General features: G+C 39.3%; 49 protein-coding genes (1 of these 49 only partly in view). 35 read left to right on the top strand and 14 right to left on the bottom strand.

Annotated elements, in window-relative coordinates:
- Positions 1 to 214, top strand: a 214-nt coding sequence (locus B9T33_RS05085) for a citrate/2-methylcitrate synthase (RefSeq protein ID WP_322853477.1), incomplete at its 5' end; no start/stop codon positions are given.
- 126 nt (positions 215 to 340) lie between these two features.
- On the opposite strand, the gene B9T33_RS05080 is transcribed toward B9T33_RS05085, so the two are convergent.
- Positions 341 to 769, bottom strand: a complete 429-nt coding sequence (locus B9T33_RS05080; protein WP_086177863.1) for an OsmC family protein — start codon at positions 767 to 769, stop codon at positions 341 to 343.
- Positions 770 to 916: 147 nt separating this feature from the next.
- Here B9T33_RS05080 and crp point away from each other — a divergent pair, with 147 nt between their 5' ends.
- The 8 genes from crp (at position 917) to B9T33_RS05040 (ending at position 11,707) form a co-directional block, all read left to right on the top strand.
- Entirely contained in the window at positions 917 to 1,627 is a 711-nt protein-coding gene (crp, locus tag B9T33_RS05075; RefSeq protein WP_086177862.1) for a cAMP-activated global transcriptional regulator CRP, read from the top strand.
- A gap of 196 nt (positions 1,628 to 1,823) precedes the next feature.
- Positions 1,824 to 2,873 carry an NADP(H)-dependent aldo-keto reductase gene (locus B9T33_RS05070; RefSeq protein ID WP_086177861.1) on the top strand — a complete coding sequence of 350 codons (1,050 nt, stop codon included), beginning with the start codon at positions 1,824 to 1,826 and terminating at the stop codon, positions 2,871 to 2,873.
- Positions 2,874 to 3,219: 346 nt separating this feature from the next.
- Entirely contained in the window at positions 3,220 to 5,799 is a 2,580-nt protein-coding gene (gene clpB, locus B9T33_RS05065; protein WP_086177860.1) for an ATP-dependent chaperone ClpB, read from the top strand.
- 232 nt (positions 5,800 to 6,031) lie between these two features.
- Entirely contained in the window at positions 6,032 to 6,862 is an 831-nt protein-coding gene (locus B9T33_RS05060) for a hypothetical protein (RefSeq protein WP_086177877.1), read from the top strand.
- The gene (locus B9T33_RS05055; RefSeq protein WP_086177859.1) at positions 6,862 to 8,406 is read left to right on the top strand and encodes a GH3 family domain-containing protein; all 1,545 of its coding nucleotides are present in this window, start codon (positions 6,862 to 6,864) and stop codon (positions 8,404 to 8,406) included. Before B9T33_RS05060 ends, B9T33_RS05055 begins: the two co-directional genes overlap by 1 nt.
- A 9-nt stretch (positions 8,407 to 8,415) precedes the next feature.
- The gene (locus B9T33_RS05050) at positions 8,416 to 9,582 is read left to right on the top strand and encodes a GNAT family N-acetyltransferase (RefSeq protein ID WP_086177858.1); all 1,167 of its coding nucleotides are present in this window, start codon (positions 8,416 to 8,418) and stop codon (positions 9,580 to 9,582) included.
- A 128-nt stretch (positions 9,583 to 9,710) separates the two neighbouring features.
- Positions 9,711 to 11,003 carry a DUF945 family protein gene (locus B9T33_RS05045; protein ID WP_086177857.1) on the top strand — a complete coding sequence of 431 codons (1,293 nt, stop codon included), beginning with the start codon at positions 9,711 to 9,713 and terminating at the stop codon, positions 11,001 to 11,003.
- 197 nt (positions 11,004 to 11,200) lie between these two features.
- A complete protein-coding gene (locus B9T33_RS05040; protein ID WP_143223996.1) occupies positions 11,201 to 11,707 on the top strand; it encodes a hypothetical protein in 507 nt (168 codons plus the stop codon).
- A 47-nt stretch (positions 11,708 to 11,754) separates the two neighbouring features.
- Here B9T33_RS05040 and rlmKL read toward each other — a convergent pair whose 3' ends face one another.
- Positions 11,755 to 13,959 carry a bifunctional 23S rRNA (guanine(2069)-N(7))-methyltransferase RlmK/23S rRNA (guanine(2445)-N(2))-methyltransferase RlmL gene (gene rlmKL, locus B9T33_RS05035; RefSeq protein ID WP_086177855.1) on the bottom strand — a complete coding sequence of 735 codons (2,205 nt, stop codon included), beginning with the start codon at positions 13,957 to 13,959 and terminating at the stop codon, positions 11,755 to 11,757.
- 229 nt (positions 13,960 to 14,188) lie between these two features.
- Here rlmKL and B9T33_RS05030 point away from each other — a divergent pair, with 229 nt between their 5' ends.
- The 8 genes from B9T33_RS05030 to B9T33_RS04995 all read left to right on the top strand — a co-directional run bounded on the left by B9T33_RS05030 (position 14,189) and on the right by B9T33_RS04995 (position 23,513).
- Positions 14,189 to 14,542, top strand: coding sequence for a hypothetical protein (locus tag B9T33_RS05030; RefSeq protein WP_086177854.1), 354 nt, complete (start codon positions 14,189 to 14,191; stop codon positions 14,540 to 14,542).
- Between the two features lie 400 nt (positions 14,543 to 14,942).
- Positions 14,943 to 15,959, top strand: a complete 1,017-nt coding sequence (locus B9T33_RS05025; protein ID WP_086177853.1) for an aspartate carbamoyltransferase catalytic subunit — start codon at positions 14,943 to 14,945, stop codon at positions 15,957 to 15,959.
- 9 nt (positions 15,960 to 15,968) lie between these two features.
- Positions 15,969 to 17,204, top strand: a complete 1,236-nt coding sequence (locus B9T33_RS05020; protein ID WP_086177852.1) for a dihydroorotase — start codon at positions 15,969 to 15,971, stop codon at positions 17,202 to 17,204.
- Between the two features lie 189 nt (positions 17,205 to 17,393).
- On the top strand, positions 17,394 to 18,866 hold the full coding sequence (locus B9T33_RS05015) for an OmpA family protein (protein ID WP_086177851.1): 1,473 nt from the start codon (positions 17,394 to 17,396) through the stop codon (positions 18,864 to 18,866).
- A gap of 120 nt (positions 18,867 to 18,986) precedes the next feature.
- Positions 18,987 to 20,012 carry a hypothetical protein gene (locus tag B9T33_RS05010; protein WP_086177850.1) on the top strand — a complete coding sequence of 342 codons (1,026 nt, stop codon included), beginning with the start codon at positions 18,987 to 18,989 and terminating at the stop codon, positions 20,010 to 20,012.
- A gap of 213 nt (positions 20,013 to 20,225) precedes the next feature.
- Entirely contained in the window at positions 20,226 to 21,002 is a 777-nt protein-coding gene (locus tag B9T33_RS05005) for a Rossmann-like and DUF2520 domain-containing protein (protein ID WP_086177849.1), read from the top strand.
- Between the two features lie 39 nt (positions 21,003 to 21,041).
- On the top strand, positions 21,042 to 21,716 hold the full coding sequence (locus tag B9T33_RS05000) for an SAM-dependent methyltransferase (protein ID WP_086177848.1): 675 nt from the start codon (positions 21,042 to 21,044) through the stop codon (positions 21,714 to 21,716).
- 180 nt (positions 21,717 to 21,896) lie between these two features.
- A complete protein-coding gene (locus B9T33_RS04995; protein ID WP_086177847.1) occupies positions 21,897 to 23,513 on the top strand; it encodes a GMC family oxidoreductase in 1,617 nt (538 codons plus the stop codon).
- Positions 23,514 to 23,578: 65 nt separating this feature from the next.
- On the opposite strand, the gene trmB is transcribed toward B9T33_RS04995, so the two are convergent.
- The 3 genes from trmB to B9T33_RS04980 form a co-directional block, all read right to left on the bottom strand.
- Positions 23,579 to 24,295 carry a tRNA (guanosine(46)-N7)-methyltransferase TrmB gene (gene trmB / locus B9T33_RS04990; protein WP_086177846.1) on the bottom strand — a complete coding sequence of 239 codons (717 nt, stop codon included), beginning with the start codon at positions 24,293 to 24,295 and terminating at the stop codon, positions 23,579 to 23,581.
- A 159-nt stretch (positions 24,296 to 24,454) separates the two neighbouring features.
- Positions 24,455 to 26,383 carry an ATP-binding protein gene (locus B9T33_RS04985; RefSeq protein ID WP_228145787.1) on the bottom strand — a complete coding sequence of 643 codons (1,929 nt, stop codon included), beginning with the start codon at positions 26,381 to 26,383 and terminating at the stop codon, positions 24,455 to 24,457.
- Between the two features lie 257 nt (positions 26,384 to 26,640).
- Positions 26,641 to 28,083 carry a SulP family inorganic anion transporter gene (locus B9T33_RS04980; RefSeq protein ID WP_086177844.1) on the bottom strand — a complete coding sequence of 481 codons (1,443 nt, stop codon included), beginning with the start codon at positions 28,081 to 28,083 and terminating at the stop codon, positions 26,641 to 26,643.
- A 214-nt stretch (positions 28,084 to 28,297) separates the two neighbouring features.
- Between B9T33_RS04980 and B9T33_RS04975 the strand changes: the two genes are divergently transcribed.
- Positions 28,298 to 28,909 carry a glutathione binding-like protein gene (locus B9T33_RS04975; protein WP_086177843.1) on the top strand — a complete coding sequence of 204 codons (612 nt, stop codon included), beginning with the start codon at positions 28,298 to 28,300 and terminating at the stop codon, positions 28,907 to 28,909.
- A 65-nt stretch (positions 28,910 to 28,974) separates the two neighbouring features.
- Here the strand turns inward: B9T33_RS04975 and B9T33_RS04970 are convergent, their stop codons facing one another.
- The 6 genes from B9T33_RS04970 to B9T33_RS04945 form a co-directional block, all read right to left on the bottom strand.
- Positions 28,975 to 29,661 (bottom strand): hypothetical protein, encoded by a 687-nt coding sequence (locus tag B9T33_RS04970; protein WP_086177842.1) that lies wholly within the window; start codon positions 29,659 to 29,661, stop codon positions 28,975 to 28,977.
- A 93-nt stretch (positions 29,662 to 29,754) separates the two neighbouring features.
- Positions 29,755 to 30,540, bottom strand: coding sequence for a thiazole synthase (locus B9T33_RS04965; RefSeq protein WP_086177841.1), 786 nt, complete (start codon positions 30,538 to 30,540; stop codon positions 29,755 to 29,757).
- A 12-nt stretch (positions 30,541 to 30,552) separates the two neighbouring features.
- On the bottom strand, positions 30,553 to 30,750 hold the full coding sequence (gene thiS / locus B9T33_RS04960; protein WP_086177840.1) for a sulfur carrier protein ThiS: 198 nt from the start codon (positions 30,748 to 30,750) through the stop codon (positions 30,553 to 30,555).
- Between the two features lie 87 nt (positions 30,751 to 30,837).
- Positions 30,838 to 31,203 carry a DUF423 domain-containing protein gene (locus tag B9T33_RS04955; RefSeq protein WP_086177839.1) on the bottom strand — a complete coding sequence of 122 codons (366 nt, stop codon included), beginning with the start codon at positions 31,201 to 31,203 and terminating at the stop codon, positions 30,838 to 30,840.
- A 131-nt stretch (positions 31,204 to 31,334) separates the two neighbouring features.
- Positions 31,335 to 32,204, bottom strand: coding sequence for an RNA polymerase sigma factor RpoH (rpoH, locus tag B9T33_RS04950; protein WP_086177838.1), 870 nt, complete (start codon positions 32,202 to 32,204; stop codon positions 31,335 to 31,337).
- 143 nt (positions 32,205 to 32,347) lie between these two features.
- Complete coding sequence (locus B9T33_RS04945; protein WP_265733589.1) at positions 32,348 to 32,581, bottom strand: sulfurtransferase TusA family protein; 234 nt, start codon at positions 32,579 to 32,581, stop codon at positions 32,348 to 32,350.
- A gap of 375 nt (positions 32,582 to 32,956) precedes the next feature.
- Between B9T33_RS04945 and B9T33_RS04940 the strand changes: the two genes are divergently transcribed.
- Both B9T33_RS04940 and rhlB read left to right on the top strand, forming a co-directional pair.
- On the top strand, positions 32,957 to 33,169 hold the full coding sequence (locus tag B9T33_RS04940) for a cold-shock protein (RefSeq protein ID WP_086177837.1): 213 nt from the start codon (positions 32,957 to 32,959) through the stop codon (positions 33,167 to 33,169).
- 96 nt (positions 33,170 to 33,265) lie between these two features.
- Positions 33,266 to 34,417 (top strand): ATP-dependent RNA helicase RhlB, encoded by a 1,152-nt coding sequence (gene rhlB / locus B9T33_RS04935; RefSeq protein WP_086177836.1) that lies wholly within the window; start codon positions 33,266 to 33,268, stop codon positions 34,415 to 34,417.
- A 106-nt stretch (positions 34,418 to 34,523) separates the two neighbouring features.
- On the opposite strand, the gene B9T33_RS04930 is transcribed toward rhlB, so the two are convergent.
- Positions 34,524 to 34,904 carry a hypothetical protein gene (locus B9T33_RS04930; RefSeq protein ID WP_086177835.1) on the bottom strand — a complete coding sequence of 127 codons (381 nt, stop codon included), beginning with the start codon at positions 34,902 to 34,904 and terminating at the stop codon, positions 34,524 to 34,526.
- Between the two features lie 221 nt (positions 34,905 to 35,125).
- On the opposite strand from B9T33_RS04930, the gene B9T33_RS04925 reads away from it, so the two are divergent.
- The 14 genes from B9T33_RS04925 to B9T33_RS04860 all read left to right on the top strand — a co-directional run bounded on the left by B9T33_RS04925 (position 35,126) and on the right by B9T33_RS04860 (position 48,683).
- On the top strand, positions 35,126 to 35,716 hold the full coding sequence (locus B9T33_RS04925; RefSeq protein ID WP_416202583.1) for a nitroreductase family protein: 591 nt from the start codon (positions 35,126 to 35,128) through the stop codon (positions 35,714 to 35,716).
- Positions 35,717 to 35,756: 40 nt separating this feature from the next.
- Positions 35,757 to 36,830 (top strand): NAD(P)H-dependent glycerol-3-phosphate dehydrogenase, encoded by a 1,074-nt coding sequence (locus B9T33_RS04920; RefSeq protein ID WP_086177834.1) that lies wholly within the window; start codon positions 35,757 to 35,759, stop codon positions 36,828 to 36,830.
- Between the two features lie 78 nt (positions 36,831 to 36,908).
- Positions 36,909 to 37,364, top strand: coding sequence for a phosphoglycerate mutase family protein (locus B9T33_RS04915; protein WP_086177833.1), 456 nt, complete (start codon positions 36,909 to 36,911; stop codon positions 37,362 to 37,364).
- A gap of 29 nt (positions 37,365 to 37,393) precedes the next feature.
- Entirely contained in the window at positions 37,394 to 38,533 is a 1,140-nt protein-coding gene (gene gspL / locus B9T33_RS04910) for a type II secretion system protein GspL (RefSeq protein ID WP_086177832.1), read from the top strand.
- Entirely contained in the window at positions 38,533 to 39,012 is a 480-nt protein-coding gene (gspM, locus tag B9T33_RS04905; RefSeq protein WP_086177831.1) for a type II secretion system protein GspM, read from the top strand. Before gspL ends, gspM begins: the two co-directional genes overlap by 1 nt.
- A gap of 90 nt (positions 39,013 to 39,102) precedes the next feature.
- Positions 39,103 to 40,104, top strand: a complete 1,002-nt coding sequence (locus B9T33_RS04900; protein ID WP_086177830.1) for a quinone-dependent dihydroorotate dehydrogenase — start codon at positions 39,103 to 39,105, stop codon at positions 40,102 to 40,104.
- A gap of 5 nt (positions 40,105 to 40,109) precedes the next feature.
- Positions 40,110 to 40,697: a CvpA family protein gene (locus B9T33_RS04895; protein ID WP_086177829.1), complete on the top strand. Its 588-nt coding sequence runs from the start codon at positions 40,110 to 40,112 to the stop codon at positions 40,695 to 40,697.
- Positions 40,698 to 40,721: 24 nt separating this feature from the next.
- Positions 40,722 to 42,260 (top strand): amidophosphoribosyltransferase, encoded by a 1,539-nt coding sequence (gene purF, locus B9T33_RS04890; protein ID WP_086177828.1) that lies wholly within the window; start codon positions 40,722 to 40,724, stop codon positions 42,258 to 42,260.
- Between the two features lie 91 nt (positions 42,261 to 42,351).
- The gene (locus B9T33_RS04885) at positions 42,352 to 44,241 is read left to right on the top strand and encodes a M48 family metalloprotease (protein ID WP_086177827.1); all 1,890 of its coding nucleotides are present in this window, start codon (positions 42,352 to 42,354) and stop codon (positions 44,239 to 44,241) included.
- A 174-nt stretch (positions 44,242 to 44,415) separates the two neighbouring features.
- The gene (locus B9T33_RS04880) at positions 44,416 to 45,033 is read left to right on the top strand and encodes a hypothetical protein (RefSeq protein WP_322853476.1); all 618 of its coding nucleotides are present in this window, start codon (positions 44,416 to 44,418) and stop codon (positions 45,031 to 45,033) included.
- Positions 45,034 to 45,062: 29 nt separating this feature from the next.
- Positions 45,063 to 46,034, top strand: a complete 972-nt coding sequence (locus tag B9T33_RS04875; RefSeq protein ID WP_086177825.1) for a 2-hydroxyacid dehydrogenase — start codon at positions 45,063 to 45,065, stop codon at positions 46,032 to 46,034.
- A gap of 85 nt (positions 46,035 to 46,119) precedes the next feature.
- Positions 46,120 to 47,559, top strand: a complete 1,440-nt coding sequence (locus B9T33_RS04870; RefSeq protein WP_086177824.1) for a M48 family metalloprotease — start codon at positions 46,120 to 46,122, stop codon at positions 47,557 to 47,559.
- A 153-nt stretch (positions 47,560 to 47,712) separates the two neighbouring features.
- Complete coding sequence (locus B9T33_RS04865; protein WP_086177874.1) at positions 47,713 to 48,072, top strand: hypothetical protein; 360 nt, start codon at positions 47,713 to 47,715, stop codon at positions 48,070 to 48,072.
- Positions 48,073 to 48,119: 47 nt separating this feature from the next.
- Positions 48,120 to 48,683 (top strand): GNAT family N-acetyltransferase, encoded by a 564-nt coding sequence (locus B9T33_RS04860; RefSeq protein WP_086177823.1) that lies wholly within the window; start codon positions 48,120 to 48,122, stop codon positions 48,681 to 48,683.
- Positions 48,684 to 48,790: 107 nt separating this feature from the next.
- Here the strand turns inward: B9T33_RS04860 and B9T33_RS04855 are convergent, their stop codons facing one another.
- Together B9T33_RS04855 and rpsU are read right to left on the bottom strand one after the other, a co-directional pair.
- Complete coding sequence (locus B9T33_RS04855) at positions 48,791 to 49,237, bottom strand: GatB/YqeY domain-containing protein (protein WP_086177822.1); 447 nt, start codon at positions 49,235 to 49,237, stop codon at positions 48,791 to 48,793.
- Between the two features lie 39 nt (positions 49,238 to 49,276).
- The gene (gene rpsU, locus B9T33_RS04850) at positions 49,277 to 49,492 is read right to left on the bottom strand and encodes a 30S ribosomal protein S21 (RefSeq protein ID WP_001136722.1); all 216 of its coding nucleotides are present in this window, start codon (positions 49,490 to 49,492) and stop codon (positions 49,277 to 49,279) included.
- 146 nt (positions 49,493 to 49,638) lie between these two features.
- Here rpsU and tsaD point away from each other — a divergent pair, with 146 nt between their 5' ends.
- Positions 49,639 to 49,726 carry the 5' end (the start) of a tRNA (adenosine(37)-N6)-threonylcarbamoyltransferase complex transferase subunit TsaD gene (gene tsaD, locus B9T33_RS04845; protein WP_086177821.1) on the top strand. 929 nt of this gene lie beyond the right edge of the window, so only the first 88 of its 1,017 coding nucleotides appear in the window; the start codon lies at positions 49,639 to 49,641; its stop codon lies beyond the right edge, outside the window.

Raw genomic sequence — 49,726 nt, 5'->3', positions numbered from 1 at the left:
CTGTAATGCAGACTTCTTCCATGCATCGGCATATCACTTCATGGATATTGCAACTAAGTTATTCACGCCGATCTTTGTGATGTCACGTGTCACAGGTTGGGCAGCACATGTGATGGAACAGCGTGCCGACAACCGTATTATTCGTCCAAGTGCGGATTATACAGGCCCTGAGTTACGCAAAGTTGTACCAATTGCTGAACGATCTGCTGCATAGTTCAGGCTTATTAAGTGTAGTTCGCTGATGATTATTCATTTATTAAAATGATAAAATGATTGGTTTCACTTAAATGTGAAACACAAAAAAGCCGCATTGAATGCGGCTTTTGCATGATTTGAGTTATTAAGCAGCTTCAGCTTCTAAAATTTCAAAATCATGAGTAATTTCAACACCACCATCCATTAGCATTTTGCTTGCTGAACAGTATTTTTCAGCAGAAAGTTCAACTGCTTTAGCAACTTGCTTTTCTTTTACGGCATGGCCAGTTACAACAAAGTGCAAATGAATTTTGGTAAATACCGCAGGAATGGTATCTGCACGTTCAGCTTTAAGCTCACAACGAACGTCTGTAATATCCTGACGCGCTTTCTTTAAAATCGTCACAATATCAAAAGAAGCACAACCACCGAGACCTGTCAAAATCAGTTCCATTGGACGTGGACCACGGTTTTCACCGCCATATTCAGCTGATCCATCCATCATAATAGAGTGACCACTTTGAGTTTTTGCTTCAAAAGCAACATTCTCTAGCCAATGAACACTAGTTTGCATTGCAAGTCCCTAAAAAAAGCTATAAATTTACGCAGTACCTGTACACTAACATAAATTGAGTTGATAAGGAATTTCAACTCTTACGTGTGACAAGTTCAAATTAGGTCTTGTGCGATCTATATTTTATCCATATTCGGAACTGTTAGCATGACTTCAAACTTTTCACAACTTAGCACAGATGCGCTATCTCCAGGGCAATTGCCTGAGTCGGTGAAGGCGTTATTAAAACGTGCATATATAAATCGTTACCCAAAACGTACAACTATTATAGATGCGGGCTCAGAATCAAAATCTCTATATTTGATTCTTAAAGGTTCAGTATCTATTATTTTACGCGAAGATGATGAGCGTGAAATCGTAGTTGCGTATTTAAATGCGGGTGACTTTTTTGGGGAAATGGGTCTATTCGAAGCAAATGCGCAACGTACTGCTGAAGTACGTACGCGTGATGTATGTGAAATTGCTGAGATTACCTATGAAAATTTTCATGAATTAAGTAAGCAATATCCAGATCTAAGCTATGCAGTATTTGCACAGCTGGTACGTCGTCTAAAAAATACGACCCGTAAAGTAACGGATCTCGCATTTATCGACGTATCTGGTCGAATTGCACGTTGCTTGATCGACTTATCTTCTCAACCAGAGGCAATGATCTTGCCAAATGGTCGCCAGATTCGTATTACACGTCAAGAGATTGGCCGTATTGTAGGCTGTTCTCGTGAAATGGTGGGCCGTGTTCTCAAAACACTAGAAGAACAAGGTATGATCGAAACTGATGGTAAAGCAATTCTCATCTTTGATGCATCATTAGAAGAAAAAAGCCAAATTGCGACTGAAGATTTTGACGACGAAGAATAATTATTCTTGCCGTGAGAAAAAGCAAATCTGAGGATTTGCTTTTTTTATGCCTAATAAAAAGTTAGATGAAAATTACTTCGCAAAATATATGACAAATAAACAGTAAATTATGATTTAAACAAAGCGTATATTTTGGTTAAGCTTAAGCGTTGGTTCAATATTTATCACAAGAGCAAGAATAGGAAATCATAAGCACATGCAATTTAAACCACTGGCAAATACTGGAATTTTAGTTCCGGAAATCTGTTTAGGTACCATGACTTTCGGTGAGCAAAATACTCAGGCTGAAGCTTTTGAACAGCTAGATTATGCCTTGGAGCGTGGATTGAACTTTTGGGATACTGCTGAAATGTATCCAGTTCCACCGAAGCCTGAGACGCAAGGTTCGACTGAAAAGATCATTGGAAACTGGATTGCAGAACGTGGTGGACGTGACAAATTATTCTTGGCATCCAAAATTGCAGGACCTTCACAAGGTGGCAGTCATATTCGTGATGGAAAAACCAAATTTGTTGCAGCAGAAATTGAATCTGCAATAGATCAATCGCTCGCACGTTTACAAACAGATTATATTGACCTCTATCAATTGCATTGGCCGCAGCGTCCTACTAACTTTTTTGGAAAGTTGGGCTACGGAAATGCAGAAGCCCATAGTGATCAGACCATAACTGCATTAGAAGAAACATTAACTGCGCTAAGTGCAGAGATTAAAAAAGGTCGTATTCGCTATATCGGGCTTTCAAATGAAACGCCTTGGGGGACCATGAAATTTTTGCATTTGGCAGAAAAATTAGGTTTAGAAAAATTTGTCAGCGTGCAAAACCCCTATAGTCTCCTAAATCGTACTTATGAAATAGGTATGTCAGAAATTGCGCATTATGAAGGCGTAGGCTTACTGGCTTATTCACCATTGGCATTTGGCTATTTAACAGGGAAGTTTCGTCATGGTGCACGACCTGCCAATGCACGGGTGACACTGTTCTCACGCTTTAGTCGTTATTCAAACCCAGAAAGTGAATCAGCCACTGAGCAATATGCACAACTTGCTGAACAACATGGTTTGACTTTAACGCAAATGGCTTTGGCATTTATTAAGCAACAATTTTTTGTCACCAGTACCATCATTGGCGCTACTAATGTGGCACAACTGAAAGAAAATATTGATGCTTTTGAGATCAATTTATCTGAAGAAGTCTTACATGGAATTGAAGCGATACATCGCCAACAGCCAAATCCAGCACCGTAATCCGTTCGTATAAATGATATGTTGAAAAAGCCTACAAATTTTGCGGGCTTTTTTTATGACTTTAAAACATTAAAAGCGAAATAATTTGAAAATATCTCGTGTCATTTTTATTCGAAATTTGACATGAAAATATACAGACCTTTCGCAACTTTTGAACAGAAACAATTCGTGCATAAAAACGTACTAAAGTACTTGAAATTTTTGTATTAAAGACCAATATTATAATTGAAGTTCATCTAATTTAATTAATTAACTTATTGAAAATATTTAAAAAATGTATTTGAAATTTCAAATATGACTCCCATATATGCTTCAAGTACAAAATTTGTTGTGAGGTATAACAAGAATGCGATTTGAAAAATTCACAAACCGTCTGCAGCAAGCATTATCCGATGCACAATCTTTAGCCATGGGTAAAGACCATAGCGCTATAGAGGGAATACATATCCTTGCTACTTTGTTAGAAGAACCATCTAACCAAAGTCTATTGCAGCAGGCTGGTGCTAATCTTCCAGATTTAAAAAGCAAGCTTCAACAAGCCTTAAAGGATACCGCTACGATTTCAAATCCTACGGGGGATATCAATCTCAATCCTGAAGCGGTTAAAGCCTTAAATTTAGCAGATAGCTTTGCACAAAAAGCGGGGGATGAATTTCTCTCTACCGATTGGGTCATCCTCGGTTTAGCTGAAACAGGCAAAACAAAAACTTTATTAAATAGTGTAGGCGTAACAACAGATAAATTACGCCAAGCAATTGAAAATATTAGAGGCGGTGAACAAGTAATGAGTAATAACCACGAAGATCAACGTGATTCACTCAGCAAATATACCTTGGACTTAAATGCACGTGCATTAGAAGGCAAACTTGACCCTGTCATTGGTCGTGATGAAGAGATCCGTCGTACCATTCAAGTCTTATCACGTCGTAGTAAAAACAACCCAGTGCTGATTGGTGAGCCGGGTGTTGGTAAAACAGCGATTGTTGAAGGATTGGCACAGCGTATTGTCAATGGTGAAGTGCCAGAAAGTCTAAAAGGTAAACGTGTATTGTCACTTGACTTAGGTTCATTGCTTGCAGGTGCTAAATACCGTGGTGAATTTGAAGAACGACTCAAAGCCGTTTTAAAAGACCTTGCAAAATATGATGGTGAAATCATCCTATTTATCGATGAGTTGCATACGCTAGTGGGTGCAGGTAAAGGCGAAGGTGCAATGGATGCAGGGAATATGTTAAAACCTGCACTTGCACGTGGTGAATTACGCTGTGTTGGTGCAACCACTCTAGATGAATATCGTCAATTCATTGAAAAAGATGCGGCGCTTGAACGTCGTTTCCAAAAAGTATTGGTCGATGAACCGAGTGTTGAAGACACCATTGCAATTTTACGTGGTCTAAAAGAGAAATATGCAACGCATCATGGCGTGCAAATTTTGGATTCTGCGATTATTGCAGCGGCGAAAATGTCACATCGATATATTACGGACCGTCAGCTGCCTGACAAAGCCATTGACTTGATTGATGAAGCTGCGTCACGTATTAAAATGGAAATTGACTCAAAACCTGAGCCGCTTGACCGTTTAGACCGTCGCTTAATTCAATTGAAAATGCAGCTTGAAGCCGTGAAAAAAGATGCAGACTCTGTATCGAAAGCTGAAGTTGAACATCTTGAAAAGCAAATTACTGAAGTTCAAAAAGAATATAGCGATCTTGAAGAACAGTGGATTGCAGAAAAACGCTTAGTCGATGGTACAAATCAAGCGCAAATTGAGCTTGATAAAGCGCGTACAGCCTTTGAAAAAGCACAGCGTGAAGGTGATTTAGCTGAAGCAAGTCGTCTGCAATATGGTGTGATTCCAGAGCTACAAAAACGATTGGATGAAGAAGAAGTTGCGGAAACCAATGAGGAACCAAAACTGATTCGTACCAAAGTGACTGAAAATGAAATCGCGGAAGTCGTTAGTGCGGCAACGGGTATTCCTGTGGCGAAAATGCTGCAAGGTGAACGTGAAAAACTTTTACACATGGAAGAGTTTCTACATAACCGTGTCGTAGGGCAGGACGAAGCTGTGGTTGCTGTATCAAATGCGGTACGTCGCTCACGTGCGGGTTTATCTGACCCGAACCGTCCAAGTGGTTCATTCTTATTCCTTGGACCAACAGGTGTGGGTAAGACTGAATTGACCAAAGCATTGGCAAATTTCTTGTTCGACAGTGACGATGCGATGATTCGTATCGATATGTCTGAATTTATGGAAAAACATTCGGTCAGCCGTTTAGTTGGTGCACCTCCGGGCTATGTGGGTTATGAAGAAGGCGGTGTATTGACAGAAGCTGTACGTCGTAAACCTTATAGTGTGGTGTTATTCGATGAAGTCGAGAAAGCACATCCAGATGTGTTTAATATTTTGCTACAAGTGTTGGATGATGGTCGTTTAACTGACTCGCAAGGTCGTGTGATTGATTTTAAAAACACGGTTATTGTCATGACTTCAAACTTGGGTTCGACCGATGTACGTGAGTTAGGAAACAATCCAACGAGAGAAGAAGTTCGTGCTGTGGTGATGGCTGCTGTTTCTGAGCATTTCCGTCCGGAGTTTGTGAACCGTATTGATGAGTTGGTCGTTTTCCATTCTCTCGAAAAAGCACAAATTCGTGGCATTGCAGATATTCAGTTGGATCGTTTACGTTCTCGTTTAGCGGATAAAGACATGAGCTTGGCGATTGAAGACAGTGCATTTGAACTGTTAATCGAAGCTGGTTTTGATCCGGTATACGGTGCACGACCTCTGAAACGTGCAATTCAGCAACAAGTTGAAAATAGCTTGGCACAAAAAATCTTGTCAGGTGCTTTCCAACCGGGTGACACCATTGTCATTCAAGCAGAGGGCGACCACCTTAGTTTTGACAAGATGAAACTCAACTAAAATGCACAAATTGAGTAATTAACGTTACTTAATAAGAAACCCGGTTTAGACCGGGTTTCTTTATTTTACGCTTGTCATATTTTACGTTTAAAAACGTAAAGTTGATTGCAATTTATAGTTTTCACCCTCTAATATGACGTCCGCACCACAATGATCAATCATGTGAGTGTTCTGTAAAACAAAAAAAATATAGCGATTCATCATGAATGGATGGCAACAGGGAATAATGATTATGATGGAATTTAAACTGCTTAGACAGATCAAAAAAGAACCTTTTAGTCAGTACAAGCACACAGGTGATGTCACGGTTCAAGAATTGAAGCGCATGTATATTATTTATCAAAAATACTATGCCAATACGCGATATGAGATATTTGAGCGTGATTTTCTTGAAAAAACGGGTGTTTTTTTTATTGTCGAACCTAAAAATAATCAAATCGTCGGTTTTTCAACGGTCATGGAACGTGATTTTGTTGTAGATGGTAAAGCACGTCATGCATTTTTTAGTGGTGATACTATTATTGAAAAAGAATATTGGGGAAATCGGGCACTTACCCGTGCTATGTTCCGCTATATAGTGACCTTTAAGTTTCGCCATCCACGTACTCCTGTGTATTGGATTTTGATTTCTAAAGGCTTTAAAACCTATTTACTCTTAGCAAATAATTACTACAGTTATTATCCACATTATGGTGCGAAAAATGCCCATTTGAAGGATTTTGTCGAGTCGTATTGCAAAGAATATTTTGCTGAATACTATAACCGCGATACAGGCTTATTGAATTTTGGTGACGATTACCAACCGCTAAAAGCAGACGTCGCACCAATTACCAATGAGATGCGTGAGAACAACACCAAAATCGCATTTTTTGAAGATAAAAACCCAACGTGGGTTGAAGGTACAGAATTACCCTGTATTGGTGAACTTCGTTGGAGTGATCTATACCGCTATGTCAATCGCTTCCTGACCAAGACCACCAGCGTCAGTAAACATGACAGTAAACTTCGATATAAAACACGTGCCTTACACATTGCAGCAGGTTCTGATTCGAAGGTGGCTTAATGGGACTGCTTTTGTCTTCTGCGCATCAAGTTTTAGATTTTGCTTGCCGTAAAGCCTATCAACGTTATATACAGCAAGCAAATCAGCTTGAATTGGTGCAGCGAAATAAACTCCGTGGATTTTTAACGCAGCATATTTCTCAAAATTTGAGTTATGAGCAATTTACTAAAAAGTTTCCATTGACCCGATATGCAAATTGGAAAAGCAAAATTGAGCAGTCCCGAAGTAGTGGTAAAAATAGCTTGGGACCTGGTCGAATTGTGCGCTTTCAACCCACCAGTGGTTCCAGTGAAGCCATTAAATTTATTCCATATACTCAATTGTTCTTGGATGAATTAGATGAAGCGATAGGTTTATGGCTGTGTAATTTATATCGTGAGCATCCAAAGCTTAAAAACTCGACGCATTATTGGTCGGTGTCGTGGCTACCTGAAAGTCAGCGCAAGCTATTAGAAAATAGTAACTTGAATGATGACAGTGCTTTGTTAAATGTCTCGAAGCGGGTATTAAGTAAAATTACCCAATCCGTGCCGACAGAAATAGCATTGGCATCATCAGCAGAAGACGCGATGTTTGCAACGGCTGTGTATTTGGTGGCAGATAAGCATCTCGGGATGATTTCTGTATGGAGCCCAACCTTTGCTTTGCAATTGCTCGACATTATTCAGCAATCCAAAGATGAAATTATCCATGTGCTTAAATATGGAAACTGGCAACGCGAAGGATTAAATTTTTTAGCCGTGCCAAAATCCTGTGAGCAGTGTTACAAGCTACAACAGCTTGATTTAACTGATGCTAGTGCATGGAAGAAACTCTGGCCTAAATTGAGTTTAATTTCTAGTTGGGATACGGCAAGTGCTGCACAATGGGCTGAGCAATTACAGCAACGCGTAGACGGTGTGGCATTTGAAGGTAAAGGTCTGTGGGCGACGGAAGGTGTAGTGACCATTCCATTTGCAGATCGCTTTATGCTGAGTTATCAGTCACATTTTTATGAGTTCTTATTGCAGGACACTAATCAAGTCGTACCATCTTGGCAGTTAAAACTGGGTGATATCGTCAGTCCGGTAATTACAACGGGTTCAGGCCTAATTCGTTATGTGATTGATGATGAGTTAGAAGTTATGGATTTTTATGAACAAGTTCCATGCTTCCAATTTCTTGGTCGAAAAATGACGGTCGACCTCGTGGGTGAAAAATTAGATCACAATGCTGCTGTGCAGATTTTGGCTCAGTTTAAACAAGATGATTATTTGCCGATTAGTATTCTGGGGATTGAACAATGTTCAGATAAAAAGCCGCATTACATTTTGTTGAGTGAAGGTAATGTCGACAAGCAACCCACGGCACAAGATTTAGATAGGTCTTTGAAGCAATATTTTCATTATGAATTGGCACGTGATTTGGGGCAACTGGATGAACCTGAAGTGAAACATGTGGATGATGCTTGGGATTATTACAAAACCCTTGCAATGAATAATGGCATGATCGAAGGCAATATTAAGCCAGAGCCATTGAAGAAAATGAAAACAAAAATAATTTGAGTAAAAAATATGGATATTGCAGTGCTCGATACGCCATTTGAAGAAATGGAACTTTATCAGTCGAAAAATGAAAGCAAATTTGCAGTTCGAAATGCCACTTCAGCCGATGATGAACAGTTAATGAAGCTTAGCGCTGAAACTGTGCCCAGTAATGGTATTACCTTATCTTACGAACGTGTACAGAGTTATTTTGCCGCAACGCAAGCTCAGTACAATCGTCCAGATTTAAAGGTTGTTGTACCCGTCGATAATCCTAAAATGGTCATAGCTATGATGAATTTAGGCTGGCGCTATTGCTATATCAATGGACAACCTGACTTGATGCGCTATGTCGCAGACCTGCGTATGCATCCCGATTATCGGGGTGGAAAAGTCATGCGATTACTCATGGATTATGTGCATGATGAAATTTCTAAAGAAACGATATTTGAAAGTGTCGTGCTTGATGGAAACTTAGTCGCTGCCAATATTTTACACAATGAGCGCAAAGGGTTTCCGTTGCCATATTTTTATGATGAAATTCGAACCTTTACGGTATCACAAGCTGCTAAACCTAAGAACTTCAGCTCATACCGCATTAAAGTTCTATCTCGGGATTTAATTCCAGAGGCAAATGACTTTATTTTAAAAATGAAGGAACTTTATAATTTTTTCCCCACTTATGATTTCAATGGATTGGCTGAGGGTAATCATCCCTTTTGGAAGGGTATGGCACTGAATGATTTTTTCATGATTTATGATACGAATCATAGCTTGGTTGGTTTATATGGTTTATGGAACCAAAAGGGATTTAAACAAACACGTGTAATTGATTATTCCAAGCCATTGAAGTTAATCAGACCTTTTTATAATGCCTATGCCAATGTGAGAGGTGTGTTATCACTTCCACAAATCAATGGAACCTTTGACTATTTGATGTTGCATAGTCCGATATGTCACCCAGAGCATGTTGAGGTGTTTTCAAGCCTCATTTTTCATGCAAAAGAGCAAACTAAAAGTCGCGGTAAAGAGACCTATTGTGTAACTTTGGCTGAAAATGATCCACGTATTCAGTGGATGAAAAATACCACCTCTCATGTGCTTAAAGCTAAGCATTTTTTCCATAGCTTTAGTGGCAATCCTTATGCTCGGTTTGATCGGAAACGAATTAGTTATTTTGAAGTAGGTCGCATTTAAATTGTTTTAATAAATCGTTGAATTAAATAAAAACTGTCAATTCAATCATTTAAAATAATCCGAATTGTATACTTATGTAACTAGATTATTCTATATACTGGACAAAGAATAATCAGAATGAGTTAGACATGTCAAAATTGATATGGGGTATAGGCGGTTTAGCCGTAATTTCAGCGACCGTTGTTGGTGCGAATTTATATGCAGATAAAAATTTAGCCGCATTTTATGAAAAAGACAATTGGTCAACGGTGAAAGATGTTGAAGTTAAATACTTTAACTATCAAATGGGGATGATGGGGGGCAGTGTAGATTGGGAACTTACCATGAAAACTGACCCTTGTGTCCCGAAAGATCGTATTGTGATGCGTGGGCACGATACGATTCATCGTGGATTTAAAGGGTATAACATCGATTCAGCATTTAAAGTGATTCAAGATCAGAGCACGGCAAAAGCTGCAAATTTGCTCAAATCAGATCTAAATGCCAAAACCACAGTCAACTGGCTCGGGCAAACCAAAACACATTTGGAAATTCCTGCCATAAAAACGCAAAGTGAAGGCAAAAACATACAAGCAGATGCCATGCAATTGGCTGTGCACACTTTTAGTCGACCGGGCCAACCCGTGAAAATGACGGAACTTTTCCTGCAATTGCCTGTGGTACGTGTTTCTGAAGGACAGGAACAAACCATGATTCAAAATCTAGCGATTAGAACCAATCAAGGTTTAAATCAACAAAATTTAGAATCAGGCTTCTTTGAGATTCAAGCTGGCTCGATTAAACGATTAGATGCAAATTTTAATGCTGGCATGCGGGGCATGGATTTGCGTTGGGAAACGCAAGTGAATGATAACGATGTTGATTTTATTGGGCATTTAAAAGCCAGTGAAATGGATTTTCCAGGATCGCCCATTACTAAAGATCTGGCTTTAAATATTGAGCTGAATAAAGTGAGTTTGGATAAAGTAAAAGCATTTAGTGATCTTTGGCATCAGGTTGAGAGCTCTTGTGAAGATGTAAGTGAGTCTTCTGAAGAAATGGCGCAAGCATTTCTCGCAATTGCAGGGCAAGGTCTTGATTTCAAATCCACGAGTAATAGTATAAGTGTGGGTGGTGGAAAAGCTACAGCGAACCTTGAAGGTAAAATGATGCCCGGTCATCATGCTTCTATAGAGTCATTCGTGAAAATGGTACCGAGCTTACTCGACTTCAAAGCTGACCTAAGTTTTGATAAAAATATGATGACAGCGGTTATGAATAACTATTTACAGCTACAAGGCAAAACGGTTTCAGGGCAAGAAATTGAAGTAATGTTCACGGGATTAGAATCATCAGGTCAGGGCAAGCGTGATGGCGACAATATGGTGATGAGCATGCAATATAAATTTGGTCAAAAATTATTTGGTCAAGCAGCGAAATAAAGTAAACGAAGAATCCTAAAAACCGTCAGTATTACTGGCGGTTTTTTTATCTGCTGCAGTTTTATTGAGCGAAATGGTTTGAAAAAATTTATGAAACGCTTTGTCGGATGTTCAAGCTCAAGTCATTGCTGCATGCTATAAAAATTGATAGCGTCATGAAGCACTCAGCCAAATACAACAAAAATAGGACAGTCATCATGAAGATGCAAAACAATAAACACGCATTACAGTTAAGCTTGCTTCAACGGTTTAATCCTTCTGGAATTGGATTATTAAAAATGAAATTCATTAAATCATATCCACTGCAGAGGCTGTTTGGTGCCGTTGCATTATCATGTTTTAGCTTGGGTCTTTATGCAGGAACTACAATTTCAGATCAGCGCTTGGCTACAGAATTGCAATCCAAGGGGCAGTTTAGCCAAGAGACGTTAGGGAATATAGAAGAAGAAGCAGCGAAGTCCAAAGAGGAGCAACATAAGAGTTCTGCGAACAAGTCGAGTCGCAATAATAAAATTATTCAGGAAAACCAATTGGAAGGGTCAACCATGAGTGATTATATTTTGCAGAAAAGACGAGCAGCAGATCAAATGAATACCATGCAATCATCTGATATTGCTCCAACCAATCGAGTTGTATTTCAAGAACCCCGTGAAAATATTCGGGTGACTTATCCTGACGGCGTTGTGGTAGAAATGAAGCACTGAGGTGCTTCATTTCTGACAAATTAACGATGCATTAACTTATACGAAAATTACAACTGTGGATGGGTGATTTTCCATGCACGGTGGATTTTCGTATTGCGTTTGAAATCAGGTCCAATGGTTTCATTACTGATTTCTTCGACATCAAACATCGCAAGAATGACATCATCCATTTCAAAACCACGATAGTTGTTTGAGAAGTACAACGTACCATCGGTTGTTAAACGGTTCATTGCGCGTTTAAGTAATGACATGTGGTCACGTTGAACGTCGAAAGTACCGTAGAATTTTTTCGAGTTTGAGAACGTCGGTGGGTCAATAAAAATCAAATCATATTGTTCATGACCTTCTTTAAGCCACTCAAAACAGTCGCTTGAGAAGAACTGATGTTGTTCATCGGCATGATCAACAGTTAAGCCATTCAATACGAAGTTTTCTTTAGACCAATTCAAATAGGTATTAGATAAATCGACACTGGTTGTACTCGCAGCGCCACCTAGAGCAGCATGAAGGCTAGCAGTAGATGTGTAACTGTACAAATTCAGGAAGTGTTTACCACGTGCTTCTTTGGCAATACGTAAACGCATTTGACGGTGGTCTAGGAATAGACCAGTATCCAAATAGTCGGTTAAGTTGACTAAGATTTTCGCTTTACCTTCTTGTACGATAAAACGTTTAGAAGCGGTACTTTGTTTGGTGTACTGGTTTTTACCTTCTTGACGTGCACGTGTTTTAATAAAAATCGCATCACGACCTAGGCCAGTTACAGAGCGAATCGCTTGTAATGCTAAGTTAAAACGTTTTTTAGCCTTTTCTGGGTCAATTTTTTTCGGTGGTGCATATTCTTGTACATGTAAACGATCACCATATAAATCTACCGCAACATTGAAGTCTGGTAAGTCGGCATCGTATAAACGTAAGCAGAAAATATTTTCTTTAACGGCCCATTTTTTCAAATTCTGCATGTTCTTTTGCAGACGGTTAGTAAAGTCTTCTGCACCTTCAATTTTTTCAAATTGTTGAGGTTCCCAGTGTTCAAGGAAAGGCTTTTGCACTGCTGCAGGTTTGACTGTACCAAAACGAATATAGATCGGTAGTTTACCGTTCATTAAACGTAAAATTTGCGGATCGTTAAATGCAAGAACGTCTGCCTGTTCAACTTGAGAGGCAATTACGGCAGCAGGTTGGTTCGGGAAGTTCTTTTGTAATAGTGCCGATAAACCTAAGTACAAAGCACGGTTTGAAGCTTTATCACCTAAACGCTCACCATATGGAGGGTTGGTAACAATAAAGCTTTTTTTGCCAGTTGCTTGGAAATCTGGCCAATCTGCAAGAGTACGTTCTTCCATTTTGATTTGATCTAAAACAGATTCAAAACCAGCAGCAATAATATTTTGCTTAGTTGCTTTTACTGCTTCCCAGTCTGCATCAAAAGCATAAAATTGAGGAAGTGGTTGTTCTAATGCAACTTTGTGACGTTCTGCAGCTTCGCCTTTAATCGACATCCAAAGTTCATGGTCATGACCATTCCAGCCGTTAAAGCCAAAACGACGAACCAGACCCGGTGCACGATCTGTCAAGATCATGAGCGATTCAATAATAAATGTCCCTGAACCACACATTGGGTCAAGAATAATATCGGGGTTGTGCTCTTTAAGTTTAGCTTTTTGCAAAATCGCCGCAGCCAAATTTTCTTTAATTGGCGCATCGGTCATATAGCGACGGTAACCACGTTTGTGCAGTGAGTCACCCGATAAATCTAAGCAATAAGTATGTTCAGTTTTGCCAGCTAATACATACAAGGTAATTTCAGGTTGTTTAATGTCGATACTTGGGCGTTTGCCAACAGCTTCCATAAAGGAATCTACGACACCATCTTTGACACGCAAGGTAGCAAATTGGGTATTTACTTTAATATCACGTTCAACGTGCAAGCGAATGGCAAAGGTACTTTGTGGTGCAAAAATAAGCGACCAATCAAAGTTGATTGCACCTTCATAGAGCTCTTCAGCCACATCACGAGCATCATGAGTGAACTCAAGTTCATGCGTGTGAATAGGGGTAAGAACACGAGAGGCTAAACGTGACCACATACAAATACGATATGCATCTTCTAATGTGCCTTTGAATACAAGACGACCCGGGAATTGCTCAACATTTTGAACACCCAAACCTTCAATTTCCTCGCGGAGTAAGGTTTCAAGTCCATCTGCACAGGTAACCCAATATGTAGAAAGACGTGGTTTCGAATTCATGTAAATTTCCAAAGGCAAAAAAGCAATCGCACATTTTAACGTATTTTCGTGTATTTGGGCGGACGATATTGCTTAGTTGTTAGCAAAATATTGCTCAGTTCACACGGCTTTATATTTTTTGATCGATATTCTTTGCGGGAATAATCACGCTAATGGTATAGAAATTGCTTCTTCAAGCCTGAACAGACTAAAAAACTTTTAATACTTCTAATTATTCGGTGGATATACCATGTCAGGTTTTGCGATAGATAACCATTCAAATGCTTTTTCAATTGCCACGTTAATGTATGCACGTTTACGCCGTGTCAGTGGGCGCGTTGTTGATGCTTTATATATGGTCGAAAATACTGCATATGCACATTATGTTGCCCAATTAGCATTGGACACGTCCGATGCTGAGTTGGCACGTCTAGTTGCACGTTTATATGAAGAATTAAAACTTGAAGATTCGATTGAAACGGTTGATGCAATTGTAGAACCTGTTGTATTACTACCTGAAAATGAGCTCTATGCAAATGAGCCTACTGCGGAAGATATCTATAAAGCCCAAGTTTCACATCGTTATATTGGTGCGCTGCGATAAGCTATTCATACAATAAAATATGTAAGTTTTTTGAATTAAATTTAATACTGAAATGGACTGTCTTTGAAACGCAGTCCAACGTCTATTTTAGAAAAATCGGTTCATCTTTTTGGAAATTATTTCTATTTTTAAATATTTTTATGAATAAAGAAATCAAAGATAACTAGCTTGATCTATAAGTAAATTAGCTGTTTTAAATCAGCGATGAAATCGGGGTTTTAGTCTGAGGAAGCAGCCAGTTTAACGATTTTTGTTTAATTTATCTAATTGAAATGATAGATAGGAATTTGAAAATGCATTTTTATTACCATCGTCGTTTTACATTGAATGTTGAAAACTTCAACTGCCATTTAGATTGAATGTCTGTATAATGCGTTGACTTAACGATTAGGAATCTCTCATGCACTTAGCGGCATTGCATACTCCGAGCCAGATTCAACTCAACCAAGATGGTAACTTAAAACATTTCCTCACCATCGAAGGTCTTTCTAAAGAAACCCTCACAAAAATATTGGACACTGCACAGTCCTTTTTTAATGACCAAAATCAGCTCATCACCAATAACCTGCTTGAAGGTCGTACAGTGATGAACCTGTTTTTTGAAAACTCTACCCGTACCCGTACCACTTTTGAAGCGGCAGCAAAACGTCTGTCTGCAAACGTATTGAACATTGATATTGCACGTTCAAGTACATCAAAAGGCGAGACTCTACGAGATACGTTATGGAACTTAGAGGCGATGGCAACTGACATTTTTGTCGTGCGTCATTCTACTTCAGGTGCAGCGCATTTTATTGCCAAAGACGTTTGTCCTCATGTGGCGATTATTAATGCAGGGGATGGTCGTCATGCGCATCCAACCCAAGCCATGTTAGACATGTTAACCATTCGCCGTGAAACCAAAAAGAATTTTGAAGACATTTCAATTGCAATTATTGGTGATATTAAACATTCACGTGTTGCTCGTTCAGACGTGGCCGCTTTGCAAACATTAGGTTGTAAAGACATCCGTGTGATTGCACCAAATACATTGCTTCCTTATGGTTTTGATGACTATAGCGATGGTATTCGCCTGTTTAACAACATGGAAGATGGTATTCGTGATTGTGACGTGATCATTACCTTACGTATTCAAAACGAACGCATTGATTCACCAGCTTTGGCTTCCCAAGCTGAATTCTACAAAATGTATGGTTTGAACAAAGAACGGTTAGCTTTGGCTAAACCAGACTGTATTGTCATGCATCCAGGCCCGATGAACCGTGGTGTTGAAATTGATTCTAGTATTGCAGATGGTAAGCAATCGGTCATTTTGCAACAGGTGACCAACGGTATTGCTGTACGTATGGCAGTTTTGGCTTTGTCGATGCAAGGTCAATTGCAAGAAAAAGGTTTGTTAGAAGCGATTGCAGGTTAAGGGAAAGTCATGAGTATTGTAAAAATTGAAAATGTACGTGTCTTAGACCCAATCAAAAAAACCGATAGCGTACAAACGGTCTTTATTGAAAATGGTCGCTTGGTTGCTGAAACTGCAACAGTTGCTGAAACAGTTGACGGTCAAGGCAAATGGCTTATGCCAAGCATGGTGGACTTATGTGCACGACTTCGTGAGCCGGGTCAACAGCAACATGGGACTTTAAAATCCGAAGGTAAAGCAGCGCGTGCCAATGGTATTTTGCATGTGTTTACACCGCCAGACTCAAAACCCATTGTGCAAGACAATGGCGCTTTGATCCACGGTCTGGTTGAAAAAGCCATGTTAGATGGGGGTATTTATCTACAAGTCATTGGTGCGCAAACCCAAGGTCTAATGGGTAAGCAACCTGCCAATATGGCAGGCTTGAAAAAAGGTGGTTGTACCGCAGTTTCGAATGCTTATGCTCCCTTTATGGATGATGATGTTGTTATTCGTACCTTGGAATATGCAGCAGGTTTAAACTTGACGGTGGTGTTCTATGCTGAAGAACATCAGATTGCTAAAGATGGCTGTGTACATGAAGGCTTTGTTGCTTCACGTCAAGGTTTGCCAATGATTCCAGCTTTGGCTGAAACCGTAGCAATTGCAAAATATCTATTAATCGTAGAAGCAACGAAAGTACGTGCACACTTCGGTTTATTGTCGTCAGGTGCTTCGGTTGAACTGATTAAACAAGCCAAAGCCAAAGGTTTACCTGTGACTTGTGATGTTGCGATGCACCAATTGCATCTGACTGATCAATTGATTGATGGTTTCAACTCGCTTGCACATGTTCGTCCGCCCCTACGCTCAGAACAAGACAAAGATTTGTTGCGCCAAGGGCTAAAAGATGGTGTCATTGATGCGATTTGTACACATCATGAACCACTCAGCAGTTCTGCAAAAATGGCGCCTTTTGCTGAAACGCAACCGGGCTTTACCGCATTTGATACTTATGTTCCGTTTGGAATGCAACTGATTCAGGAAGGTTTGTTAACACCACTTGAATGGGTTGAGAAAGTAACGGTTATTCCAGCCAAAGTTGCAAATATGCAAGAGCGTTGGTTGAAAGAAGCAGGTTGGGTGATGATTGATCCAGAATTAGAATGGACCATTAATAAAGACAGCATCGTTTCAAATGGTAAAAATACGCCACTCATTAACCAAACAGTAAAAGGTAAAGTGGTTCAGTCTTTTTATGCTTAATGGATAAATATACTGAAATCCTATTTTAAAAATCAAAGTCAGCTACGGCTGGCTTTTTTTATAAATATAGAAAATAAAACAAGAAAATAAATCGTTGACATATGAGAACAAATTATTACATCTGATTAAAAAATAAGCATATAAACTGAATTACACACGAAAATAATGAGAAGAGCATGGAGCAGTAGTATGACTATTGATTTAATCGAACTTGTGAAACAGCAAGTTTCTGCAATTGCACTAGACGGTGACACTACACATTTATTCGAAAAAAATTCAGCAATTAATCAGTTTATTCCAATTTTACTGAGTATTTTTCGTTCAAAACCTCAACTCGTTGAAAGCCTCCAAAAACAGTTAAATCCTAGAATTACCGATATTTTCACTGCAAATCCAAATTTAAAAGATCAATTTTTAAACCACTTAAGTGGTGGTGCACCTGCATCTGAAATTGAACATTCACTCAACAAATCAATTGCGCCAACACTCGGTGTATTGGAAAATGAAGCGGGTTCTTCCGATCCATCTGCCATTACCCATTTATTAGACACACATGCAGATCGAATTTTGTCAGCAGTTCCACAATGGGCTTTACCGATCCTAGCAGGACTCGGTATTAATACTGCTGCTGGGCGTACACTACATCAAGCACCTGTGCTTGAACCTACATCAGTAGTCGCGGAAGAAAAGAAATCAAATTGGCTCATTCCACTGATCGCATTATTGATTATTTTGGGTTTACTCACATTCCTATTTAAAGCCTGTAGTAAAAAAGAAGAGCCTGCAACTTCTGCGACAACCGTAACTCAAACCGCAGCCACTCAACCTGCTCGGCTTCAGTTGACGACTGGTACAGATGGCATGTTAACAAACTGCCAAATCCAAACTGGCGATGCAACTTATCTAGATATTTTGCAACAACAAGTGAAGCAAATTTTTACTTTTGCGACAGGTTGTGGTGCGACTTCTGATGCGAGTTATCATAACGAGTTTATTGATCAAGATACGATTCCTACTGTTTTACAAAAACTCAAAGGTGTGCCAAATACAACTTTAACATGGACCGAAAAGCAAATTTCAATCCTTTCTACCAACCCAGCAGATGCGAAAAATTTGGCAGAGCAAATCAAACCATTAGCGAAAAATATGACTGTGATGGTGCAAGAAGGTGTCAATGAACAAACAACGGTGGATAATAGTATTTCTGATGCGCAGAAAGCCTTGGCAAGTATTAATCCAGATCAAATCCGTGCTTTGGATGTGGCAACTGCATTGAATTTACAGATTATTAATTTTGCTACGGGCTCTTCAGATATTCCTCAAGTAAATAAATCTATTTTGGATCAGGCAGCGGCGTTAATGCAACGTGCTCCACAAGTCCATTTAACTGTACAAGGGCATACCGATGCAGTGGGCGATGCGAGTGCAAACAAAAAATTGTCTCAAGAGCGTGCGCAATCTGTTGTTGATTACTTGGTATCAAAAGGTGTTGATCCAGCACAATTGCAAGCAGTGGGATATGGTCAAGAAAAACCTGTTGCAGATAACAGTACCAAAGAAGGCCAATTTAAAAACCGTCGTATCGAATTTGAAGTACTCAATACTGACAATGGCAAAGTTCGTGAAGTGAATGAAGAAGGTGTGACTGAAACACGTAATTAATCTTCAATCTGACTGAAAAATTGAAAAAACCCTGAAAAACGCAGGGTTTTTTCTCGTCAAAGGGTTTAGTTTTTGAGTAGAATACGCCCGAATAATAAAATGTATTGGTAATTTAAAACTATGAAAAAAATAATGTTAACGAGCCTGATGATGTCTGTGGCGCTTATGTCAGGTTGTGATTATTTTAAAAATAAAAAAGATGCTGAAGTGAAGTCAGAAACACCAGTTTTAGAGGATTGGAGTTGTACAGCACAAGCCAATATCGACCAACTTCAGGAACATTTAAAAACTGAATATTTAAATGAATTAAATAAGCAATTACGTCATTCAGATTATGAGCCAGATCAGCAATTGATGGACTTAATTGTGAAAAATCTTCAATTCAAAATTAAGAACATCACCACACTGACTGAAGATCCAGATAAAGCCAAAACGCTAGAATGTGCGAGTCAACTACAAGTGATCTTTCCAAAAGGCTTACAAAAACGTGCTGAAAATGCTTTTGCTGAGCGTCCATGTGACGAATGTGAAGATCGCTCAACGTATACGCTAAATGACTCACTTGAAGATGGCGAATCTGGTTTGAGCATGGACAATGACCAGTTGAAAGGAAACTTCAGTTACAGCATTACCAAAACAGATAAAGATGGGTTGAGCTTAAGTGTGCCAAGCCAAAATGACGTCATTGATGGTGTGGTAACTGTGACTCGTCATGCCGTGTTATATGCAGCATATAACAAGCAAAACAAGCAAAATGAAGAATACTATAAACAAAGTGCTGAAAATGACACAGCTCAAACGAGTCTTGCCCAGAAGGCGATGGATATTCGCAAGAAAGAGTTAGATCAAGACAATGCTGCTGTCGTAGATCGTTTGAATCAAACTTGGGATCGCTTCAGCGATGAACAAAAAGCTCAACTCCAACAAGATCAAGCAGATTGGTTTGAAAAGCGCGATGTTGATTGTAAAGTTCTTGCACAAAAATCAGTGTATTCGTTAAGTGACAGTGAAAAAGAAACCTATCAAAAACATTCGCAATATTGGGATAACGCAATGCAAAGCGAAAATCAAGAATTGCAATTCACTAAGTGCTTTAATCAAAAAACCACGGAGCGTATTGTTTACTTAAACAACGTGTTCAATTAAATAACCATTAAATTGAAATGAGGAAAAGGGATGAATTTATCATCCCTTTTTTATTGCCTATTAACTGCTCGCATGAATTAAAATCATTTTTAACATTCGACAAAAACAAATATGAGGCGAATTTTATAGTTGAATTTTTTCCTGCGAATGAATAATTGCAGCCTTGCTTATTTCCTGACATGCTGTGGCTAATCCAGTTAAGTTGAAAATATTATGCGAATCAGTGTGGTGGGTGCAGGTCGTGTCGCACATCATTTGGCACAAACCTTAGCAAAACAACATCAAATTATTCAAATTTATGGGCGTAGTCTAGAAAAGGTCACTGTCCTTGCCGATAAGGTGGGTGCAATCGCTATCACGGACCCAAAGCAACTCAATGCTGAAATTGATTTAGTGATTATTGCGGTGAGTGATCAGTCCATTAAAGCTGCCATTCAGCAGCTTCATGTTTTTTTACCACAAGCGCTCATAGTACATACCTCAGGAAGTACCAATCTAAATGTATTAACACAGCATCATGCTCGCGCAGGCGTGTTTTATCCTTTGCAGACCTTTAGCTTAGATCGAGAGGTAGATTGGGGTACTACGCCACTTTTTGTTGAAGCCGCTGATGGTGCTGATTTAAGACTACTAACAGAATTGGCGCAAAGCCTGAGCCAACGAGTCTATCAATATAATTCGGCACAGCGCTTAAGCTTACATTTGGCTGCGGTCTTTGCCTGTAATTTTAGTAATTATTGTTATGATATGGCGAAGCAAGTGGTGGATGCTCAACAGGTAGATTTTAGTTTGTTGTATCCGCTGATGTTGGAAACTGCAAATAAAGCTACGCAGCATGAACCTCGACAAATGCAAACAGGGCCTGCAATGCGGGGCGATCAAAATATTATCAATATGCATGAGCATATGCTTGAAGATGCTCAGCAAATGGATTTAAAGCAAATATACGCAATATTGAGTCAGCACATTTTAAAGCGCCATCAGCCTTAAAATTTTCAAAGCATAGTCAAAAATAGAAAAGGATATCTCGTGGCAAAAGATTTTAATCTACAGCAAGTGGTCGATGGATATGATGTGCATATTCGAAAATTAATTCCTGCATATGAATTGGTGCACCAGCAAATACAAGCCATTTTAGACAGTGTATTGGAACCTGAAGCTCATACTCTTATCATTGGTTGTGGTACAGGTTATGAGCTGAATTATTTATTGGCTCAATGTCCGACATGGACTTTTACAGTCACAGAGCTGTCTGAAAATATGTTGCATAAAGCTCGACAGCAGGTCGAAGAACTCAGGCAGAGTCATCGTGTTAATTTTGTGCTGGGTAGTCATACTGAGTTTGAGCAGACAGAACAATTTGATGCGGTTCTTTGCATATTGGTAACGCATTTTATTGAACATGCTGAAAAACATAAATTCTTGCAAAAAGCCTATGATTTACTTAAAGCAAAAGGCATATTTTTAAGTTTCGATTTGATGCAGTTTAATTCTGAGTTAGAAAAGCTCGTATTACCAAAATTTTGTGAAAAAAATGGGCTAAGCAAGATTCAAACTAAAAAAATGATGCAGCGTCTAGCAGATGATTTTCACCTCATTGAGCAAAAAGACTATGAGCGTTTATTAGAAGACATGGGTTTCCAGTCAGTGCATTGTTTTACTCAAATCTTAAGTTATGCTGCATATTGGGCAATGAAAGATTAATCGACTCTGACATTGATTTGAATGTTTTTAAAGTAACAAAAGCTTAGCAATAGTATGAACGCTGAGGTTATGCTTAAGCTCAGACCTCATTTGACTGATTAATTCAACAAAACCAACTGTTCAGCTTACATAAAATCCCTTATTGTTCAGGTATAAAAAGAATCAATTGGATAGAAAATAATGTCACAAACAGATTTCGATTACATCGTTATTGGTGGGGGAAGTGCAGGGTGTGTACTTGCTGCACGTTTGAGTGAAGACCCAAATGTTTCCGTATGTCTACTCGAAGTCGGTGGGCAGGGAGATCAATGGACAGTGAATATCCCAGCGGCATGTGTCGTGAGTTTACCGACTAAAATTAATAACTGGGCATTTGAAACGGTGCCACAAGCGGGTTTAAATGGTCGTAAAGGATATCAACCACGAGGGAAGTGCTTAGGTGGCTCTTCTGCCATTAATGCCATGATTTATATTCGGGGTCATAAAAATGATTATGACCAATGGGCTGCACAAGGCAACAGTGGTTGGTCATACGATGAGGTGCTGCCATACTTTATCCGTTCTGAAAATAATAACCGCATACAAAATCAATATCATGGTAATGAAGGGCCGTTATCCGTCACTGATGTACAAACGGACAATATTTTCCATCAGCGTTATACTGAGGCCGCACAAGCTCAAGGCTATAAAGTGCTAGATGATTTTAATGGTGCAGAGCAGGAAGGTTTAGGCGTCTACCAAGTAACCCATGTTAATAGCGAGCGTTGTAGTGTGGCGCGAGCTTATTTGTTTCCACATTTAAACCGTCCAAATTTAACGGTATTGACCAAAGCCACAACACATAAAATCATCATAGAAAATAAAGTGGCGACAGGTGTTGAAGTCCAACATGCAGGACAAATGAAGCATCTAAAAGCAAAATGTGAAGTATTGCTGAGTGCCGGTGCGATGCAATCACCACAAATTTTGATGTTATCGGGTGTCGGCGATGAAGCTGAATTACAAGCGCATGGTATTGCGTTGAAACATCATTTGCCCGGTGTAGGAAAAAATTTCCACGATCATCCAGACTTTATTTTTGGTTATACCGTAAAAGAAACACAAGGTACTTTTGGTGTTTCGATCTCGGGTTCGATGGATATGGTCAAGCAAATTGGTCGTTATCGTAAAGAACGACGTGGCATGATTGCCTCGAACTTTGCTGAGTGTGGTGGTTTTATAAAATCCTCACCTGAATTAGATATTCCAAACTTACAGCTACATTTTGTTGTGGCATTGGTAGATGACCATGCACGTAAGTTCCATGCCAGTCATGGTCTGTCTTGTCATGTTTGCCTACTAAATCCACGCAGTCGGGGCTCGATTAAACTAAGCGGTTCAAGTATCAATGATCCTTTGTTAATTGATCCGAACTTCTTAGGAGATGAACAAGATCTGGAAGATTTGGTGAAAGGTTTTAAATTGACACAACAACTGATGTTATCGCCTTCTTTATCTACGCATTATAAGCAGGATTTGTTTACTTCATTGGTGAAGACTGATGATGATATTCGTGCCATCTTACGTCAGCGGGTAGATACGGTTTATCACCCTGTCGGTAGCTGTAAGATGGGTGTGGATGATATGTCCGTAGTAGACCCTGAATTGAAGGTCTATGGTATTCAAAATTTACGTGTCGTGGATGCGTCGATTATGCCTTCAGTAGTTAATGGCAATACCAATGCGCCAACGGTGATGATTGCAGAGAAAGCTGTCGATCTGATTCGCCAAACTCAGCAAGCAGCGAAAGTTGCTTAAGAAAGATGAAATGGCAGGGATAAAAAAACCACCAAGTTTGGTGGTTTTTTTATTTTCAAATTCGATTAGTTGATCTTTTTGAAAATGAAGTCATTAATTTTATGACCCGCTTCAATACCGCGACGTTCAAATTTGGTTTGCGGACGCCATTCTGGACGAGGGTAGCTATTGCCTTTGCCTGCAAGGTTTTCAAGACGTGGACGATTATCTAGCACGTCTAGCATCCATTCTGCATACGGTTCCCAGTCTGTAGCCGCGTGGAATGTACCGCCCATTTCTAATTTTTCTTCAACCAATGGCATACGGTCATGTGATACAAAACGGCGTTTGAAATGACGTTTCTTTTGCCATGGGTCTGGGAAGTATAATTGAACGGTGTTAATACTATTGTCAGGCATTTCACGAAGGACTTGAATGGCATCTGCATCAAGTACACGTAAGTTATTTAGACCTGCCATACCCGCTTCATAAACGCATTGCGCAATACCCGGTACGTGTACTTCAATACCCACAAAGTTACGTTCAGGATTTGCTTTGGCCATGAGCACCAATGAACGACCCATACCGAAACCGATTTCAACGGTTAAAGGGCGTTCTGGATGTTCAAAATGTTGACGCAAATCGCCAACAGGATATTCCAAAATTAGATGACCATATTGTTCCAGCGCAGTACGTTGTGAAGTATTGAGTGGAGTAGAACGACGCATAAACGTCACGATTTCACGGTGTTCGTTTAGGTTATCCAGTTCTACGGCTTGCTGGTCTAATTGATCGTTCGACATAACTTTGGCAAATGTAAAAAATTCGAATGCGGTATTTTAAGTCCTGAGTCTGACAAGTCAAACTTTTTGAACATAAAGCACCGAATTTCCGCATCTGCAAAGTCATAATCATTCGCTATTTCAAATGGATGAATTGCTTTTGAAACCTGAGTCTGAATATTAAGCTGCTTTTACACGCGGTAAAATGGCTTGTACCACCGTAGAACCCGCTTGAGAATCAATTTTAAATTGTCCACCTATACGTGAAATACGAGTTTTCATACTATGTAAACCTACATGAAGGCCACGTTCCACTAGCGTTGGATCAAATCCAATACCATTGTCTTCAATGTGCAGGATCAATTGTTTCTCAGATTCAGTTAATGCGATGAGTACTTCAGTGGCTTGACTATGTTTTAAAATATTCGTCAAGGTCTCTTCTGCTACTCGGGTCAGGTTGAGACATTGTGCTGCTGTTGGTGGAGTAATCCATGTTGTTGGAAATTGCCATTTAGATTTGATATCAAGTTCATCAAAGAGCTGTACAAAACGATGGCGGATAGGTGCGCCCCAGTCAATCGGGGTTTGGGGAACTTTAGTGTCAATACTGGAGCCAGAGTCGATAACTTGGCGTAGGTCATTTCTAAACAACTTGAGCATAGAGAGCACTTGTGGTTTTTCAACCTGATTATTTTGCTCAAGTAATAAGATTGAACGGACAATGGAACCACCTAAACCATCATGCAAATCATGCGATAGATTGATGCGTTCCTGTAAGCGGGCATTTTCAAGGGCTAAACTATGTTGCTGCCCAAGTGATGATGTGAGCTTTTGCTCAGCTTGCTGTACTTTTTCACTCAACGTTTGGTTAAAGCGTTCTATTTGCTTCTTATGACGTGCTATACGTAAAGCCAAAACGGCACCCATCGCTAATGTAGTCAGTGGGGCGCTATAGGGTGATAGAGGATGACCTTCCATCGTGATCATGAAATGCGCATCATGAAATGCGATGGGGATATAAATTACATATATGACTGCAATAATATAAGTTTCAGGAAGTTTTGCTTTATAGGCAATAAAAGGATAAGTCGCACATTTTCCAATAAAAATAAAAACGGCAATATTAAAAAATACAAAGATCACTTGGCTTAAATATTCTACAGGGCTAAATGCAATGCAGAATATTGCAGCTATTGAATAAATGATGAAGAAAATATTGATACGTGGAAACGTTCGATTGGCAAAATACCAAGCACCCAGACAGCCTGAAACGGTATATAAACAAAAGCAGATATTTTGTAAACGGTCCATCGTGATTGGTGTTAAGTAGGGAATTGCCTCAGTGCGTAAATAAAAAGCACTATAAATGACCCAACCGAAACACGTCACTGCAATCCAAAAAAACGCTTTTTCTTTACGGTTTGCTAACCATGATAGAAAATATAGGACACCGATCACCACATTGATCATGGCACTCAGTTGAACCAATAGGCTCATTTCTAAACGCCAAATATTGTATTTGGGTTTAACTTCCTCATCCGTTCCAATGATTACGTGACCAATACCTGAGTTCTGTGTGATCGAGCCGTAAGTTTGAATCCAAAGAGTATTTTGACCTTGCTTTAAACTTGATGCAGGTAAATTCCAAATACGTGGATGATATTGGCTACGTGAAGCACTTTCTGCTGTAATTGTATCTTGCCAAAGCAATTCATCGTTAATAAATACACGCCCACTATGAGTAATGCTTTCGATGGCAAGTGATATTGGAGCGCGAGCTACAAGCGAATCACAATGATAATTTATTAAAAATTTATACCAAGCAACACCCGCATAATTTGGCCAGCGTTTTTCCCAGCGGTCAGGAAGTTTTTCAACGTCGACCCAACCTTGGGTAGGATATAATTGTGGCTGATTAGGATTGGCTTTTGCGACTTCAATTTTTTCGATTTTAACTTTACAAGCTGAAGTATTTGCACCTGAGTCAGTATTGGCTTGAGCGGTATGAAATAATCCTATACAACTTATGCAAAATAAAAAAATCCATTTGAAAAAAAACATTTGGTGTTTATTCAAATGTTTTAAATTTTGTTCATCAGCCTGTAACATCACAATAACTTCCCCGTTTTTTGTTTCATTCAACAAAAAAATAATTTGGCGCAAATGCCGAAAAAATAAAAAGCTAATTGATTGTTTTTGTTTGATTTGGTTTGAATTATTGATGAACAATATACAGATATTTCATTGAAATGTGAATTTTTCCTCTTTTTATGAAGCCTTAGATACTGAATATGCTTAAGTTGGCTTAAAATATTCAGTAGGTATTAGGTATCAGTTCAATGATAACCCTAAGCTTTCAACAAGAATCAATCTGACATCCGTTCAATCAATGTGCTACTGGCCTCATTGAGTCCAATAAGCATAACCGTAATTCCTCGAGCTTCAAATTTTTGAACCACTGTATTTAAAATGTTTACAGACGTTATATCCCAAATATGCGCATGGGTTAGATCAATTTCTACTTGTTGGATTGGTTCATCAAAGTCAAAAAAATGATAAAAAGTTTCAGAACTACTAAAGAAGATTTGTCCATTCACAACATAGCGACGTTTTAAGTGCTCAAGACTCGATGTAACTTTAACCGAACTTTCTAACTGATTAATGATAAACAGGGCCGAAAGAAGGACGCCAACCAATACACCCAGTGCAAGGTTATGAGTCGCTAACACCACAATAACCACTGCGACCATCACCACATTAAACGAAGTTGGATGTTTGGAAAATTGTTTAACCGAATTCCATTGAAAGGTGGTAAATGACACCATCACCATAATTGCTACAAGTGCTGGCATCGGCACATAAGCCAACCAATCTTTTAAAAACACCACAAGGCAAAGCAAAAATACACCTGCCACTAAGGTAGAGAGGCGAGTATGGGCTCCTGAACTCACATTAATAATCGATTGACCAATCATGGCACATCCTGCCATACCGCCCATAAAACCACTGACGATATTTGCTAGTCCTTGTCCACGACACTCTTGGTGGCGATCACCTTCAGTACCAGTAACCTCATTGATAACCGTTGTCGTCATCATCGTTTCAAGCAAACCGACTGTAGCAAGCGTGATCGAATAAGGAAAAATAATTTGCAAAGTCTCAAAGTTCAGCGGAATTTCCGGTATCAGAAAAATAGGCAAGGTATCTGGAAAATGTCCAAGATCGCTGACTGTTCGCATATCTGACCCAAACAGTAAAGCCAAAACACTCAAGACGATAATACAAATCAGTGGCGAAGGAATCGCTTTACCAATTTTAGGTATGTATGGAAACAAGTAAATGATTGCTAAACCAAGTGCCATAAATAAATAGCCAAAGCTATCCATTTTTGAGATTTCGGGAAGTTGAGCTGCAAAAATTAAAATCGCTAAAGCATTTAAGAAACCATACACCACAGACTGTGAAACAAAGCGCATGAGTTTAGCGACTTTAAAATATCCAGCAATAATCTGAATAACACCTGTAAGTACAGTCGCAGCCAGTAAATATTGCAAGCCATGATCCTTCACTAAAGTAATCATGAGTAATGCCATAGCGCCTGTTGCTGCCGAAATCATGGCAGGGCGGCCACCAAAAAAGGCAATGGTTGCAGCAATACAAAAAGACGCATACAGACCGACTTGTGGATCAACACCCGCAATAGCAGAAAAGGCAATTGACTCCGGTATTAAAGCCAGTCCAACAACCAAACCGGCCAAAACGTCAGTACGAATATTGGAAAACCATTGTTCTTTTTTAAGTTGCAGCACAGTTCATTTCATCAAATTTTAATCGCGGCTATGTTAAAACATCTTTGTATAAAAATGCATAACAGTTTGACTTGAAATCTTTGCAAATATGGACAATAGTCAATGAGCATATATGTTTCTGCATTTACGCTTTTTTGCAATTTACAGGTTTGATCACTTGAAAGTTTGACAGAAGAGATTTAAAACATTGAATAGTACATAACAAGGATCAGATATGAAGCTTTATTATTCTCCAGGTGCATGTTCATTAGCATCACATATTATTTTAAATGAAATTAATGTAGATTTTGATTTGGTCCGTGTAGACCTTAAAACGCATAAAACAGAAAAAGGCGCAGATTATTACGAGATCAATCCTAAAGGTTATGTACCCGCATTAGAAATTAATCCAGGTTTAATTTTAACTGAAAATGTCGCGATTCTTCCATTTTTGGCGCAGCATGATCCAAAGCAAGATTTAATTCCACCATCAGGTCTTGGTCGTGCAAAAGTACTAGAGTGGCTAGGTTATTTGAACTCAGAATTGCATGATGCCTATGCGGTATTCTTTGGCGCACCATTAGATGCTGCCGCTAAAGAAAAAGCCTATGCAGAAATTGACCGTTTACTAACTTATATCGATAAAGCGATTGGTGAGTCAGATAACGATTATTTAGTCGATGATAATTTTGGTCCTGCCGATGCTTATCTTTTTGTACTAACTAATTGGTCAAATGGTATTGAGCATGATTTAACACCATATAAAAATATTATAGCGATTCGTAATAAAGTTGCAGAGCGTCAATCTGTTCAAATTGCGATGCGCGATGAAGGTTTAATTCCTTAATTCCTCAAACGCATAAAATAAATAACCGTCTATAGAGACGGTTTTTTTATGAGGAGTATTTTTTATTAATATTCAAATTGGGTATAAAAATCATCAAAATTAATATTTTTAAGTGTCAATTGTTGTGGTGCTTTGAAAGTGGACCACTTTGTTTGAGTTTGGGTATCTTCAAACATATTGCCACCCAAAATTTCCTTGCTCTTTAATGTCGAAAAATTATAACTCTTTGAGGTTTCTTCACCTGAAGCACGGTGGAAACTGTTGTAATCAAAACCGATGAGATCAAATCTTTGATTTTGCCAACGGAAGGTATAGTTGTGGCGGGGCCATTCCCAACCACCGCAAGACATAAAAAAGCTAAAGTCTATTGATATGTTGCCTTTCTTAATTACAACGCCTTCTGTTTCAGCTAGCGGGTCGAGTAGGCATGAATTGGGTTGCTCAGCGACAGGGATGCTACTGTTTTCTACGATTTGCTGATACCCCTGTGCAGTTTTAAAAAAGACAATGAGCTTTCTTGGATTGTCGTGAATTATTTTCCCATCTTCATTTTTATGAATAATGTCATTTTTTTGCTTTTCAATAATCATGGCAACATCTGACATTTGATCTTTGTTTAGATCACCTGTAGTTGCCATTAATATATTCCAACCTTTTGGCGCAAGCGGTTTGGCCAGAGCAAGTACTTCGGCAAGAAGCTGAACCGACAAGCTAATAAGGCTAGCAACTAAGATAATTTGTGAAATTTTCATTGTTTTATCTTTGTCATAGATAAAGAGGACTCGATTGAGTCCTCTTTATAGCTTGATTCACGTTTTATTTAAAGCTGTCTTAGTCAAAGCAGTTTATTTAAAGAAATATCCTGTTTCAGGAGAACTTGCATTTGCCATACGTTTACGCGGCATACGACCTGCTAGGAACGCTTCACGACCTGCTTCTACCGCTTTTTTCATTGCAGATGCCATCAATACTGGGTTTTGAGCGGCAGCTATTGCGGTATTCATAAGCACGCCATCACAGCCCAGTTCCATCGCAATCGCTGCATCACTTGCCGTACCAACACCTGCATCGACCAATACAGGAACTTTGGCATTTTCTTTAATAATCGAAATCGTATGCGGGTTTAAAATCCCAAGTCCTGAACCAATCAAACTACCCAAAGGCATAATCGCTACACAGCCCATGCTTTCAAGCTCTTGAGCGACGATAGGGTCATCTGAGGTATAGACCATAATTTCAAAGCCGTCATCAATCAATGTTCGTGCAGCTTTTAAGGTCTCTGTGATATTTGGGTATAGCGTTTTTTCATCACCCAATACTTCAAGTTTCACCAAATTGTGACCATCTAAAAGTTCACGTGCCAACATACAGGTTCGTACTGCACTGTTTGTATCAAAACAACCTGCGGTATTTGGCAGAATCGTATACTTTTCGGGTGGGACGACAGAAAGCAAGTTGGGTTGATCGGGATGTTGCCCAATATTTACCCTGCGAATCGCTACTGTAACAATCTCAGCGCCACTGGCTTGAATAGCTTGATCCGTTTCGGTCAAATCTTTGTATTTTCCCGTGCCGACCAATAAACGTGAATTAAATGTACGTGAACCTATGATTAAGGGGGTATCTTCCATGGGGACTCCGTTTTAGCCGCCACCTACGGCATGAATAATTTCTATATGATCAAGTTCGAAAATTAGCGTTTGCTCTAATTTGCTTTTTGAAATGATCATTTCATTTTTTTCGACAGCAAATCGTTTACCTTCCAATTGCAATTGTTGAACCAATTGCAGCAAATTTTTGCATTCCGTTTGCTGTGCTTCGCCATTTAAGTAAATCTGCATTGGTGTTGAAATCCATTGATATCGTGGGCAAAAAGAAAAGGCTAAGCTTGGGCAACTATCTTATGAGTGACCAAAGCGTTATAAATATTATTTTGCGTATTTAAGAGCATTCCATGCCAGTATGAGCCATCCCGCAATCATTAGTGCACCACCAATTGGGGTAATTGCACCCAATCCACGTGGTAAGCCAAGTGCCATGACATATAAAGAGCCACAAAAGAAGAAAATACCAATTTGGATCAAGAGAAAACTGGCTTTAATAGGGAGTTGCGGAATGACTTTACTCAGTATAGCGAGCGCCAACAAACCTAAGGCATGATAGAAAAAGTAATCTGTTGCGGTTTGCCACCAAGCCAACTGTGCTTCAGTTGCTCGAGCTTTTAATCCATGTGCACCAAAGGCACCAAGCATGACAGCAAAGGCCAAGTTAAGTGCAGAGATCCCAATCCACATGTGCATTCACCCTAACAAATTTTGCGCATAACCATAGCATATTATCTATGCAGGGTTAAGTGAAACCTAAGCATAAAAAAAAGAGCATCGAAATGCTCTTTTCTCATTTATGTTAGGTACAACTATCGATACTAATTTGATGACATTGCAACTTTGATTTTTTCCATTGCATTTTTTTCTAACTGACGAATACGCTCTGCTGAAACATTGTATTCAGCTGCAAGTTCATGCAATGTCGATTTTTCATCATCTAACCAACGGCGCTGCAAAATGTTACGTGAACGATCATCAAGTTGATCCATTGCATCATGTAAAGCCGAACTGCTTTGCTCTTCGTAATCTTCTTCTTCTGCAAGTCGGGCAGGGTCATAACGATTGTCTTCAAGATACAATGCAGGGGCAACATGGGTTGAACCTTCATCGTCGTCATCACCTTGCGCTTCAAATGCAGCATCATAGGCAGTCAAACGACCTTCCATTTCTAAAACTTGTTCAGCTGTTACATTTAAATCATTTGCAATCGACTGAGCTTCAGCAAGCGTCAATTTTTTAGATGATTTTTTTAAGCTACGTAAATTAAAGAATAATTTACGCTGTGCTTTGGTGGTCGCAATTTTAACAATACGCCAGTTACGAATCACATATTCGTGAATTTCAGCTTTAATCCAGTGCACTGCAAATGACACTAAACGTACGCCCATATTTGGGTCAAATCGCTTAACTGCTTTCATTAAGCCCAAGTTGCCTTCTTGTATAAGGTCACCTTGAGGTAAGCCATAACCTGCATAGCTACGTGCAATATGCACAACAAAACGTAGATGCGACATCACCAGCATTTTGGCAGCATCTAAATCTTGGTCATAGTAATAACGTTCAGCCAGCTCTTTTTCTTGTTCGGCTGTTAAAATAGGAATCTGGTTAACAGTACTAATATAAGCACCAAGATTCACCCCGGGTGCCGATAATGACAGGGGCATCAATTGATTGCTGCTGTCACTCATGTTTTCTCCTTGAGAACTAAAAATGGGTAAGCCCAATAACTAAGGTTCATCTTAATCCAATAATCTAGCAAAAAATGGAAATTTGGGTATAGAAATGTAAAGTTTTATGCAAATATGAAGCAAATATGTTTAACTTAATCTTATTAAGATTCAATTAAGTAATGATATTCACAATCTGAAATTTTGTTCATTTCACAGTTTAAATGATGTATTTGACAGTAACGTGATACATCCTGTTGACTGTGCGGATCTGATGACTTTAAGAGTAATATTTGCTCTGGACTATTTTTTAGTGCTTTTTTGAGCATCAGCAAAGGCATTGGGCAGGGTTTACCCATAGCATCAACTGTTATTACCGACTTTTCCCCAGCATTCACAACACAATTCCAACATATTTACCAATCTATGGAAATATTAGCAAATAAGGTGCCAAATCCCAACAATTAATCGGCAAAAAATGCACCTCAATTATTGCTCAAAGTATGTGAAAAAATAAGATTATTCAAAAGGAAATTAGATCAAAAAAATCTATTATTTGGTGTGAACCCGTGTTAAGCTCATTGTGTTATTAAGATTTTTATAGGCTGTGAAGCCTTTTTAACTCTTGATATATTTGGATGTAACCGGGATTTTGTTGATAGTTTTACAGAATGATTACAAGCTTAGAAATAAAAATATTTTTTAACCTTGTCAAGTCTGCTGTTTGCAACACCGGGTGGTCCTTCTTTTTTAAGTACGATAAGGATTAACTTATGACAGCTCGCGAACAAGGCGTTGTTAAATGGTTCAACGACACTAAAGGCTTCGGCTTTATTCAACGTAACGGCGGCGACGATGTATTCGTTCATTTCCGCGCAATCATGGGTGACGGTCACCGTTCACTTCGTGACGGCCAACGCGTAGAATTCAGTGTTGTAAAAGGTCAAAAAGGCTTTCAAGCTGAAGAAGTACAACCATTAGACTAATCGTCTAATTGTACGATAAAACGCTCCAATGTAAATTGGGGCGTTTTTTGTTTATAATGCATTAGAATTTTGTGATTATTCATTTAGGGCACATTTATGTCATCAGGTTTTGAAACCTTAAATTTACATCCAAACCTAAAAAAAGCGATTGATGCTTTAGGTTTTAAGGATATGACGCCGATTCAGCAAAAGGTTTTAAAATTTACATTGGCGGGCCATGATGCGATTGGTCGTGCTCAGACAGGTACGGGTAAAACAGCTGCGTTTTTAGTCAGTGTGATTAACGACTTGTTGAATAATCCAATTAAAGAACAGCGCTTTCGTGGTGAACCACGTGCTTTGATTTTGGCACCTACACGCGAACTCGCTTTGCAAATTGAAAGCGATGCAAAAGAGTTGGTGAAATTTACAGACCTCAATGTTATGACATTACTAGGTGGCGTTGATTTCGATAAACAAAAAAATCTACTCAATCGTAATTTCGTTGACATTATGGTGGCAACGCCAGGTCGTCTGATTGACTTCGTCGAGCAAAAAGAAGTTTGGTTAGATCAAATTGAGTTTTTGGTGATTGATGAGGCTGACCGTTTATTAGATATGGGTTTCATCCCATCTGTTAAGCGTATTGTGCGTTTCTCACCGCGTAAAGAACAACGCCAAACCCTAATGTTCTCCGCTACATTTAGTTATGACGTGTTGAACTTGGCTCAGCAATGGTTATTTGAACCTGTAACCGTTGAAATTGAACCAGAAAAGAAAACCAATGCTGACGTTGAACAGCGTGTGTATATGGTAGCGAAATCTGACAAATATAAGCTGCTAGAAGATATCTTACGCGATGAGCCGATTGAGAAAGTGATGATTTTCGCCAATCGTCGCGATCAAGTGCGTAAGTTATATGATCACTTGAAGAAAGATGGTTATAAAGTGGTGATGTTGTCAGGTGAAATCGCTCAAGACAAACGTCTGAAAATGCTCGATCAGTTTAAGAATGGTCAACATAACATCATGATCGCAACCGATGTTGCAGGTCGTGGGATTCACGTTGACGGTGTATCGCATGTGGTGAACTTTACCTTGCCTGAACAGTCAGATGACTATGTGCATCGTATCGGTCGTACAGGACGTGCGGGTACACGTGGTGTAAGTATCAGTTTCTTATCTGAAGATGATGCATTTTCTTTACCAGAAATTGAAAAAGCCATTGGTCAAAAATTACCGTTAACACGTCTAGATGGTTATTGCTAATTTGACTTTGTGTTCTTCGAAATAAAAAAAGCCACCCATCGGTGGCTTTTCTTTATGCATATGATTTAAATGCGGATGTACTTAAGTATAAACATGCACTTAAGAATTAATTTGCACGACAGGTAAAAGTTAGTACCGTTTGATAATCGTCATCTTTACTGATATTGCCGTTATTACCTGTGATTGAGCCAAGTACACCAGCAGCAGCTTGAATCATTTGTCCAGTTTTTTCATCCACAACCCCTTTTAATACGCCGTTGTATTCTTGTCTTTCATCAACAACGATAGGGGTGGCATTTTTACCACAAGTGCTGTTTGCCGCAGCAATTGCATTATTTTTTGCCGTTAAGCTGGTTTTGCCGACAGCTGTGACTTCATATTGATTGTTGGGTTTTTGAATCGCTAAAGATTTAGATGGTGTGCTCGCACATGCAGAAAGCAAAATAGCTGCACTCATTGAAGTCACAATCGTTGCTGTTGTTTTCATAGATTTCATGGATAGCCCCGAATGAAGAAACATTTTGATTAATTGGAACATAAAAATGCTTATAGAACAGGGAGGTACTGTACTGATTATGCAGCTTTTTATAGTGAAACTGTGAATGTAGCTGTTTATGTGGTTTTACAAATTTTCAAATCGAAACATTCTAGAGTAAGTCATTGAGAATATGCTAATCTTGAGACATAGTTTTTAAGTACAGTGCATAGATGTCAATTCTAAATTCAGCGGTCGATACAGTTCATCAAAATATTCATCAGCGTCAGTCGATTGGGCATTTAATTGAGCCTGCGCCGAATGCTGAGCAATTGGAAAAAGCATTTCAGGCAGCATTAACTGCGCCAGATCATCATCGTCTCAAACCGACACGGTTTGTAGTGATTCCTGAGTCTGAACGTGAAGCATTTGGTGAATTGTTGTCACATGCTTTGGCGGATACAGGGCAAACTGAAGCAGCGCAATTAGAACGGGTTAAACATCACCCATTTCGTGCACCACTATTGGTACTTGCTTTAACACAATTGCAAGATCATTCAAAAGTTCCACACTTTGAGCAAATATTAAGTTCAGGTGCTGCAATTCAAAATTTCTTGTTGTCACTTCAAGTGCAAGGCTTTTCGACTATGTGGCGTAGTGGAGCTGTAGTCGAATCAAAATTATTTAAACAAGCTTTGGGCTTGTCTGAACGCGATTTAATATCGGGCATTATTTATATAGGAACAGCTGTAAAAGCGATTCCAGCACGTGCAGAAATTGCATCAACTGAATTTGTGCGCAAGTGGCACACGGCGAACCAATAATTCTGAAAAAGATAAATAGAGAGATTAGGATAAAATAACAATGTCGGAACTTGATTTTGCAAGTCTAGTAAGCCCAGTATCTGTAGACCAAAAAACGGCACTTCGTGTGACGGTTTTAGGTGGTGGTAGCTTTGGTACAGCGATGGCAAATACAGCTGTACGTAATGGCTGTGATACCATGATCTGGATTCGTGATGAAGCCGTCGCAGCGGATATCAATGCCACACATATAAACAAGCGCTATTTACCAGATTTTCAATTAGAGGCGGGTTTGGTCGCTGAATCAAATTTGGAAAAAGCGGTTCGTGACCGCGATATTATTTTGGTTGCGATTCCAAGCCATTCTTTTCGTAGCGTTTTACAGCAAATTAAACCATTTATGACTTCACAAGCAGTGGTATCACTGACCAAAGGCATTGAAGCTAAAACCTTCAGTTTTATGAGTGATATTATCCGTGAAGAACTTCCTGAAGTGCCTTATGGCGTACTTTCTGGTCCAAACTTAGCAAAAGAAATTGTTGCAGGTCAGCCAGCAGGCACAGTTATTGCTAGCCAATCTGAGTTGGTTCGCTATGCCGTACAGCAAGCATTGCATAGCGCTTTATTCCGTGTCTTTGCTAGTGATGATGTCCATGGTGTTGAATTGGGCGGCGCACTTAAAAATATCTATGCAGTTGCGATGGGACTCGCTGCGGCCTATGGTGTGGGTGAAAATACTAAGAGTATGATTTTGACCCGTGCATTAGCTGAAATGAGTCGCTTTGCTGTGAAGTTGGGTGCCAATCCTTTAACATTCCTTGGCCTTTCAGGTGTGGGTGATTTATTCGCAACGTGCAGCAGTCCACTCAGTCGTAATTATCAAGTTGGGTTTGCACTCGGAAGTGGTAAAACCTTGGAACAAGCCACAACAGAACTTGGTCAAACCGCCGAAGGGATCAATACTATCGTACAAGTGCGTTCACGTTCGGAAGAGTTGGGTGTGTATATGCCAATTACCAGTGCCTTATATGAAGTTATTTTTGAGGGTGCACCTGCATTAAATATTGCATTGTCACTGATGAAAAATGGTCATCGTAGTGATGTTGAGTTTGTGTTACCACATCAGCAAGTTTGATGCAGTTCAATCTCGAACAAGATCATTACATTGTCATATGAGCTGTATATAATGTGCGGAATATTATAGGGAAATTTTATGCAACTGACTTTAGTGCGACATGGTGAAGCAGCGCCGCCGATTATGGGAGATGATGTTAAACGTCCTTTAACAGAGCGCGGTGAAACGCAAGCGGCTGAAACCGCAGCGTATTTAAAAAATGTGATTCGACCTGAAGTCTTTGTGGTGAGTCCATTATTGCGTGCTCAACAAACCTTGGCACATTTACAATCTTATTTCCCAAATGTCCCTGTAGTGGTCTGTAATACAATTAAACCTGATGATGATGCAAAAGTTGCCGTTGAATGGTTATCACATTTACCGTATGAATCCATTGTTGTGGTTTGTCACATGAATGTAGTGGCACACATGGCAGCTTTGTTGGTTTCAGAGTTTTTTAATCCTTACGCTTTAGCAGAAGCGCGTATTTATGATCAGGCTGTGATCGCACCGGGCTTGTCTACACAAATTAAAACGTTTATACCATCTATATAAAAACCAATTAAAACGGCAGAAAATAATCAATGTTGTATTTATGGATGCCAGAAGCCAATGGGGTTTGGCAATGGTCAGAAGGGGATTTCTGGAAACAGTCATCTACACTTGAACAGCTGATTCAGGAAATTCAGCCACATGCAGGAAAAGATGCGGTTGTATTTTTTCCAAGCCGTGATGTGCAAATCATTCAACAAAATTTCCCAAAAGCACAATATAAAAAATTGGGACCAGATGGGGTGAAATATCTCCTAGAAGAGTACGTGATTCTGCCGCTCGATTCGATGAAAGTGTTACATCATTTTGAGAATCCAGATCATTTGACTGTGATGGGGATTGCTAATAGTGCTGTTGAAACTATGCAGCATGCGCTGACACTCATTCCTGTGAAAGTTATTTCTCTACTGCCTGACTTCTTAGTCTTGCCAAATCCTGAAGATAATCAATATGTATTGGCGAATGTAACCGGTCATCTTTTGGTACGGAATGGGGAATATTGGGGGCAGTCGGTTGATGATTTGGCATTATTTTTGGATTATCAAACGGAGCAGCCTAAGTATAAGATTTCCAACCTGAGTGCAGATCAAACCCATTGCCTAGAATCAGCAATTATACGTGATCAAATTGAGTCTTTTTATTATGAATTGCCTCAGATCAAGAAGCCAAAACAGCATCCTTTAAATGTATTACCAAAAGCCAAAAGCAATAGTGGTGTCTCTGGTTATTGGAAGGCATGTGCTGCGGTATTGGTGGCAGCCTTGATTATCCAATTTAGTTATGATGCTGTGCGTTGGTATCAATATAAGAAAGTTGCAAATATCACGGCCAATCAGGCAATTGATCAATTTAAATATTGGTTTGGACAAAATTATCCTGTAACAGAGCAGACTTTAAGAAGTCAATTTGAAGCGCAGCTACGTCAAAGCCAAACGGGTAATGCACAAGCATTGTCGCTGTTAAGTCGAATTGGTCCGGTGTTGATGCAAAATCAAATTGTGGCTAATCGCGTGAGTTATGATGCATCCATGTTGAATATGGAACTGAAAGCCAATTCTGCAGAAGTCCTACAAAACCTAATGAATCAATTAAAACAACAAGGTTTTAAAGCTGAGTTAGGAAATATTCAACCCGGTGCAAATGGTGCCATTGGATTGGTGAAAGTACAATAATGACAAAAATGGAACAGTTTCAGCAGCGTATAGACCTGCAAGTAGAGCGTATTACCGATTATTTAGATCGTTTGACTTTACGTGAACGCATCATGGTGATTTTTACCAGTATCTTTGTCATTGTTGCTGCGGTTGGAGCGGCATTATTTTATATGAATAAGGCGGCGAATTTTCAGCAAAAGCGGGTTAATGAATTAAAAGACACCGTTGTTTGGATGCAAAGTAATGCTGTTACCATGAAGCCTGCTAGTGACACTCAAATGACAGCTTTAGAAAAAGTACAACGTGTTGCACAGCAGCAAAGTTTGTCGGTTGCATCACAACAAATGGGTGAACAAATTCAGCTTGCTGTAATGCATGAAAATTATGCGATCTTGGCAAATTTCCTCACGCAATTAGTGCAAATGGGCTTAAGCATTGAAAAGATGGAATTTAGTTCTGAAGCAGGGCAGGTTAAATTAACAGCGACTGTACAATAATTGGTAAAAATAAAGATCTGCTAAGCATGGTGTTTTTGTGATGCTGTGCCTATAATATGCCGACTTAAAAAGCAGTAGACTTTTATAGATATGTTGTATTCTCTAGCCCGCCCTTTGTTGTTTACCTTAGCACCAGAGCGTGCACATGAGCTGACACTATCGCTGTTGAAATCTTCTCATAAAATGGGAATGATGCGTCAAAACGTGGCGTCTAAACCAGTAACCTGTATGGGAATTGAATTCCCTAATCCAGTTGGTTTGGCGGCAGGTCTTGATAAAAACGGTGCTTATATTGATGCGCTAGCCGCTCAAGGCTTTGGCTTCATTGAAATTGGTACCATTACACCACTTCCTCAGCCGGGCAATCCGGAACCGCGTCTATTCCGGTTACCTAAAGCAAAAGCCATTATTAACCGTATGGGTTTTAATAATGATGGGGTAGACCAACTCATTGCAAATGTGAAAGCAGCTAAATTTAAAGGCGTGCTTGGCATCAATATTGGTAAAAATGCTGCAACACCTGTAGAAAATGCTGTTGATGATTATTTGATTTGCTTAGAAAAAGTTTATAACTACGCATCATATATTACGGTGAACATTTCCTCTCCAAACACGAAAAACTTACGTAGTTTGCAAAGTGGTGATGCATTAACCAAATTACTCGAAACATTGAAACAACGTCAGCTTGAACTTGCTGAAGAATTTCAACACTATGTACCGCTTGTGTTAAAAGTTGCTCCAGATTTAGAACCTGAAGATATTAATTTTATCGCGCAACAATTGTTAAATTGCAAAATTGATGGTTTGATAGTTACCAATACCACATTATCTCGTGAAGGCGTTGAAGGACTACCTTTTGGTGATGAAGCGGGTGGCTTGTCTGGTGCGCCAGTATTTGAGAAAAGTACGGCATGTTTGGCTGCATTTGCTAAAATTTTAAATGGTCGCATTCCTCTGATTGGTGTTGGTGGAATTTTATCTGGTGCTGATGCTGTAGCGAAAAAAGAAGCGGGCGCAACCCTTGTACAAGTTTATAGTGGCCTCATATATACAGGTCCTGGACTTGTAAAAGACTGCGTAGATGTATTGTAAATATCATGAATACCATTGATATCTTCATACTGATTATATTGCTCATTGGAGGGCTGAACGGTTTGCGTCAAGGATTTATTAAAGCCTTTGCGAACTTGATAGGATGGATTCTTGCACTTGTCGTTGCGGCAAAATATGCAACCATTCTCGCACCTTCGATGTCGGCGCTCAGTACAGATCCAGTGGTACAAAAAATTGCAGCGTTTGCATTTATTGTATTGCTTATCGTTGTATTGACTTGGATTGCAACTTGGTTGCTCAATAGTATTTTGAAAACCCTAAAACTTGGTCCGTTAAATCGTTTGGCGGGTGGGGTTTTCGGAAGCCTAAAAGGGTTGTTGGTAGTGTTAATCACTATGCAGGGCATCGGGCCTTGGGTGGAAAGTTCGCCGCACTGGAAGCAATCTAAAGTTGTGCAGTCTTTATTGCCGTATGCACCATGGGCAGCAGAGTTGTCTAAAGATGCTGCAAATCAAGCCCTTCATCATATTAATTCCGAAGATGCTCCGAAATCTTCTGACCCTTCATCTGCGACGCCGAATAAACAAGGGCGCTCTTCGACAGGTGAATCAACGAATAATCCTTTTTATTAACCCTAGCTTGTCTGCGAGGTTGCTATGTGTGGAGTAGTTGGTATAGCTGGTAAATCACCTGTTAACCAAATGTTGTTTGATGCGTTAACGATGTTACAACATCGTGGACAGGATGCAGCAGGGATCGTAACTTGTCAGGATGGTCGTTTATTCCTGCGTAAAGATACGGGTATGGTACGTGATGTGTTCCACACACGTCATATGCGTGCGTTACAGGGTAATTATGGTATTGGCCATGTGCGTTACCCAACAGCAGGTTCTTCGAGCAGTGCTGAAGCACAACCATTTTATGTAAACTCACCTTATGGCATCACACTTGCACATAACGGTAATTTAACCAACGCAGCTGAAATTCATGATGATTTGTTCAAGACGGATTTACGTCATATGAACACGGACTCAGACTCAGAAGTTTTGTTAAACGTATTTGCACATGAGCTGCAAAAGCGTCCTAAGTTAACGCCAACAGCAGATGACATTTTCCATGTTGTTTCTCGTGTGCATGAGCGTTGCAAAGGTGGTTATGCCGTTGTTGCGATGATCACTGGTCAAGGTCTTGTGGGTTTCCGTGATCCAAATGGTATCCGTCCATTGATCTACGGTTCTCGTGAAACTGAAAAGGGTGTGGAATATATTATTGCTTCAGAATCTGTTGCGATTACTGCACTTGGCTTTAAAGTTGAGCGTGATATTGCCCCAGGTGAAGCGATCTACATCACTGCTGACGGCGTTATGTCGACTAAACAATGTGCAGCAGAGCCTGAGTATCGTCCATGTATCTTTGAATACGTTTATTTTGCGCGTCCAGATGCAACGATTGACGGTATTTCTGTATACAAAGCACGTTTGAAAATGGGTGAAAAACTTGCGCAGAAAATTCTACGTGAATGGGGTGATGAACACGACATTGATGTTGTAATTCCAATTCCTGATACTTCACGTACTTCTGCACTTGAACTTGCAAACATGCTAGGAATTAAATTCCGCGAAGGCTTTATGAAGAACCGTTATATCGGTCGTACTTTCATTATGCCAGGTCAGCAACAGCGTAAAAAATCAGTGCGTCAAAAGCTAAACCCTGTAGAGCTTGAGTTCCAAGGCAAAAACGTACTTTTAGTCGATGACTCGATTGTGCGTGGTACAACCTGTAATGAAATTATTCAGATGGCACGTGATGCGGGTGCGAAAAAAGTATTCTTTGCTTCTGCTGCGCCAATGGTGAAATATCCAAATGTGTATGGTATTGATATGCCAGCAAAATCTGAACTGATTGCATCAGATCGTAGTGTTGAAGAAATTCGTGAAATTATCGGTGCAGACCGTTTAATTTTCCAAGATCTAGAAGATCTTAAAGCGGCTGTTCGTACCAAGAAAGTACCTGAGCTACAAGATTTTGACTGTTCTGTATTTGATGGTAAATATGTCGCTGGTGGAATTGATGCAGACTATTTAACCGCATTAGAACAGAAACGTAATGATTCTGCGAAAAATGATACACCTGCATACATTGATGTAAATATTGATGCTGCATCTGTAGATTTGACTGGTGTTCGTGAAGAATAATCTGCTCAAAACATACTGAAAAAGCGGGAATTTCCCGCTTTTTTCATTTATGATGAGTTAACAAAAGACAATGTAGCTTAAGGGTATTACATTGAGACGTGTGGGTTATGATTTTATAAAAAACAAAAATATGTTTTGGCCAGCCACCATGTGTATGGCGGCGGTGACTTTGACTTTAGCAATCATTAATCTGATCTGTGGTTTGATTGTGAACTACTATGATTCCTCTCAATCCATTTATTGGCATGTGTTGAGTCCATATCTCATTGCCACCATTTTAATCATTATGCTGATTTCAGTGATCTATGAGTTTTATACCTTTCGTCTAGGTGGATATTCACTGGCCAAACAATTAGGTGCACGCCGTTTAAGTCTAATTGAAAGCATTCCTGAGGAAAGTGTTGCATTACGGATTACTGAACAACTTGCAGACACTTTTTTAATAGATACACCTGCTTTATATGTACTGCCTGATGAAGTTGGGGTGAATGCGCTGACTGCGGGTTTTAATCCACGTGATACATCTATTATTTTGACTTGGGGGGCTTTGCAAACCCTCGATGAAATGGAAATGTATGGTCTGTTAAGCCATGAGTTTAATAAAATTTTGTCTGGTGAGGCTGCTGAAAATACGCGGCTTAAAATCCTTTATAGTGGTTTAACGACGTTTAGTCAGTGGGGCAGTAAAATTGCCAAACGTGGCTTTTATAAAAATGGACAAGCCCGAGACAATAAATTTGAGACCTTGTATGTTGCTATTGGTGCAATCATTTGGTTGATTGGTAGTCTGGGTGTACTGATTTCACGTTTCATTAAATATATTTCATTGGGATCAAGAACATATCGTAATGATCAGAAAACCAAACGATTAATTCAAAATGATGCCAATATTCAGACTTTATTACGTATTTATGTGCATCACTCTGGTTCGCAAATTTATAGTGAATATGCTGAGTCAATTTCACATATGTGCTTTGCGAACTCTTTGAGTCAACAAAACTGGATGAATATACATCCAAGTATTGAGCAGCGTATTTTTGAATTAAATCCTGCTTTAATTCAGGATTTACAATTAGAAAATTTAAAAAAACTTAGAAATCAGCCGCTTTTTAATTTGTTTCGTTCGCTTGAAGAAGCAAATCCTGATGTGACGACGCCATGGAGTTCACCGCAACCATTGCCGTTATTGCGTTTGTCACCGATCAGCTTTGCCATTAAGGATGCGATCAAACCTTTAAATCCAGAAGTGCGTTCTAATTGGCAGCGACCTGAACTGATTCAGCGTGCATTACAAACAGCGACAGGTTCTCGTGAAGTGATGGTGGCTATTTTAATGATTCGCCAATATCGTGAGTTTATTCCCACAGAAGCAGAAGTAAGCCGCGCAATTGTCGATGCTTTATTGCATTTGGATGGGCGTGTACATATTTCAATATTTCATGAAGCATGTAAAAACATTGGCGCAATGCCTGCGACAATTTCACGCCAATTTTTAACCAAACTTGCAAAAATTATTCAGGAAGATGGTGAAATTGGTCTACTTGATGCATTGCTGCTTGAAACGGTAAAGTTTGAATTAAACTTACTTCCAGTACATACACCGACATCGCTTGATGACGTGAAACCTAGTATTGTGCGATTGATTGATGCATTGTTGCATGTACAGCAAATCAACAGCGATAACCAACTAGAAGTCCGTGAAAAAATATTGAACCGCATTCTATCTAAAGAAGAATTAGAATTTTATCGTGATATTTCAGATGAGCCGATTGATTTAGCGGAAATCTTAAATGATATTTCAGGTTTATTATTACGTGAGCGTTTAAGTATTTTGGGGGTAGCTGAAATTTGTTTGTGGAATGATCGGATTATCACGCAAGACGAACTTGATGTATTGCAATTGCTCTATTGGCGCATAGGTTTTAAAACAGATGAAATGCTTGAATTAATGCAAAAGAAAAATAGTCTAATGATTATTTAATGGATATGTTTATCTAGTCGATAACTTTTACAGAATTAAAGCGATGCTTAGAATATTTGTTTGGTGAGCAATTAAATGGTTTATAAAAGTTCAGCAAAATATAGGTAATCCCGTTAGAATAGCAGACCAAATATAGGTGATGATGAAAGCATGATTGGGCATCAGCGAAGCATAATGGCAGCAATGGGAATCGACCTTTGGGTTCCTCAGGCTGCACCGTGCCAGCAGCATAGTTCAACCATTTGGCGTGATCAGTCCGCGCCAGAAGCGATTTCTGAAATTATATTAAAAAATGTGCCTGAACAACTCATTGTTCAAGCAAGCACACAGCTGAAACAACACGCAGAGACGCCAGTCACTTCAGTTGTAGAAGAAAAAATTGAAACTGCTGAAGTTGTCGTTTCACAAGCAGATATTCAGCCTGCATTACAGATCGCTGCATTTAATCTAGAAGCGATTTGTTTAGCACATTGTGTGGTGATTATTGATTCCACAGCATTAAGTGCAGATCAGCAAGTTTTGTGGAGCAATATTCAACGTGCAGTAAGTTCTGATTTCTTTGCCTTGCAATGGCCTTTTGCATGGATCAATCTGCAAGATGGTCGTGGTGCAGGGGCTTATGTACAAGGTTTCTTGGATGCGATTAGCTTAGATAAAAATGTGATTTGTCTTGGCTCAATTCCTCATTTAAATAATACTCAGGTTTTCCCACTTGCCTCATTGCAACAGATGATTGAACAGCCACTTTTGAAAAAAAGGCTCTGGCAGTTCATGCAAAATAAGGCAGAATAAATAGCAAATTCAAATGACATGGAAATTGTATGCAAAAAAAAGTTGTGGTCTTTAGTCAAATAGATTCAGAAATCCTGCAACGATTAGAACAACAATTTCATGTCGTTCAAATCAATCCAAAATTAGGCGATGTTAATCAACAATTATTAGAACAGACTCAAGATGCCGATGGTTTAATTGGTGCGGGTCGCATATTAAATCAATCAAATTTAGCGCATGCAGACAAACTAAAGGTTATTTCAAGTGTGAGTGTGGGTTACGATAATTACGATTTGAACTATTTAAACCAGCAAAAAATTTGGTTAAGTCATACCCCACATGTACTCACGGAAACCACAGCAGATTTAGCATTTACATTACTTATGAGTGCAGCGCGTAAAGTACCATCACTTGATACATGGACCAAGCAAGGTCAGTGGAGCAGAACGGCTGGGCCAGATCAATTTGGGATGGATATCTACGGTAAAACACTAGGGATAATTGGGCTTGGACATATTGGTGCCGCTATTGCTCGCCGCGGTTTTCATGGGTTTAATATGAACGTGCTGTACCATGGACGCCGCGAAAAAATAGAAAGGGCTGAGCAATTTAAAGCTCAGTTTTGCACGCTTAATGAGCTGCTGAGTCGTTCGGATTTTGTGGTGCTAGCTGTGGATTTAAATGCAGACTCTAAAGCATTGATTGGGCAGCGAGAGCTTGAACTCATGCAGTCACATGCAGTTTTGGTCAATATTTCTCGTGGTTCAGTCTTAGATGAAAATGCATTAATTCAAGCTCTAAAGCAAAAGCAAATATTTGCGGCAGGTTTAGATGTTTATGAGAAAGAACCTTTACAAAGTTCAGAACTTTTTACATTAGATAATGTGGTGACTTTGCCGCATGTCGGTTCAGCAACTGCTGCAACGCGAAAAAGAATGGCCGAATTGGCTTATCAAAATTTACTGGATGTTTTACTCAGTGATAAAAAACCACGATATGTCGTGAATCCTAATTTTCAATAAAATATTCACTACACATTTCTCCATAATTCAGCAGTTTTCAATGCTATATTCAATTTAAGTTTTCATATTAATTTGAGATTTCACTTTGAAAAAGATTTTACTGGCATGTAGTCTTGGGCTTTGTACCAGTCTGGCTCAGGCGCAGTCTGTAGATTTTAATTCAACACCTCAGTTTGATGTCCCCGAAATTGGCAGTGGGGTGGGATTACTTGATCAACAAAAAGAACGTGCCATTGGTGAAAAAGTTTATCGTGAAGTTCATAAGCAACTTCCCGTAACTCAAAACCCATGGATTGAAGATCGCCTGACTTTGGTTTTTAGTCATATTTTAAGTCAAACACAATTGAGCCAGCCAGTCGGCTTATTGTTAATTAATGATGCTCAAATTAATGCTTTTGCTGTGCCTGGTGGTTTGTTTGCGCTGAATGCAGGGCTAATCAATTCTGCACGAAATATGGATGAAGTAGCAGGAGTGATGGCACATGAAATTGCACATGTATCACAACGTCATTACAGTCGTTCCCAAGAAGCCTTTAAAGGGCAGGGTTTACTCTCACTCGCAGGGATTTTAGTGGGTGCAATCGTCGCGTCACAGGCTGACGGTGATGTGGGTGCTGCGGTCATGATGGGTTCACAAGCTGCACTCATGGATAAGCAGCTAACCTATAGTCGAAATCAGGAGCGTGAAGCGGATCGTATTGGCATGCAATACATGTATCGTGCTGGCTTTAATCCGCAAAGTATGGCGGACTTTTTTGAAGTCATGCATCGTGCGACCAGTCGTGTAAGTTTTTTACCAGATTTTTGGTTAACCCATCCACTAACCACAGAACGGATGAGTGAAGCACGTTTACGTGCAAACCAATTACCTGTAGTTAAAACTAGTTTAGTAGATCAAGATTTTGAAATTCTGCGTTGGTATAGTCGAGTACTTTCAGGGCAGGCAACAGAACTGCAGCTAAATTCGATGGTGGCGCAAAAAAATTATGCAGCAGAATTAGCATTGGTGAGCTTGCATATACAGCAAGGTGATTTTAGTGCTGCACAGAAGTTGTTGGATGAAGCACATAAGCAAAATGCCACACATGCGCTTTTTATTATTTTACAAACCGATGTTTTGCTTGGTCAAAATAAGATCAGTGATGCACTAAATGCTGTGCGAAGCTCTGCTATTGTGATGCCAGAAAACCGCGCCTTAAATTATAAATATGCAGAAGCCTTAATTCGAAACAAAGATTACGCACAAGCGCAGATCATTTTACAACGCTTTTTACAGCTTAATCCACGTGATGTAAGCGGCTGGCGTTTGATGTTGCAAATGGCAAATGCAGATAGAGATGCGACTTTCCGTTCAATCAATGTTTTACGTTATCGTGCTGAGGTTGAATACTGGACAGGTAATGAAGAAAATGCGATCAAGTCTTTGTTGCAAGCAGAGCGGATTGCTAAAGATTCAAAAAGCCTTTCTGCGACAATTAAACAGCGTGTAGATCAAATGCAAAAAGAGCGGATGTTGAAAATTTAACAATTTAAATTCAAATATTTCATTATATTAGTTAGGTTTGTGATTCAATTATCGCAATGAGCAGCGTATTGAGAATTTCTAATTTAGGTGCTTTTAAATATTCGATGGTACACTGCAACATGTTTTATTTACCCTATGACAAAGATGCTTTTCATGAAAAAAATTATTTATGCAATCTTATTATCAGGTATTGGTTTTAATCTTTATGCAGCAAGTGCAGAACAATATGTGTTGGCTGTAAATGATATCAATGAAAAATATAAAAAAGATACGCGTCAATTTTTTATGAGTCTAGATCCGCAGCAGCAAGGTTTTACTTCACTGCAACAAGCACAATATTGTGGCATTGTACAAGTTTATGTAAATGATCTTTATCGCGCTGCAGATGAAAACCGCGCTTTTATTGACCGTGAATATCGCAATATGAATAAACAAGATGTTGTGCAGCAGGTTATGGCGAGCAAAGAAATGCAATTACTTAAAAAATATAATGTGCAATGCACTTTAAAATAGATCAAATTCAAATTTTGTTTTTCTGACGATTTTTTTTCTGGATAAAAATGCATTTCGATGATTTTAAAATAACCAATCAGAATATCGAACTCGCTTTAATTCAACTCAAAGATGCAGATGAACTCTTTAAAGCTATACAGTTGAGTTTAAATGAGTTACGAGCATTTCCCGCGAGTCTACCTTGGGCATTGGCAACACCGAGTCTAGAAGCCTCGCAAGCTTTTTGTCGCTCTAGGGTGGTTGCGGCACTGGATCAAGAAAACTTTGTTTATGTGATTCGTACTTTGGATAATCAAAACTTTATTGGGGTGATGGATATACATCAAATCGATTGGAAAGCAAATTCTGCTGCTGTAGGATTCTGGGGAAATGCACAATATAAACAGCAAGGCTATATGACACAGGCGCTTCAGTTATTCATTTCAACGCTATTGAATAAATTTTCATTTCAGCAATTGTTGGCGTATGTGGATGCTGATAATAATTTGGCGCGAGCTTTGTGTGAGCGAGCTGATTTTAAACTCATTGAAATTAAAGATGCAGCAATGCAAAACCCAGTAGATGGGAGTTTAAGAGATATTTGTCAGTATAAAATAGAAAAAGCAGATTAATTTAAAATTGAAGAGTAATTTAGAATAATTATGAGGCTGGATAATTTGGCTATTTAAGTCAAAGCAGCACTTAAATAGACCAAATCAAACAATATATCTTTGAAAGATTAAGAGAGTTTCGCTTTAATTTTAGCTGAAACTTGTGCAGGATCGGCACGTCCGGCTATGAGCGGACGTAGAGAGTTCATCACCTTACCCATATCTTTCATGCTAGTAGCTTCTTGCGCAGTAATCGTTTGCGCAATGATGGAATCAAGTTCTTCCTCAGTCATAGCTTCTGGTAGAAATTGAGATAAAACCTCGATTTCGGCTTGTTCCTTACTAGCTAAATCATCTCGGTTGGCACCTAAAAAGGCTTTAACCGATTCTTTGCGTTGTTTGATTTGCTTTTCAATGACCGCAAGAACTTGCTTATCGTCAAGCTCTATGCGCTCATCGACTTCGATTTGTTTGATTGCTGCCTGTAGACTACGTATTACCGTTAACTTTGCCATTTCTTTAGCACGCATAGTTGCTTTTAAAACTTCAGTTATTTGGTTTTTTAAAGTAGTCATTTATCTTGTCCAGGTTAGTCAATCAATCACAAATTAATCTTAGTAAAGGCGAGTAGTACGTACTGATTCGCGAGCCAATTTCTTTTGGTAGCGTTTAACAGCAGCAGCTTTTTTACGTTTACGTTCTTGAGTAGGTTTTTCGTAGAATTCACGTTTACGAACGTCAGCAAGAACACCTGCTTTTTCGCATGAACGTTTGAAACGACGGATAGCTACGTCTACTGGTTCGCCTTCTTTCAATTTAACTTGTGGCATGAAGAATCCTCATTAAGTTATGGATAAGATCTCGGGTCGAATTACCCTTGATCACAAGTGAAGGTCAGTATTTTACTCATTTACATCTCATATCACAAGTCTATAATAGGTTTCGCAATATTTTGAAATGGGTAATAGGCAGTTTAATGATCGTTTTAGGCTTGGAAACTTCGTGTGATGAAACAGGACTCGCACTTTACGATAGTGAGCAAGGATTACGCGGACAAGTATTGT

It is taken from the genome of Acinetobacter sp. ANC 5054 (assembly GCF_002135295.1).
Taxonomy (GTDB): Bacteria; Pseudomonadota; Gammaproteobacteria; order Pseudomonadales; family Moraxellaceae; genus Acinetobacter.
Note: the sequence above shows the minus strand (reverse complement) of the source record. Positions and strands in the feature narration are given on the sequence as shown.

Bases quoted from the DNA above. Each gene is read 5' to 3' on its own strand.
- clpB (WP_086177860.1), top strand. From the start codon at position 3,220: ATGCGATTTGAAAAATTCACAAACCGTCTGCAGCAAGCATTATCCGAT.
- trmB (WP_086177846.1), bottom strand. From the start codon at position 24,295: ATGTCGAACGATCAATTAGACCAGCAAGCCGTAGAACTGGATAACCTA.
- B9T33_RS05045 (WP_086177857.1), top strand. From the start codon at position 9,711: ATGTCAAAATTGATATGGGGTATAGGCGGTTTAGCCGTAATTTCAGCG.
- B9T33_RS04880 (WP_322853476.1), top strand. From the start codon at position 44,416: ATGGCAGCAATGGGAATCGACCTTTGGGTTCCTCAGGCTGCACCGTGC.
- rpoH (WP_086177838.1), bottom strand. From the start codon at position 32,204: ATGAGTGACAGCAGCAATCAATTGATGCCCCTGTCATTATCGGCACCC.
- B9T33_RS04855 (WP_086177822.1), bottom strand. From the start codon at position 49,237: ATGACTACTTTAAAAAACCAAATAACTGAAGTTTTAAAAGCAACTATG.
- B9T33_RS04920 (WP_086177834.1), top strand. From the start codon at position 35,757: ATGTCGGAACTTGATTTTGCAAGTCTAGTAAGCCCAGTATCTGTAGAC.
- rlmKL (WP_086177855.1), bottom strand. From the start codon at position 13,959: ATGAATTCGAAACCACGTCTTTCTACATATTGGGTTACCTGTGCAGAT.
- B9T33_RS04940 (WP_086177837.1), top strand. From the start codon at position 32,957: ATGACAGCTCGCGAACAAGGCGTTGTTAAATGGTTCAACGACACTAAA.
- gspM (WP_086177831.1), top strand. From the start codon at position 38,533: ATGACAAAAATGGAACAGTTTCAGCAGCGTATAGACCTGCAAGTAGAG.
- B9T33_RS05055 (WP_086177859.1), top strand. From the start codon at position 6,862: ATGGGACTGCTTTTGTCTTCTGCGCATCAAGTTTTAGATTTTGCTTGC.
- B9T33_RS05020 (WP_086177852.1), top strand. From the start codon at position 15,969: ATGAGTATTGTAAAAATTGAAAATGTACGTGTCTTAGACCCAATCAAA.
- B9T33_RS05050 (WP_086177858.1), top strand. From the start codon at position 8,416: ATGGATATTGCAGTGCTCGATACGCCATTTGAAGAAATGGAACTTTAT.
- gspL (WP_086177832.1), top strand. From the start codon at position 37,394: ATGTTGTATTTATGGATGCCAGAAGCCAATGGGGTTTGGCAATGGTCA.
- B9T33_RS04975 (WP_086177843.1), top strand. From the start codon at position 28,298: ATGAAGCTTTATTATTCTCCAGGTGCATGTTCATTAGCATCACATATT.
- B9T33_RS04900 (WP_086177830.1), top strand. From the start codon at position 39,103: ATGTTGTATTCTCTAGCCCGCCCTTTGTTGTTTACCTTAGCACCAGAG.
- B9T33_RS04925 (WP_416202583.1), top strand. From the start codon at position 35,126: ATGTCAATTCTAAATTCAGCGGTCGATACAGTTCATCAAAATATTCAT.
- B9T33_RS05015 (WP_086177851.1), top strand. From the start codon at position 17,394: ATGACTATTGATTTAATCGAACTTGTGAAACAGCAAGTTTCTGCAATT.
- B9T33_RS05025 (WP_086177853.1), top strand. From the start codon at position 14,943: ATGCACTTAGCGGCATTGCATACTCCGAGCCAGATTCAACTCAACCAA.
- B9T33_RS04970 (WP_086177842.1), bottom strand. From the start codon at position 29,661: ATGAAAATTTCACAAATTATCTTAGTTGCTAGCCTTATTAGCTTGTCG.
- purF (WP_086177828.1), top strand. From the start codon at position 40,722: ATGTGTGGAGTAGTTGGTATAGCTGGTAAATCACCTGTTAACCAAATG.
- B9T33_RS04875 (WP_086177825.1), top strand. From the start codon at position 45,063: ATGCAAAAAAAAGTTGTGGTCTTTAGTCAAATAGATTCAGAAATCCTG.
- B9T33_RS04865 (WP_086177874.1), top strand. From the start codon at position 47,713: ATGAAAAAAATTATTTATGCAATCTTATTATCAGGTATTGGTTTTAAT.
- B9T33_RS05080 (WP_086177863.1), bottom strand. From the start codon at position 769: ATGCAAACTAGTGTTCATTGGCTAGAGAATGTTGCTTTTGAAGCAAAA.
- B9T33_RS05030 (WP_086177854.1), top strand. From the start codon at position 14,189: ATGTCAGGTTTTGCGATAGATAACCATTCAAATGCTTTTTCAATTGCC.
- B9T33_RS04860 (WP_086177823.1), top strand. From the start codon at position 48,120: ATGCATTTCGATGATTTTAAAATAACCAATCAGAATATCGAACTCGCT.
- B9T33_RS05010 (WP_086177850.1), top strand. From the start codon at position 18,987: ATGAAAAAAATAATGTTAACGAGCCTGATGATGTCTGTGGCGCTTATG.
- crp (WP_086177862.1), top strand. From the start codon at position 917: ATGACTTCAAACTTTTCACAACTTAGCACAGATGCGCTATCTCCAGGG.
- B9T33_RS04995 (WP_086177847.1), top strand. From the start codon at position 21,897: ATGTCACAAACAGATTTCGATTACATCGTTATTGGTGGGGGAAGTGCA.
- B9T33_RS04985 (WP_228145787.1), bottom strand. From the start codon at position 26,383: ATGTTACAGGCTGATGAACAAAATTTAAAACATTTGAATAAACACCAA.
- B9T33_RS04895 (WP_086177829.1), top strand. From the start codon at position 40,110: ATGAATACCATTGATATCTTCATACTGATTATATTGCTCATTGGAGGG.
- thiS (WP_086177840.1), bottom strand. From the start codon at position 30,750: ATGCAGATTTACTTAAATGGCGAAGCACAGCAAACGGAATGCAAAAAT.
- B9T33_RS04955 (WP_086177839.1), bottom strand. From the start codon at position 31,203: ATGTGGATTGGGATCTCTGCACTTAACTTGGCCTTTGCTGTCATGCTT.
- B9T33_RS05060 (WP_086177877.1), top strand. From the start codon at position 6,032: ATGATGGAATTTAAACTGCTTAGACAGATCAAAAAAGAACCTTTTAGT.
- B9T33_RS04915 (WP_086177833.1), top strand. From the start codon at position 36,909: ATGCAACTGACTTTAGTGCGACATGGTGAAGCAGCGCCGCCGATTATG.
- rpsU (WP_001136722.1), bottom strand. From the start codon at position 49,492: ATGCCACAAGTTAAATTGAAAGAAGGCGAACCAGTAGACGTAGCTATC.
- B9T33_RS05070 (WP_086177861.1), top strand. From the start codon at position 1,824: ATGCAATTTAAACCACTGGCAAATACTGGAATTTTAGTTCCGGAAATC.
- B9T33_RS05005 (WP_086177849.1), top strand. From the start codon at position 20,226: ATGCGAATCAGTGTGGTGGGTGCAGGTCGTGTCGCACATCATTTGGCA.
- B9T33_RS05040 (WP_143223996.1), top strand. From the start codon at position 11,201: ATGAAGATGCAAAACAATAAACACGCATTACAGTTAAGCTTGCTTCAA.
- rhlB (WP_086177836.1), top strand. From the start codon at position 33,266: ATGTCATCAGGTTTTGAAACCTTAAATTTACATCCAAACCTAAAAAAA.
- B9T33_RS04930 (WP_086177835.1), bottom strand. From the start codon at position 34,904: ATGAAAACAACAGCAACGATTGTGACTTCAATGAGTGCAGCTATTTTG.
- B9T33_RS04965 (WP_086177841.1), bottom strand. From the start codon at position 30,540: ATGGAAGATACCCCCTTAATCATAGGTTCACGTACATTTAATTCACGT.